At 62.2% G+C, this 53,022-nt stretch carries 49 protein-coding genes (1 of these 49 running past the window's edge); 28 read left to right on the top strand and 21 right to left on the bottom strand.

What is annotated here, in order from left to right:
• The first annotated feature begins 258 nt into the window (after window positions 1–258).
• The 3 genes from PQU95_RS06255 (at window position 259) to PQU95_RS06245 (ending at window position 3,873) form a co-directional block, all read left to right on the top strand.
• Window positions 259–969, top strand: a complete 711-nt coding sequence (locus tag PQU95_RS06255; protein WP_308446607.1) for an ATP-dependent endonuclease — start codon at window positions 259–261, stop codon at window positions 967–969.
• The gene (locus tag PQU95_RS06250) at window positions 966–2,696 is read left to right on the top strand and encodes a UvrD-helicase domain-containing protein (protein WP_272751200.1); all 1,731 of its coding nucleotides are present in this window, start codon (window positions 966–968) and stop codon (window positions 2,694–2,696) included. The genes PQU95_RS06255 and PQU95_RS06250 overlap by 4 nt, the downstream gene beginning before the upstream one ends.
• A gap of 217 nt (window positions 2,697–2,913) precedes the next feature.
• Window positions 2,914–3,873: a DUF6236 family protein gene (locus PQU95_RS06245; RefSeq protein ID WP_272751199.1), complete on the top strand. Its 960-nt coding sequence runs from the start codon at window positions 2,914–2,916 to the stop codon at window positions 3,871–3,873.
• 600 nt (window positions 3,874–4,473) lie between these two features.
• Here PQU95_RS06245 and PQU95_RS06240 read toward each other — a convergent pair.
• Complete coding sequence (locus PQU95_RS06240; protein WP_272751198.1) at window positions 4,474–4,968, bottom strand: MarR family winged helix-turn-helix transcriptional regulator; 495 nt, start codon at window positions 4,966–4,968, stop codon at window positions 4,474–4,476.
• 40 nt (window positions 4,969–5,008) lie between these two features.
• Here PQU95_RS06240 and PQU95_RS06235 point away from each other — a divergent pair, with 40 nt between their 5' ends.
• On the top strand, window positions 5,009–6,124 hold the full coding sequence (locus PQU95_RS06235) for a YbdK family carboxylate-amine ligase (protein ID WP_272751197.1): 1,116 nt from the start codon (window positions 5,009–5,011) through the stop codon (window positions 6,122–6,124).
• On the opposite strand, the gene tldD is transcribed toward PQU95_RS06235, so the two are convergent.
• From tldD to PQU95_RS06220, 3 genes are read right to left on the bottom strand one after another with little or no spacing between them, the layout of a single operon-like run.
• Entirely contained in the window at window positions 6,121–7,560 is a 1,440-nt protein-coding gene (tldD, locus tag PQU95_RS06230) for a metalloprotease TldD (protein ID WP_272751196.1), read from the bottom strand. The genes PQU95_RS06235 and tldD overlap by 4 nt on opposite strands.
• Window positions 7,561–7,571: 11 nt before the next feature.
• Window positions 7,572–8,381 (bottom strand): carbon-nitrogen hydrolase family protein, encoded by an 810-nt coding sequence (locus tag PQU95_RS06225; RefSeq protein ID WP_272751195.1) that lies wholly within the window; start codon window positions 8,379–8,381, stop codon window positions 7,572–7,574.
• A 15-nt stretch (window positions 8,382–8,396) separates the two neighbouring features.
• Window positions 8,397–12,251, bottom strand: a complete 3,855-nt coding sequence (locus tag PQU95_RS06220; RefSeq protein WP_272751194.1) for a YhdP family protein — start codon at window positions 12,249–12,251, stop codon at window positions 8,397–8,399.
• A gap of 28 nt (window positions 12,252–12,279) precedes the next feature.
• On the opposite strand from PQU95_RS06220, the gene glnE reads away from it, so the two are divergent.
• The 7 genes from glnE to PQU95_RS06185 all read left to right on the top strand — a co-directional run bounded on the left by glnE (window position 12,280) and on the right by PQU95_RS06185 (window position 18,995).
• On the top strand, window positions 12,280–14,976 hold the full coding sequence (gene glnE / locus PQU95_RS06215; protein WP_272751193.1) for a bifunctional [glutamate--ammonia ligase]-adenylyl-L-tyrosine phosphorylase/[glutamate--ammonia-ligase] adenylyltransferase: 2,697 nt from the start codon (window positions 12,280–12,282) through the stop codon (window positions 14,974–14,976).
• Window positions 14,977–15,026: 50 nt separating this feature from the next.
• Window positions 15,027–15,950 carry a branched-chain amino acid transaminase gene (locus tag PQU95_RS06210; RefSeq protein ID WP_227303718.1) on the top strand — a complete coding sequence of 308 codons (924 nt, stop codon included), beginning with the start codon at window positions 15,027–15,029 and terminating at the stop codon, window positions 15,948–15,950.
• Window positions 15,951–15,998: 48 nt separating this feature from the next.
• The gene (locus PQU95_RS06205; RefSeq protein WP_017508367.1) at window positions 15,999–16,205 is read left to right on the top strand and encodes a zinc-finger domain-containing protein; all 207 of its coding nucleotides are present in this window, start codon (window positions 15,999–16,001) and stop codon (window positions 16,203–16,205) included.
• Between the two features lie 61 nt (window positions 16,206–16,266).
• On the top strand, window positions 16,267–17,322 hold the full coding sequence (gene waaF / locus PQU95_RS06200) for a lipopolysaccharide heptosyltransferase II (RefSeq protein WP_272751192.1): 1,056 nt from the start codon (window positions 16,267–16,269) through the stop codon (window positions 17,320–17,322).
• Window positions 17,319–17,912, top strand: a complete 594-nt coding sequence (locus tag PQU95_RS06195) for a TetR/AcrR family transcriptional regulator (RefSeq protein WP_272751191.1) — start codon at window positions 17,319–17,321, stop codon at window positions 17,910–17,912. Before waaF ends, PQU95_RS06195 begins: the two co-directional genes overlap by 4 nt.
• A gap of 56 nt (window positions 17,913–17,968) precedes the next feature.
• On the top strand, window positions 17,969–18,430 hold the full coding sequence (locus tag PQU95_RS06190) for a YbaN family protein (protein ID WP_272751190.1): 462 nt from the start codon (window positions 17,969–17,971) through the stop codon (window positions 18,428–18,430).
• A complete protein-coding gene (locus tag PQU95_RS06185; protein WP_272751189.1) occupies window positions 18,411–18,995 on the top strand; it encodes a hypothetical protein in 585 nt (194 codons plus the stop codon). Before PQU95_RS06190 ends, PQU95_RS06185 begins: the two co-directional genes overlap by 20 nt.
• A 62-nt stretch (window positions 18,996–19,057) precedes the next feature.
• Here PQU95_RS06185 and PQU95_RS06180 read toward each other — a convergent pair whose 3' ends face one another.
• On the bottom strand, window positions 19,058–19,237 hold the full coding sequence (locus PQU95_RS06180; RefSeq protein ID WP_017508362.1) for a YjfB family protein: 180 nt from the start codon (window positions 19,235–19,237) through the stop codon (window positions 19,058–19,060).
• A 116-nt stretch (window positions 19,238–19,353) separates the two neighbouring features.
• On the opposite strand from PQU95_RS06180, the gene trxB reads away from it, so the two are divergent.
• The 6 genes from trxB (at window position 19,354) to PQU95_RS06150 (ending at window position 24,667) form a co-directional block, all read left to right on the top strand.
• The gene (gene trxB, locus PQU95_RS06175; RefSeq protein WP_272751188.1) at window positions 19,354–20,304 is read left to right on the top strand and encodes a thioredoxin-disulfide reductase; all 951 of its coding nucleotides are present in this window, start codon (window positions 19,354–19,356) and stop codon (window positions 20,302–20,304) included.
• A gap of 72 nt (window positions 20,305–20,376) precedes the next feature.
• Window positions 20,377–20,919, top strand: a complete 543-nt coding sequence (locus PQU95_RS06170; RefSeq protein WP_272751203.1) for a Smr/MutS family protein — start codon at window positions 20,377–20,379, stop codon at window positions 20,917–20,919.
• A 14-nt stretch (window positions 20,920–20,933) separates the two neighbouring features.
• Complete coding sequence (locus PQU95_RS06165; RefSeq protein WP_272751187.1) at window positions 20,934–21,377, top strand: peroxiredoxin; 444 nt, start codon at window positions 20,934–20,936, stop codon at window positions 21,375–21,377.
• A 51-nt stretch (window positions 21,378–21,428) separates the two neighbouring features.
• The gene (locus PQU95_RS06160; RefSeq protein ID WP_227303726.1) at window positions 21,429–22,832 is read left to right on the top strand and encodes a PhoH family protein; all 1,404 of its coding nucleotides are present in this window, start codon (window positions 21,429–21,431) and stop codon (window positions 22,830–22,832) included.
• Window positions 22,829–23,629 (top strand): alpha/beta hydrolase, encoded by an 801-nt coding sequence (locus PQU95_RS06155; protein WP_272751186.1) that lies wholly within the window; start codon window positions 22,829–22,831, stop codon window positions 23,627–23,629. Before PQU95_RS06160 ends, PQU95_RS06155 begins: the two co-directional genes overlap by 4 nt.
• A 102-nt stretch (window positions 23,630–23,731) precedes the next feature.
• Window positions 23,732–24,667, top strand: a complete 936-nt coding sequence (locus PQU95_RS06150; RefSeq protein ID WP_272751185.1) for a DUF808 domain-containing protein — start codon at window positions 23,732–23,734, stop codon at window positions 24,665–24,667.
• A gap of 451 nt (window positions 24,668–25,118) precedes the next feature.
• Here PQU95_RS06150 and PQU95_RS06145 read toward each other — a convergent pair whose 3' ends face one another.
• Window positions 25,119–26,372, bottom strand: coding sequence for an Hsp70 family protein (locus tag PQU95_RS06145; protein WP_272751184.1), 1,254 nt, complete (start codon window positions 26,370–26,372; stop codon window positions 25,119–25,121).
• 45 nt (window positions 26,373–26,417) lie between these two features.
• A complete protein-coding gene (locus tag PQU95_RS06140) occupies window positions 26,418–26,930 on the bottom strand; it encodes an Mpo1 family 2-hydroxy fatty acid dioxygenase (RefSeq protein WP_272751183.1) in 513 nt (170 codons plus the stop codon).
• Between the two features lie 30 nt (window positions 26,931–26,960).
• Between PQU95_RS06140 and PQU95_RS06135 the strand changes: the two genes are divergently transcribed.
• Both PQU95_RS06135 and PQU95_RS06130 read left to right on the top strand, forming a co-directional pair.
• The gene (locus PQU95_RS06135; protein WP_272751182.1) at window positions 26,961–27,659 is read left to right on the top strand and encodes a Crp/Fnr family transcriptional regulator; all 699 of its coding nucleotides are present in this window, start codon (window positions 26,961–26,963) and stop codon (window positions 27,657–27,659) included.
• A gap of 47 nt (window positions 27,660–27,706) precedes the next feature.
• Window positions 27,707–28,726 (top strand): potassium channel family protein, encoded by a 1,020-nt coding sequence (locus PQU95_RS06130; protein ID WP_272751181.1) that lies wholly within the window; start codon window positions 27,707–27,709, stop codon window positions 28,724–28,726.
• Between the two features lie 54 nt (window positions 28,727–28,780).
• Here PQU95_RS06130 and ppnP read toward each other — a convergent pair whose 3' ends face one another.
• Window positions 28,781–29,092, bottom strand: coding sequence for a pyrimidine/purine nucleoside phosphorylase (ppnP, locus tag PQU95_RS06125; RefSeq protein ID WP_017508353.1), 312 nt, complete (start codon window positions 29,090–29,092; stop codon window positions 28,781–28,783).
• Between the two features lie 189 nt (window positions 29,093–29,281).
• Window positions 29,282–30,370, bottom strand: coding sequence for an HD domain-containing phosphohydrolase (locus tag PQU95_RS06120; RefSeq protein ID WP_272751180.1), 1,089 nt, complete (start codon window positions 30,368–30,370; stop codon window positions 29,282–29,284).
• Window positions 30,371–30,687: 317 nt separating this feature from the next.
• Here PQU95_RS06120 and PQU95_RS06115 point away from each other — a divergent pair, with 317 nt between their 5' ends.
• Both PQU95_RS06115 and PQU95_RS06110 read left to right on the top strand, forming a co-directional pair.
• A complete protein-coding gene (locus PQU95_RS06115) occupies window positions 30,688–30,891 on the top strand; it encodes a cold-shock protein (RefSeq protein WP_026107859.1) in 204 nt (67 codons plus the stop codon).
• Window positions 30,892–31,000: 109 nt separating this feature from the next.
• The gene (locus PQU95_RS06110; protein WP_272751179.1) at window positions 31,001–31,561 is read left to right on the top strand and encodes a DUF1415 domain-containing protein; all 561 of its coding nucleotides are present in this window, start codon (window positions 31,001–31,003) and stop codon (window positions 31,559–31,561) included.
• Between the two features lie 114 nt (window positions 31,562–31,675).
• Here PQU95_RS06110 and PQU95_RS06105 read toward each other — a convergent pair whose 3' ends face one another.
• The gene (locus tag PQU95_RS06105) at window positions 31,676–32,251 is read right to left on the bottom strand and encodes a lysophospholipid acyltransferase family protein (RefSeq protein ID WP_272751178.1); all 576 of its coding nucleotides are present in this window, start codon (window positions 32,249–32,251) and stop codon (window positions 31,676–31,678) included.
• A gap of 260 nt (window positions 32,252–32,511) precedes the next feature.
• Here PQU95_RS06105 and PQU95_RS06100 point away from each other — a divergent pair, with 260 nt between their 5' ends.
• Entirely contained in the window at window positions 32,512–32,679 is a 168-nt protein-coding gene (locus PQU95_RS06100) for a hypothetical protein (RefSeq protein ID WP_017508347.1), read from the top strand.
• A 147-nt stretch (window positions 32,680–32,826) separates the two neighbouring features.
• Here PQU95_RS06100 and PQU95_RS06095 read toward each other — a convergent pair whose 3' ends face one another.
• Complete coding sequence (locus PQU95_RS06095; RefSeq protein WP_272751177.1) at window positions 32,827–34,890, bottom strand: sensor histidine kinase; 2,064 nt, start codon at window positions 34,888–34,890, stop codon at window positions 32,827–32,829.
• Entirely contained in the window at window positions 34,869–36,284 is a 1,416-nt protein-coding gene (locus PQU95_RS06090) for a sigma-54-dependent transcriptional regulator (RefSeq protein ID WP_272751176.1), read from the bottom strand. Before PQU95_RS06090 ends, PQU95_RS06095 begins: the two co-directional genes overlap by 22 nt.
• A 218-nt stretch (window positions 36,285–36,502) precedes the next feature.
• On the opposite strand from PQU95_RS06090, the gene fdnG reads away from it, so the two are divergent.
• The 5 genes from fdnG to fdhE are packed head-to-tail and all read left to right on the top strand — an operon-like array spanning window position 36,503 to window position 42,823.
• The gene (gene fdnG / locus PQU95_RS06085) at window positions 36,503–39,559 is read left to right on the top strand and encodes a formate dehydrogenase-N subunit alpha (RefSeq protein ID WP_272751175.1); all 3,057 of its coding nucleotides are present in this window, start codon (window positions 36,503–36,505) and stop codon (window positions 39,557–39,559) included.
• A gap of 13 nt (window positions 39,560–39,572) precedes the next feature.
• Window positions 39,573–40,475: a formate dehydrogenase subunit beta gene (fdxH, locus tag PQU95_RS06080; RefSeq protein ID WP_272751174.1), complete on the top strand. Its 903-nt coding sequence runs from the start codon at window positions 39,573–39,575 to the stop codon at window positions 40,473–40,475.
• The gene (locus tag PQU95_RS06075; protein ID WP_272751173.1) at window positions 40,472–41,092 is read left to right on the top strand and encodes a formate dehydrogenase subunit gamma; all 621 of its coding nucleotides are present in this window, start codon (window positions 40,472–40,474) and stop codon (window positions 41,090–41,092) included. The genes fdxH and PQU95_RS06075 overlap by 4 nt, the downstream gene beginning before the upstream one ends.
• Complete coding sequence (gene fdhD, locus PQU95_RS06070) at window positions 41,089–41,949, top strand: formate dehydrogenase accessory sulfurtransferase FdhD (protein WP_272751172.1); 861 nt, start codon at window positions 41,089–41,091, stop codon at window positions 41,947–41,949. The genes PQU95_RS06075 and fdhD overlap by 4 nt, the downstream gene beginning before the upstream one ends.
• On the top strand, window positions 41,939–42,823 hold the full coding sequence (gene fdhE, locus PQU95_RS06065; RefSeq protein WP_272751171.1) for a formate dehydrogenase accessory protein FdhE domain-containing protein: 885 nt from the start codon (window positions 41,939–41,941) through the stop codon (window positions 42,821–42,823). The genes fdhD and fdhE overlap by 11 nt, the downstream gene beginning before the upstream one ends.
• Window positions 42,824–42,927: 104 nt before the next feature.
• On the opposite strand, the gene PQU95_RS06060 is transcribed toward fdhE, so the two are convergent.
• The 9 genes from PQU95_RS06060 to ald all read right to left on the bottom strand — a co-directional run bounded on the left by PQU95_RS06060 (window position 42,928) and on the right by ald (window position 52,689).
• On the bottom strand, window positions 42,928–43,854 hold the full coding sequence (locus PQU95_RS06060; RefSeq protein ID WP_272751170.1) for a GNAT family N-acetyltransferase: 927 nt from the start codon (window positions 43,852–43,854) through the stop codon (window positions 42,928–42,930).
• 86 nt (window positions 43,855–43,940) lie between these two features.
• Entirely contained in the window at window positions 43,941–44,732 is a 792-nt protein-coding gene (locus tag PQU95_RS06055; protein ID WP_272751169.1) for a TrmH family RNA methyltransferase, read from the bottom strand.
• A 3-nt stretch (window positions 44,733–44,735) separates the two neighbouring features.
• Window positions 44,736–46,064: a histidine kinase gene (locus PQU95_RS06050; RefSeq protein ID WP_272751168.1), complete on the bottom strand. Its 1,329-nt coding sequence runs from the start codon at window positions 46,062–46,064 to the stop codon at window positions 44,736–44,738.
• On the bottom strand, window positions 46,051–46,797 hold the full coding sequence (locus tag PQU95_RS06045) for a class I SAM-dependent methyltransferase (RefSeq protein ID WP_272751167.1): 747 nt from the start codon (window positions 46,795–46,797) through the stop codon (window positions 46,051–46,053). The genes PQU95_RS06050 and PQU95_RS06045 overlap by 14 nt, the downstream gene beginning before the upstream one ends.
• On the bottom strand, window positions 46,797–47,726 hold the full coding sequence (gene motB / locus PQU95_RS06040) for a flagellar motor protein MotB (protein WP_272751166.1): 930 nt from the start codon (window positions 47,724–47,726) through the stop codon (window positions 46,797–46,799). Before motB ends, PQU95_RS06045 begins: the two co-directional genes overlap by 1 nt.
• A gap of 222 nt (window positions 47,727–47,948) precedes the next feature.
• Window positions 47,949–49,328 (bottom strand): aspartate aminotransferase family protein, encoded by a 1,380-nt coding sequence (locus PQU95_RS06035; protein WP_272751165.1) that lies wholly within the window; start codon window positions 49,326–49,328, stop codon window positions 47,949–47,951.
• A 77-nt stretch (window positions 49,329–49,405) separates the two neighbouring features.
• Window positions 49,406–50,740, bottom strand: a complete 1,335-nt coding sequence (locus tag PQU95_RS06030) for a glutamine synthetase family protein (RefSeq protein WP_272751164.1) — start codon at window positions 50,738–50,740, stop codon at window positions 49,406–49,408.
• A 54-nt stretch (window positions 50,741–50,794) separates the two neighbouring features.
• Window positions 50,795–51,550 carry a gamma-glutamyl-gamma-aminobutyrate hydrolase family protein gene (locus PQU95_RS06025; RefSeq protein ID WP_272751163.1) on the bottom strand — a complete coding sequence of 252 codons (756 nt, stop codon included), beginning with the start codon at window positions 51,548–51,550 and terminating at the stop codon, window positions 50,795–50,797.
• A 14-nt stretch (window positions 51,551–51,564) separates the two neighbouring features.
• Complete coding sequence (ald, locus tag PQU95_RS06020; RefSeq protein WP_272751162.1) at window positions 51,565–52,689, bottom strand: alanine dehydrogenase; 1,125 nt, start codon at window positions 52,687–52,689, stop codon at window positions 51,565–51,567.
• A 210-nt stretch (window positions 52,690–52,899) separates the two neighbouring features.
• On the opposite strand from ald, the gene PQU95_RS06015 reads away from it, so the two are divergent.
• Window positions 52,900–53,022, top strand: partial view of a cupin domain-containing protein gene (locus tag PQU95_RS06015; RefSeq protein WP_272751161.1) — the start only. The gene runs 423 nt beyond the window's last position; the window shows 123 of its 546 coding nt (coding positions 1–123); it begins with the start codon at window positions 52,900–52,902; its stop codon lies off the right edge, out of view.

The following is a 53,022-nucleotide window of genomic DNA, read 5'->3' as shown; positions in this document are numbered from 1 at the left end:
TGCTTCCACTTGCGGATGGTGTGGATGCTGACATTGAAGCGTGCGGCCAACTCGGTAAGCGTGCCGACGGCGTGTTTGATTTCCTCGCGGATGGCGGGGGTGGTGCGGGCTTGTTTGTGTAGTTTGACGATCATGGATTGGGTGCTCGGGAGAGTTGTAGCAGGATACCCATGACTTCTCGTGCTGTGTTCAGTTTGAGTAGCCGATTGCTTATATGATCGTCAGGGATGCGACAACTAGGTAGCAGTTTCCTGCCAAATGTCCGTTTACACAAAATTCAGTACACGCCCTGTTGAAGGTGCAGCTGAGTTGATGATGGTCGACGCGCTGGCCAAGCGCATCGGATGCGACCTGCGCCAACATGGCGTGAGCTTGATCAGTGTGGAAGGTTTGAACTTCGATTCGTTCCTACCACTGTTCGGTAACAATGCACTGAAAATTCCGGTTGCGGTCTTGACCGACGCCGATCCCGTCGTACCCAAGCCGGCGAAAGCTGCCGCACCGGTGGGGGCCGTGACTGTCGGCTCCGGAGATCAACCCGAGGACGAGGACGACGATGCAGAGCCCGTGTACCCGGCGACAGGTGACGTGATCACCGTATCTGCAAACACTGCCAAGATGAAAGCCTGCGAGGACGCATATGTGAAGGTGTTCTACGGCCTCAAAACCTTCGAATACGACCTAGCCCTTGAGCCAGCCAATAGGGAGCCGATGCTGGCTGCGCTGAAGGAACTGCATCCAAAGATCGCTGCCGCCTTGGCTGCGACCGTTAACGCTGCAGCTGACGACGCGGCCAAGGCGAAGGCGCTGTTTTGTGGCATGTTCGAACGGCCAAGAAACAACGTGCAAAAGGGCAGCTTCGCCCAGGCGCTTGCGCAGGTCATTGCAGATCCCAAACTGCCATTCACCGTTCCGGCCTACATCCAGGGCGCAATTAAGCATGCCTGCCAGGTTGCCAGCAAGCCATGAGCGCGCTAACACCAGAGCAACAAGCAGTCGTCGACGCCCCCATGGTGCCCCTGTGCGTCATTGCGTGCGCGGGTAGCGGCAAGACCAAGACGGCAGTGCAGCGCCTCGTCCAGATGCGCCGAAAACTCGGTAACGCGCGCGGGCGCGTCGCACTGCTGTCGTTCTCCAATGTGGCCGTCGACACATTCCGCAAGGCATACGACGTGCTGGCTCGCGACCTTCCAGCTGGCGTTGGCCGGGACCGGGTGGAGATTGACACGCTGGACGGTTTCATTACCAGTACCATTCTTCGCCCTCACGGACATCGCACGATGGGGGCATCCCAGGCGGCCTACCTCGTGACCGGCGGCGAGACGTTCCTTGGCGGCTTCACGTTCAAGACACCAACATATCCTATGCCTATCACGGAGCTGAACGTCGCTCTCATCGAGGGTAAGGAGTGCTTCTACTACAGGCGCAACGACGACCTCGAGTTGGTGGCCAATGGGGTGGCCCGCGACCTCATCGGCCGCCTTGGCAAGACCGGCGCGTACACCCACGATCTCGGACGCTACTGGGCGTACCGGGCACTGAAAGAACGCCCGGAGCTTCTGACGGTAGTGGTTCGCCGATACCCGCACATTTTGATCGACGAGGCTCAGGACATCGGTACGGTTCACCAGGCCATCCTGCAGTTGCTGATTGATGCCGGTGCGTGCGTGACGCTCATCGGCGACCCCAACCAGGGCATCTACGACTTCGCGGGCGCAGACGGCAAGTTCCTGAGTGAGTACCACCAGCGCCCAGGCGTGCTGCCGTATTCCTTGACACGCAATTTTCGGTCGGTGCCCCAAATTGTCAGCCTCGCCAATGTGCTGAGCGGGCGCGATGACGTGGCCGAGCGAGCCGCCCCCGCCACACTGCATGGTGCCTTCTTCACGGGGTACAAGCGTGGCCAGCATGCCCAGCTGATCACTGCTTTTCAGGGGGTGCTAGCGATCGCGGGGGCAGATGCCAAGCGTTCAGCCGTGCTCTGCCGTGGTCGCGGCTTGGCTGAGGAGGTACGTGGCGACGTGGCGCCAGCCGGACAAGGCACGGTGAAGGTTTTTGCGGCGGCCGCCGTGTTGCGAGATCACAAAAAGGACTTCCGGAGTGCTTTTCAGCGCGTGGCCATTGGCGTCGCTGCATTGCTGGACAAGCCGCCGCATGGTCTCGTGAGCTACGTCACTCAGCCTGGAACCCCACCGGCCAGGCTCCCGGAGGCACGCGCGTTGCGGCGCGTGATTTGGGCCTTCACGCGCGATCCGAAAGCCGGGTTGCCATCGGCCTCCCTGACCGCTGACACGCAATGGCATCCGCAGTTCGTGGCCAACATCAAGAGCTTGCTCGACAAGCTCCAGACCAAGTTCGGACTGACGCCCGCCGCTAACATCGGCCTTAAGTTGAAGAAGACCGGCCTGCCAAATGCTGCTCTGTCGAGTTCCAAGGATTTGGCCGATGACGAGGCAGCCTTACTGCGAGTCGACACCGTGCACCAAGCCAAGGGAGAAAGCCTGGATGCCGTCCTCTACATGACCCTCAAGGACCACGCCGAGGAACTGCTCGCGGGCGTGGGCACGGAGGTCGGGCGCATCGGGTACGTCGCATCCACTCGCGCCCGAAATCTCCTATGGGTGGCAGTTCCTAAAAACGCGCTGAAAGATCTTCGGCCCCTATTTGTGGGGAAGGGGTTTCAGGAGGTTGGCTGATGGTGGTGGGAGGTGTCCACGGGTTTGATAACAGGTGACAAAACCCGAGTTGCAGCGGCCGTTGGCATCCAGGGAAAAAGTTGAGTGGCAGCTTACTACCGTTAGAGCGAACTCGCCCCACCGGCCAGAAACAGCCAGTCAGGCAATTTGTACGATTGAGCGCTTTAGCGCTGACTGCGGTCGCAGCTTCTATCGACATATAACGCTGTGAGCATTCATGCTGCTCTCGGAACGCATTGAACAGGAATGCACGATGGGTGAGAGCCGACGACGAAAACTATCAGAGCCAAGCTATGGGAAGCGACCCCAAGGTGGGCGGGGCATCATGCTTGTGCCATTTTTTCACGAAAATGGCACAAGGACAGAGACTGCGATGGCCGCGAATCTGTGCGCCAAACAGCTGAGATTCGGACTGCTATTTTGGGACCGTATCGCTTGGCCATCCCTGCCTTACTTCCTGAATGGCGAAAACGGCGACACGGACTTCCTGAGCAGCGCCGGCGTTCTGCTCAGGCCGGAAATTCAGTTGCGACCGACCTCAATGTCGGTCGGCAAATGTCTGGCCGAAGCGTATTTTCGTGCATTCCAGGAGCTGGAAGAAAAAGAACCTGGTCGGTGGAGCATGTCGGCGGAGACCGAGGCCGACATCAAAACTATCTTGGGTGACCACATTGCTTCAGATCGAGGCATCACTGTCTCTTTGCACCGCGCTATTCCGATTCCCACAGGCGACACGCCACTACAGGACCTGCTCGAATTCAAGCAGAAGAGAGAGGCGGAACTTCTGAGGCTGCGCGCGGAATTAGATGGCTGCAAACAACTGATCACTGGCTACACAGATCGTGCGGAGGCGTTCGCCACACAGCGGGATCGTATCGATGCCGCGTGTAGGGACCTACTGGTGGTGAGCCGCGAAATGAAGTTGCCCGTCCGTATTGCCGACATATCGATGGCATTTGAAGTCAACGGAACGGGTATCGCTGCTACTGCTGCTGCCGTAGCCTCGCTTTACAACAACCTCAACCTCACCTCCGTACAGACTTTCTTGGCATCGCTAGGTCTGTTCGCGGCAACAAACATGAAGTTCACAACCACATTCGGCACAAAGAAGAGTTTGATACGAAACTCGCCCTTCAGGTACGTCCATCATCTCCATGAAGAGCTTGATTGGTGCTGAAACGACCAAGAGCAGCTTCCATTGAGTTAGGGAGCACGGAGATTGCGCCTTCCGACACCGGAGAGTTAACTTTTCGGTCATCCAATCGGTGTGGGCAGCGGTTTGTTCCGAACTTCCACTTCGGGTTGGGAGTTCGCATTCGTAGGATGGAACAGTTTCTGTTCGCTGTCGGTCCTAGCTGAACGACAGCTAATCTATCCATTGCCGACCAAGTCAGGATGAGGGCTCAAGGTCGGCTCAGGCCGAACACCTGACAGCCCTGCAGACCTTCGACCCGAGAGGTCTGCCACACTACCTATGTGCAAAACTGCAGAAGGGAAGAGAAGCACCTACAACCCCCTGGCAACGCACAAACCTGCCAGTAGCTGCCACTGCAGGAGGATTTTTTCAACAATTTTGCAAGAAAGTCAGATTTTTTCAGGAACTCTGCGTCTATCCGGCTTCGTTGTAAGCACACAAAAATGAAAAAAGCCTTGTCTGGCAAGGCAGGAAGTTTTCAATAACTTTGCCTCCCTACAACATACCCGTCGCACACAACAAAAGCCCCCGCATCGCTACGGGGGCTTTTGTTTAACCGGGCTGACCGTAGCTTGGCCGCACTTACTCGGTAAACGGCAACGGCTTGTCCCCATCCTCCGCCAGCGGCACATTCATGGCGGCCAACATGCCACCCAGCCCAATAGCCAGGCCGTGCAGTTGCTCGGGGGGCAGCTTGCCCAGCGCCTCCGGCATCCAGCCGCGGGGCGCACAGTTCGTTTTCGCCAACAGGCTGCGCCCCTGTTCGGTCAGCGACACTTCCACCACGCGCTGGTCTTTATCGCTGCGCTGGCGCACCAGATAGCCCAGCTCCACCAGTTTGATCAGCATATTGCTCAGCGTGGCGGGCTTGAGCGCCATGCGCGCGGCCAGGTCGCCGGCTTTTTGCGGCCCGTGCTCGTACAGCTCGGCCAGTAGCCAGGCCTGGGCGCCGGAAATGCCCAGCGTTTTCTCGGTGTCGGCAGAGTACTGCTGCGCCGCGCGAAACACCACGCGAAACAACTGCAGTACCGCCAGGGGTGAAGCTGGAACTTTCTGCTGTGTGATGTACTCAGTCATGAATAATAGTTTTGCACAAAAAATAAATAAGGAGATGGCTATGGAGACAACCGCATTCCAGCAATCCGAGGCCGGCACGCTGGGCATGGAGCTGGAAATACAGCTGCTATGCATGCAAAGCCTGGACCTGAAACCCTGCGCCCCGGCACTATTGGCCGCACTACACGCCAATGGCCACCAGCAATTCAAGCAGGAAGTCACCTGCTCCATGCTGGAAATCAACAGCACGATACACCACAATACCAGCACGCTGCTGCGGGAAATGTATCATTGTGGCCAGCTACTACGCGATTATTGCCATACGCTGGACGCGCTACCCTGCGGCGGCGGCACCCACCCCTTCCAAGACTGGCGAGAACGCCGCATCAGCGACCACCCGCGCTACCATGACTTTGCCAGCGAATATGGGTATCTTGCCCGTCAATTCACCGTATTCGGCCAACATGTGCACATAGGCTGCCCCGATGGCGACACGGCCATCTGGCTTTGCCACGCACTGGCCTACTACATTCCGCACCTGCTGGCACTCTCGGCAGCCAGCCCCTTTGTGCAGGGTGAATACAGCGGCTTTGCATCGGCGCGCAGCAATACCGTCCACGCCTTTCCCAACAGCGGCCACATGCCTGCACCACTGCGCAACTGGCAAGACTTCCAGCAACACACCAGCATGCTTGCCAGCCACGGCATCATCAACAGCCTGAAAGACCTGTACTGGGACATTCGCCCCAAACCGGAGTACGGCACAGTAGAGATCCGCATTTTCGACACCCCGCACAGCCTGCGCCATGCAGTGCGTCTGGCAGCCCTGAGTCAGGCGCTGGCGCTGTATTTCATACAACAACGCCCCAGCTTGCCGGGGCGCGAAGCACTCTATAGCGTCTACGGGTACAACCGCTTCCAGGCAGCACGCCATGGCATGGACGCCGAATTTATCGACGCCTGCAGCGGCCAACGGCGCAGCCTGCGCGAACACCTGCTGCTTACGCTAACCATCGTGCGCGACTTTGCCAGCTGCCCGCAAAGCCAGACACTGCTGGACGAGCTGGCCAGCAGCCTGCGCGCCGGGCAGCCACCCCAGTACGCTACGCAGGCCGGCCCGGCGGCCACCAGTCTGGCGGAAAGTTTGCGCGAGCAGGCGCTACACTGGCTGGACTAGCCGCCAGTGCCGCCAATCGTCAGGCCACCGTCGATACGCAAGGTAGGCTGCCCTACGCCCACCGGCACACTCTGGCCTTCCTTGCCGCACACGCCTACGCCTTCGTCCAGCGCCATATCATTGCCTATCATGGCGACGTAATTCAGCACTTCCGGCCCGTTGCCAATCAGGGTAGCGCCTTTCACCGGATAGGCCAGCTTGCCGTTTTCGATTTTCCACGCTTCGGAGGCAGAGAACACAAACTTGCCGCTGGTGATATCCACCTGGCCGCCGCCAAAGTTGGCCGCATAAATGCCATCCGGCACAGAAGCAATGATCTCTTCCGGCGTTTTGTCGCCACCCAGCATGTAGGTGTTGGTCATGCGCGGCATGGGGATGTGGGCGTAGGACTCGCGCCGGCCGTTGCCGGTGGGGGCCACTCCCATCAGGCGGGCATTCATGGCGTCCTGCATATAGCCTTTCAGGATGCCGTCTTCGATCAGCACCGTGCGGTGGGTAGCGTTGCCTTCGTCGTCAATGGAAAGCGAGCCACGGCGGTCGGCCAAGGTGCCGTCATCCACCACGGTGACCCCTGCTGCCGCCACGCGCTGGCCTACCATACCGCTAAAAGCCGAGGTGCCTTTGCGGTTGAAGTCGCCTTCCAGGCCGTGGCCAATCGCCTCGTGCAACAGCACGCCAGGCCAGCCGGCACCCAGCACCACCGTCATCTGGCCAGCCGGCGCCGGGCGCGCCTCCAGGTTCACCAGCGCCTGTTTCACCGCTTTTTGTACATGATGGGCAATTTGCGCATCACCAAAGCGGGTCAGGTCGTAGCGACCACCACCGCCACTGCTGCCCACCTCGCGGCGGCCGTTTTGCTCGGCAATCACGGTAACCGACAGGCGTACCAGCGGGCGCACGTCAGCGGCACGCACGCCGTCGTGGCGCGCGATGTACACCACGTCGTACTCTGCGGCCAACCCTGCCATTACCTGGATGATGCGCGGGTCAGCCGCGCGGGCCAGCTTTTCCACCTGCTGCAAAATGGCCACCTTGGCCTCGGCTGGCAGGCTATCCAGCGGGTCTTGCGCCGCATACAGGCCGCTGCCGTGACGCAGGGCGACAGCGCCGGCGTTGCCATGGCCACCCGCTGCGCCAATGGCGCGCACGGCGTCGGCGGCTTTGCCCAAGGCAAACGGGCTGATGTCGTCGGAGTACGCAAAAGCAGTCTTGTCGCCGGCGACGGCGCGCACGCCAACGCCCTGATCGATGCTGAAACTGCCCGCTTTGACGATGCCTTCTTCCAGGCTCCAGCCCTCGCTGCGGGTGTACTGGAAATACAGGTCAGCGTAGTCCACCTGGTGGCCCAGCATACGGCCCAGGGTGGCGTCGATCACGCTTTCGTTTACACCGTAAGGTGCCAGCAGCAGCTGCTCGGCAATGGCTATTTGGCTCATGTCTTGTTCTTTCAGGAAAACACGCGGTGATCCAGCGCCGGCAGGCGGCTGCGCACCGAGTGTAGGGTATTCGGGTCGATCTCGCCCACGACCACGCCTTCGCCTTTGCCGATCTGGGCCACGATATTGCCCCACGGGTCGATCAGCAGGCTCTGGCCATGGGTGTGGCGGCCATTTTCGTGTTCGCCGCCCTGGGCCGAGGCCAGCACATAGCACTGGTTTTCGATGGCACGGGCACGCAGCAGCACCTCCCAGTGCGCCGCACCGGTAGTGGCGGTAAAGGCGGCGGGCAACACCAGCAGGTCAAACGGGGCCATGCGGCGGAACAGCTCGGGAAAGCGCAGATCGTAGCAGATACCAAACGCGATATCGGCCAGCGGCGTGCTGGCGCGCAGCGGCTCGGTACCGGCCAGGATGCTGTCGGATTCGCAATAGCGCTCACCCTGCCCGGTAAAACCGAACAGGTGGATCTTGTCGTAGCGGCTGCGCACGCTACCATCCGGCGCGTACAGCAGCAGGGTATTGTAGACGCGGCCATCGTCCGGGCAAGCCAGCGGGATGGTGCCACCCACCAGCCACACGCCGTTATCGCGCGCCATGGCAGACAGCGCGGCCTGCAACGGCCCGCTGCCATAGGCTTCGCGTATCGCCACCTTGTCGCCATCCTGGCGGCCCATCAGGCAAAAATACTCGGGCAACACCACCAGCTGCGCGCCCTGGGCGGCAGCCTCGGCCACCAGCTGCGCGGCGCGGGCAATATTGCGCTGCGGCTCGGTACCCGACACCATTTGCACCGCGGCAACTTTGAAAGCTTTATCCATCTTGATACTCCCGCATCAGGGGGCAGCTGGCGCTGCCGCCGGTTTGTTTTCTACCCGCTGCCCTACCTTGCGCACCTGCGGGTCGGCAAGGCTGCCGGTAACTTCGTAATCGAATGACAATATCCGGCTCACCGGGTCTTTCAGCAACTTTTGCGCGGCAAAGGTGATGGCCCCCAGCACCGGGTTCAACAATGAGGCACCGGTGAGCACCGCCACCCCCTCGGACAAGGTGGGGGTAATACGCACCGCCACCTGCTGACGGTTATTGGCCAGGTCGGCCTCGCCTTGCAAGGTAACTTTCGCGGCCGGCCCCTGCAACAGCACATTACTGGAACGGAACACTCCGGCGTCGATCTCGGCGCTGCCGGTAAGGCTGTCAAAGGCGAAGCCGCTGCTGAACACATCGGTGAAGTCCAGGCGGATACGCCGCGATAGCGATTGCAGGCTAAGTACGCCCAGCAGGCGGGCTGCGCCCGGGTCGATCTGGGCAAAGCGGCCCTTGCGCAAGTCCAGCCTCACGCTGCCGCTCATGCGTGCCAGGTCAAAAGCCGCCGCGTGGCCCAGCCAGTTTACCCGCCCGCTCAGCTCGCCCTCGCCACCCACCAGCGCGTCGGGCACGCCCAGGCGGGCCAACAGGGCGCCAGCGTTCTGGCTGTTGGCCGCAAAGCTGATTTCCGTGCGGCGGGCACCACTGCTTTTGCCCTCCGGCGCGGCGCCGCTCATGGTGAGCTTGCCTTCCGGCGTTTGCAGCAGCACTTCATCCAGCAACCACAGTTGTGGCTGATGCTGGGCTTTCAGGCTGAGGCTACCCAGCACTTTGTCTTTCCATTGCAGGGCGGCGATATCGACATCCAGGCCGGGAATGGCAATTTCCGGCTCCGCCTCGGTAGCCGCTTGCTGCCCATCGTCCCCCAGCGGCAGCGCCAGGTGCGCCAGCCGCGCCTGCAGCCTGCCCTTGCCACGCGGCATGTATTGCAGTGTACCGGACACCTCGCGCGCCTTGATGTTCAGCGCTACCGGGCTCTCGCCGCCACGCCAGCCCAGTGCTGCCTGCACGTTGTTCAGTACTTTGCCCTGCGCCATGAAGCGTGGCGTAGCGATGCCCAGCGAGAGTGGCAGTGGCCACTCTGCGCTACCTGCCTGACTTTCTGGCAAGGCTGCCAGCCAAGGCGCCAGCTGCAATACCGGCGCATCCACCTTAATGGCAATGCGGCCTTCCGGCGCCGGGGCCTCGGCCCCCACCCCCACCCCGGCACCCAGCAGCTGGCCGGCATGATCCAGCGCCACCAACCCCTGTGCATGCTGCGGAATCTGCCAGTCCACCTGCCACCCTGTCTGGGTGGCAAACACCCCGAGCTGCAGCGGCCAACGTTGCTCCGCAGTCTTGGCCAGCGGGGCAGGCACGGTGGTACTCACACCCTGCAGGCTGGACTGTACCGCCAGCGCATCCAGATTATTACTGACGGTAAAGTCGGCCTTGTAGTCGGTCTGGCCCTGCGCATACGGGGTCAGAAAGGGCACATACTGCTGCAGCACCTGGGGCACATCCACTTGGCCCTGGCTGGTGAACTGCATGCGGCCGCGCGCATCCAGGCTAGCCTGCAGGCGGCTGCGCCCGCCAAACGCGCTGTAGTCTATGCCCGGGCTGGCAATACCATGCTCGTTAAAATGCAGCACCCCCTGGATATCAGTCAGCGGTGGCAGCGGCAAGCTACGCAGCTGCAGGGTATTCCCCGCCAGGCTCAGCTCGCCGTTTACGCGGGTCTTTTCGGCATCGTCCAGCGGTATGGCCAGGCCCAGCTTGAGCTTGCCCGCCCCGCTAGCGTCCAGCGTAGACAAAAAGCCACCCAGCCAGCCATCTACCGGGCTCAGGCGGGTGTAGGCCAGCATGGCAGCCAGTTCGCCGTCGGCCTGGCCTTCAACCTGCAAGGTCTGGGTAGCTTTCATGGTGTCTGGCAGGCGCACCTGCACCTGCTGCAGGCGCATACCCGCCGTAGTGGCACGCGTAGCGGTGACTTCGATGGCATCGTTACGCATGCGGTATTGGCCTTCGATACCATCAATCTGCGGCCAGGCCGGGTCAAAGCGCAGTTTGCCGCCCGTCACCTGGGCATCTACGGTAAAGCGCCCGCCCTGCCCCCCGGCAAACGGGAACTGCATCACGTCGCCCTGCAGCGTGGCGCGCACCTGCCGCGCCTGCCCCCCCTGCAAGGCAGCTTGCAGCCAAGCCAGCGTGTCGCTGCCAATAAGCCGCGGCAAATAGGCCGGCACACGGTTGATGGCCACGTTGTCGATGGCCAGCTGCAAATCGCTTTGGCTGGCGCCCTGCCCGGGCAGGCGCACCTGGCCCTGCAAGCGGGCGCTGAAATCCGGGGTCGCCACGGCCAGCGCCGGAATAGCCAGCTGCCAGCCTGCACCTTGTCGCTGCCAGCGCAGCTCGCCCTCGCCGCCCAGAATGCGCAGCGGCTGCGTGAGCTGGCCGGGCAGGGCCAGCTGCATGGGGCTTGCCACCAGGCTGAGCCGGCCCTGCTGGCTACCGGCCACCAGCTCGCCCGACAGCCCGCCTGTCAGCGTCATGTTGGCCGCATCGGCCTGGGGTGCCAGCTCGGTAAACCGTGTCTTGAACAAATATTGTCGCGGCTGGCGTAGCGGCCCCTGCCACTGCCAGCGCATGCCCTGCAGCTGGCCTTGCAGCTGGTGGATGGCGCTGTCTGCCACCGCAGGCACATGTGGCCGCAATAGCGGCAGCACTGGCGCTAGCTGCAAACCGCTGGCTTCGACAAAGCCGCCTTGCGTGTCGTGCCAGCGTGCAGTTACGGCAGCGTCCTGCAGCAAGCTGCCAAAGCGGGTTTGCAGGTAAAGATGCTTGGCAGACAACTGGTGCTGGCCAGCAGCCGGGCTCCGGTAATCCACCTCGCCCGCCAGACGCGGCAGCGCCGTGGCCTTTTCGCCGGGCAGGCCCAGCGCGGCATTTTCCAGCTGCCATTTACCCTGTAACGAGGTCAAGCGGCCGGCCTCGAAAGCCAGCTGCACCCGGGACGAGGCCGCCCCACCGGCCGACAACGGCGAACCAGGCCAGTAGCGTTGCAGCCAGTTCAGCTGCTGCGCATCCGCCTGCAGCGTGGCGCTGCCCTGCCACTGAGGCCAGTCACGCAGACGGCTGCCTTGCCAGCTGGCCTCGAAATCCACGTGCGACAGCTGGCTGGCCGCCGGCAAAGCCACCGCGCGCAAGCGGTGGCCCAGCAGCGTATTGTTCAAGGTGGCAGTAAGCTGGCGCGCTGTAAACGCCGGCAGGCCCAGCAAGTGATCCTGCCAGGAGAAACGCTGCAAGCTCACGCTGACCTCGCCCTGGCGCAGCAGCCAATCCACCCCGGCGCCGTCACCCTTGCCGGCGGACAGGTCAATCCCGTTCAGGTACAGGTGGCCATTGGTGCGCCGTGACAAGTCCAGGCTCAGTCCATCCAGCCGCAGCAAGGCCAGGCGCGGCTCCAGAAAAAGCAGGCTCTGCCAGGAAGGCTGTACCAGCGCACTGCGCACGGTAATAGGCGGGCTGGCCGGGTCGGGGCGCACTTGCAGCTGGCTGATGGTGAAACGCGGCCCCAGCCACTGCCACTGCCCCTGCAGCTTGCCCAGCGACACCGGCACGCCCACCGCAGCACTCGCCTGGCCAGCCAGCCAGGGCCGCCAGCCATCCAGATTGGGCAATACGTAGAAGCGAAATACCAGGAACGCCAGCAGCAGCAGCGCCAGCACACCCGACAGCAGCCAGCCCAGACAGCGGCTAAGGCGGCGCAGCCAGAAAATCACCCGCAAACTTTGGTCTGCGGGTGCTGCTGCGGGGGCGGGAGTGGGGGTAGAATGTTCTGTCACGATTTCGTCATTGCGTGGAAAGCGCATTATGCCAGCAAATACCGCCGCCATCGCCTGTGCCCGTACATTCAGTTACTACCTGGACCGCCAGCTGACGGCCCGCCCGGACGAGGCCGACAGGTTGGCCGCACGGCTGGATCACCCGTTTGATGCCGCCGAAATGGCCGGCTTTGCCGACTGGGCCACTTTCGACAGCATCGACACCCTCACCCCCGCCCTGCGCAAGCTGCGCATTGCCGTGATGGCACGGCTGATTACCCGCGACCACGCCGGCCTGGCCGACCTGCACGAAGTGGTAACCACCATCAGCCAGCTGGCCGACTTTGCCGTGCAAACCACGCTACCGGTGGCACGCCGCGCGCTGGCCAACCTGGGTGACCCCATCGGCGAGGAAAGCGGCGAGGTGCAGGAGCTGATCGTCATCGGCATGGGCAAGCTGGGCGGTTACGAGCTGAACGTCTCCAGCGACATCGACCTGATCTTCATCTACCCGGAAGACGGCGATACCAGCGGCCCGCGCCGCCTGTCCAACCACGAGTACTTCACCCGCCTGGGCAAGCTGCTGATCAGCGCCATCAACGACCTGACCTACGATGGCCAGGTGTTCCGCGTGGACATGCGCCTGCGCCCCTACGGCGACAGCGGCCCGCTGGTGATGAGCCTGGCGGCGCTGGAAAACTACCTGCTGACCCAGGGCCGCGAGTGGGAACGCTACGCCTGGATCAAGGCCCGTGTGATGAGTGGCGACGCCAGCCAGCTGGAAGCACTGGTGCGTCCTTTTGTGTACCGCAAATACCTGGACTACGGCGCCTACGGCGCCATGCGCGAGCTGCACGCCCAGATCCGCCGCGAAGTGGCGCGCCGCGACATGGCCGACAACATCAAGCTGGGGCCGGGCGGCATCCGCGAGGTAGAGTTCATCGCCCAGGTATTCCAGCTGATCCGTGGCGGCCGCGAACGCCGCCTGCAGCTAAAAAGCACGCGCGACACCTACGCCGTACTGGCCGAGCTGCGCTTGCTGGAGCCAGACACCGTCACCGAGCTGCTGGACGCCTACACCTTTCTGCGCAATCTCGAACACCGGCTGCAATACCTGGACGACCAGCAAACGCAAAGCCTGCCCGCCGGTGAAGAAAACCGCCAGCGCATCGCCAGCAGCATGGGCTTTGCCAGCTGGCAGGCCTTCCTGGACGAGCTGAACCAGCACCGCCGCCGCGTCACCCGGCACTTCGAGCAGGTATTCTTCCTGCCTACCGAAGGTGCCGCCGCCCACCCGCTGGAATCCGACTGGCGCGATATTGCCAATGTCGACATCGCCCCGCGCCTGGCCAGCCTGGGCTACCACGCCCCGGACGACATGCAGCGCCAGCTGCGTAGCCTGGCCTGCGGCCAACGTTACCAGCAGATGCCGGATGCCAGCCGTAAAAAGCTGGACGCGCTGATGGGCCCGCTAATGGAAGTAGCCACCAGTTTTGACAACCCCGACACCACGCTGCAGCGCATCCTGCAGCTGATCGACGCCATCAGCCGGCGCGCGTCCTACCTGTCGTTGCTGCTGGAATACCCGCAAACACTGCAGCGGCTGGCCTCGCTGTATTCGTCCAGCGCCTGGGTCTCCGACTACCTGTCGCGCCACCCCATCCTGCTGGACGAGCTCTTGGACGCCCGCGTGCTGTACGCCACGCCGGACTGGCCACAGTTGGCCGCACAGCTGGAGCAACAGCTGGCCGAGTGCCATGGTGACGTAGAGGCGCAAATGGACGCGCTACGCCACTTCCAGCACGCACAGACCTTCCGCCTGGTAGCGCAAGACCTGGCCGGCATGTGGACACTGGAAGCACTCAGCGACGAGCTATCCCGTCTGGCCGACCTGGTGCTGGACGTCACCGTACGCCACGCCTGGCTGGACATCCCCAAGCGCCACCGTGACGAGCCATTATTCAGCGTGGTGGGCTACGGCAAACTGGGCGGCAAAGAGCTGGGCTACGCCTCGGACCTGGACGTAATTTTTCTGTACGACGACGATCACCCCGACGCTGCCGACCTGTACTCGCGCCTGGCGCGCAAGATCATCACCTGGCTCACCAGCACCACATCGGCTGGCGTGCTGTACGACATCGATATCCGCCTGCGCCCGGACGGCGCCAGCGGCCTGCTGGTGAGCAGCGTGGAAGCCTTCGAGCACTACCAGCACCACAAAGCGTGGCTATGGGAACACCAGGCACTTACCCGCGCGCGCTTCGTGTGCGGCAACGCCGATATCGGCGCGCGCTTCGAGGCGATTCGCCAGCAAGTGCTGGCGCTACCGCGAGACTGCGCCGCCCTGGGTGCCGAAGTGGTGGCCATGCGCAACAAGATGCTGGAAAGCCATGCGGCCAACGTAGCGGATGTGAAACACGCCCGCGGCGGCATTGTGGACGTCGAGTTCATCGTGCAATACCTGGTGCTGGCGCACGCCGGCCAGCACCAGGCCCTGCTGGCCAATAGCGGCAATATTGCCCTGCTGGCCGCCGCTGCCGACGCCAGCCTGATTCCGGCCACACTAGCCGAAGCCGCGCGCCAGGCGTATCGGCTATACCGCCGCCTGCAGCACGCCAGCAGGCTGGACGGCAGCGACAAGTGCAGCCACCCGCCTATCGAGGCCTACCAGCAGGTACAGGCACTGTGGCAAAGTGTGTTTGCCGCCGCCGGCGAGCATGCGGAAAAGCCGGTTCACTTTCAGTAGGGCAACTGTATAATCGCAACACAGCAAAAACAGGACTCGGAGAATTCATCATGTCGATGGCAGACCGCGACGGTTTCATCTGGTACAACGGCGAACTGGTCGAGTGGCGTAATGCCACCACCCACGTACTGACCCACACCCTGCACTACGGCATGGGCGTATTCGAAGGCGTGCGCGCCTACGAAACCGCGCGTGGTCCGGCCATTTTCCGCCTGCAAGACCATACCGACCGCCTGTTCCGCTCTGCCAAGATCCTGGGCATGGACCTGCCATTCACCAAACAGCAAGTCAACCAGGCCCACCTGGACGTGGTGAAAGCCAACCAGCTGAAATCGTGCTACTTCCGCCCAATGGCCTTTTACGGCTCCGGCAAGCTGGGCGTAGCGCCGAAAAAGGACGATGTACAGCTGATCGTGGCTGCCTGGCCGTGGGGCGCCTACCTGGGTGAAGAAGGCCTGGAAAAAGGCATTCGCGTGAAAACCAGCTCGTTCACCCGCCACCACGTAAACATCACCATGTGCAAGGCCAAGGCCAACGGCAACTACATGAACTCCATCCTGGCCAATAACGAAGCCACGGCAGACGGCTACGACGAAGCCCTGCTGCTGGACGTAGACGGCTTTGTGGCGGAAGGCTCCGGCGAAAACATCTTTATCGTACGCAAGGGCAAGCTATACACTCCCGACCTCACCAGCGCACTGGAAGGCATCACCCGCGACACCGTGGTGCAGATTGCCGACGAAATGGGCCTGGAGCTGGTAGAAAAACGCATCACCCGTGACGAAGTCTACAGCGCCGACGAAGCCTTCTTCACCGGCACCGCCGCCGAAGTCACCCCGATACGCGAGCTGGACCGTCGCGCGATTGGCGAGGGCAAACGCGGCCCGATTACCGCCGAAATCCAGAAACGCTACTTTGACTGCGTCAAAGGCCTGGATGAAAGCAAGCAACACTGGCTGACCCACGTCGCCTGATTACAGCAAGACGGCCCGCCCAGCGGGCCCCAACCGGAAGCTAACAGCATGGCCGAACTGAAAGAAAACACCGCTCGCATCATCGAAGTTACCGCCAAGGACCTGCCGCTGCACTGTCCCACCCCGGACATGGTAGCGTGGAACTCGCACCCGCGCGTCTTCCTGCCGGTAGCCAAAAACGGTGGCGAAGCCCTGTGCCCGTACTGTGGCACCCGTTACAAGCTGACCGGCCCGCTGCCGCACGGCCACCATTAAGCCTCTTTACTGACAGCCTGAACAAAGGTGTGGCCTGGCTACACCTTTTTTGCTTGTATACATGATCAAAAAAATACTGGTAATCGGCCCGTCCTGGGTAGGCGACAGCGTGATGGCGCAGCCACTGTACCGCCGCCTGCACGAACGCCACCCCGGCCTGGAGCTGCACGTCTTTGCCCCGGCATGGACGCTGCCCCTGCTATCGCGCATGCCGGAAGTCGCCAAGGCGCACCTGAACCCGTTCGGCCATGGCCAGCTGCGCCTGGGTGAACGCTGGCGGGTAGCGCGCGCACTGCGGCAAGAGAACTTCGACCAGGTCGTGGTACTGCCCAATTCGCTCAAGGCGGCGCTGATTCCGTTCCTGGCCGGCATACCACTACGCACCGGTTTTACCGGCGAACTGCGCTACGGCCTGCTGAACGACACCCGCGAGCTGGACGAGCACGCGCTGCCCACCATGGTGGAACGCTTCTGTGCACTGGGCGAGCCGCCGCGCCAGGCGCTGCACCGCCCCATCGCCCACCCGCAGCTGCGCTCCACGCCTGCTGCGCAGGAAAACACCGCGCGCAAACTGGGCTTGTCGCTGGCGCAGCCCATCGTCGCCATGTGCCCCGGCGCCGAATACGGCCCGGCCAAGCGCTGGCCCGCGCGCCACTTTGCCGAGCTGGCACGCCAGTACCATGCCGAAGGCTACCAAGTGTGGCTGTTTGGCTCGGGCAAGGACAAGGATGTCGGCGACGAAATCGCCCTCCTGGCCGACGGCTGCGCACTGAACCTGTGCGGCAAGACCGGCCTGGAGGAAGCCATCGACCTGATGGGCCTGGCCAAGCTGGCGGTATGCAACGACTCCGGCCTGATGCACGTTGCCGCGGCACTGGGCGTGCCGCTGGTAGGCGTGTACGGCTCCTCCAGCCCCGACTTCACCCCCCCGCTAAGCCACAGCGCCAGCATTGTCTCGCTGAACATGGACTGCAGCCCCTGCTTTGAGCGCACCTGCCCGTACAAACATACGCACTGCCTGGAAAACCTGCCACCACAGCAGGTACGCAGCGCGGCCGACGGGCTATTGAAACTCGCTGCCAACCGCAGCGAACCCACCACCAAGAGCGAAGCATGAGCCGCAACGATCTGAACAACCACCAGGAAGCCAACAGCCGCCGCATGGAGCTGATCCGCGCCGCGGCCAAACTGTTTCGCGACCAGGGCTACGAACGCACCACCGTACGCGACCTGGGCAATGCGGTAGGCCTGCAATCGGGCAGCCTGTTCTATCACTTCCGCACCAAGGAAGAGATTCTGGTTGCCGTGATGGCCCTGGGCATTACCGCCACCACCGAACAGCTGGCCCTGACCCTGGCTGCGGCCAACGATACCCGCAGCAAGTTGGCCGCACTGTTCCACGTGCACCTGCACTCGCTACTGGGTGACAACCAGGCGGCACTGGAAGTCATGCTGTACGAATGGCGCAGTGTTTCCGACAGTGCCAAACCAGGCCTGATCGTACTGCGCGACCGCTACGAAGCACTGTGGCAAGGCGTACTGGACGAAGCCGCCGCAGAAGGCCTGATCAAACAGGATACCCACCTGCTGCGCCGCACCCTGCTGGGTAGCCTGCACTGGACAGTGCAGTGGTACCGCAACAACGGCGAGCTATCGGTAGCCCAGCTGGCCGAACTCATGCTGGCGCTGACCCTGCAAACGCGCTAGCCGTATGACAAGACAGGCGCTAAGCTGCTAGTAAAGACACTGCCGGCGGGGGAAATATGGCGATACATACTGCGCGCAAGCACCTGTGGGCCGCGCTGGGCTGGCTGAACCTGGCGCTGGGCATCATTGGTGCTGTTACCCCCCTGCTCCCTACCACGGTATTCATCCTGATGGCGGCGGCCTGCTTTTCCCGCAGCCACCCCGCACTGGAACAAAAACTGCTGGAGCACCCGCGCTTTGGCCCCGCCATCCGTGACTGGCGAACTTATCGCGGCATGCGCAGACCAACCAAACGTGTCGCCCTGCTCGCCATGGCGCTATCGTTCGGCACCAGCCTGGCCATGCTGGGCAGCCAGCCGGCACTGCAAGCCATATTGGCCGTACTGTGGCTAGGCCTGTCCGCCTGGATCTGGCACCTGCCTACGATTACCGCCAGCAGCACGATGCAGCCACTACCGCAATGCGCCTTGCGACAAGCGGCGCACAAGGAGGAGTCTCATGGACATCAGCAGCACTAACCCGCTCAGCCCCAGCCCGCTGTACCGTGACAGCACAGCCGCACGCCAGCGCGAGCTACCGCAAACCGGCAGCCTGGAATCAGCCGGCCAGCAGGCACTCGAAGCCAGCACCGCACGCGAAGCCCAGCTGCAGGCCGCCACCCAGCAAGTAGCCAGCAAGCCCGAAAATGCCGCGCCGCAGCAGAACAAGCGCGCTACCGACCTGCAGTTCAGCCTGCAGGCCCAGCTACTCAGCACCCAGGCCGTGCGTGTACAGCAGGCGCAACAGCGCACCGACAATGCCGTCACAACCAGCAGTGAACAGCCTGTGGCTAGCCAGCCTGCGGCCAACCCCGGCGGTAATGGCAATAGCAGTACCAATGATGCCACCACCGCCACCAGCCCGCCGTCGCAAACGACAGCCCAGCAAACAGCCGCCCCGCGCAGCACGCCACAGCAGCCCGCCCGCAGCGAAGACAGCAGCCGCGCCGAGCTCAATGCCAGCGCCCAGCAGCAAGCCGTGGCACAGTACCAGGCATCGCAATCCATTTTGCAAAGCAGCTCTGGCGTAAAGTTCAGCGCCTGAACCCCTCGCCATGAAAAACCCGCCTTGCGAGGCGGGTTTTTCTGTCTGCAGGCGCGGTCAGCTCAAGCCTTCACATCCACAGTCTGCCCCAGGTGAGGCGGGTTGTTTGTTTTGGGGGCACTTTGCTCTACGGACGCCATCAGCGTCTGCATGGTGTCGCTGGACACCTCCATGGCTTTTTTCAACACAAACGTTTCTGCAGCCTGCTTCACGTTTGTGCTGGTGCTGGAACCAATCTCCATCGCATTACTCCTTCCGGTAGCCAGAAACTATTTGGCAAGTAGAAACACTTTATCGGCCACATTCCCGATTACTGATAAAATAATACTAATCCGTTCGCACTAACAGGAAAACCCACATGAGCCAAACTCGTCACTGCCCCCTGCTGATCCTCGGTTCCGGCCCGGCTGGCTACACCGCCGCCGTATATGCTGCACGCGCCAACCTGAAACCCGTTCTGATCACCGGCATGGCGCAAGGCGGCCAGCTGATGACCACCACCGAGGTGGACAACTGGCCAGCAGACGTGGCTGGCGTACAAGGCCCGGAGCTGATGCAGCGCTTCCAGCAGCACGCCGAGCGCTTTGGCACCGAAATGATCTTCGACCACATCCACACCACCAAGCTGGATGAGAAGCCGATCCGCCTGATCGGCGACAGCGGCGAATACACCTGCGATGCCCTGATCATTGCCACCGGCGCTTCCGCGAAATACCTGGGCCTGCCATCCGAGCAAGCCTTCTCCGGCAAAGGCGTATCGGCCTGCGCCACTTGCGATGGTTTCTTCTACCGCAACCAGGACGTGGCCGTGGTAGGCGGCGGCGACACCGCAGTAGAAGAAGCCCTGTACCTGGCCAATATCGCCAAGCACGTTACCCTGATCCACCGCCGCGATACCTTCCGTGCGGAAAAGATCATGATCGACAAGCTGATGGCCCGCGTTGCCGAAGGCAAAGTGACCCTGAAGCTGAACGCCAACCTGGACGAAGTGCTGGGTGACGATAGCGGCGTAACCGGCGCCCGCCTGAAATTCAACGACGGCAGCACCGAAGACATCAAACTGATGGGCGTATTCATCGCCATCGGCCACAAGCCGAACACCGACATCGTCAAAGGCCAGCTGGAACTGGATGAAACCGGCTATATCGTGACCCGTGGCGGCCGCGAGGGCAATGCCACCGCCACCAGCGTGCCAGGCGTATTTGCTGCCGGCGATGTGCAGGACCACATCTACCGCCAGGCCATCACCAGTGCCGCTTCGGGCTGCCAGGCCGCGCTGGACGCCGAGCGCTACCTCGACCACGGCTAAGACACGTTGAAGTCGCTCAAAGAGCAGCTAAAACCGATCAAACCACAGGCAAGGCCCGCAAGGGTCTTGCCTGTGGCCGTTGCGGCACCGCCGCCGGAGCCGGACTTCCCCAGCCTGATGCGCGATGTCCGCCCGCTCAAGCCGGACGGCCGCGTACAACACCCCCTGCCCCGCCCGCGGCCGCGCCCGCTACACCATGCAGCGCACCGCGTGCATCACCCCGGCGAGAACGAACAAGGCTTGTTTGCCCAGATGCTGGGCTGGTTCGAACCGGCGCACATCGACATCGAACACCGCAGCCCCGGCATGCCGGCGCATACGCTGAAAAAGCTGAAAGCCGGCCACTGGCCAGTATGTGCCGAGCTGGACCTGCACGGCCTGGACCGCTTCGAAGCGCACGAACAGCTGGCGTTGTTCCTGCACCGCGCGCGCCACAAGGGCCAGTGCGTACGCATCATCCACGGCAAAGGCTTGAGCTCGCGCGGCGAACCCGTGCTACCCAAAATGGTCCGCAGCTGGCTGACACACCACCCCGAAGTACTGGCCTTTTGTGAAACCCGCACCCAGCACGGTGGTAGCGGTGCCGTACTGGCACTGCTCAAACGCCCCGGCTGATACAAGGAAACAAGATGGAACACTGCCCAAGCTTTACCGCCCCCGCCACCTCCGGCCAGAGCATCTCCCTGCCAGGCAGCGGCCTGACCGTGCTGTACTTTTACCCCAAGGACAACACCCCGGGCTGCACCACCCAGGCCATCGGCTTTCGCGACCACTACGCTGCGTTTGCTGCGGCCAACGTCACCATTGTGGGCGTATCGCGTGACAGCCTGAAATCGCATGAAAACTTCAAGGCCAAGTACGAATTGCCATTTGAATTGATCAGCGATCCGGAGGAAACTGTATGTAATCTGTTTGCTGTCATGAAGCTGAAAAATATGTACGGCAAACAGGTAAGAGGAATCGAACGCAGCACTTTCGTCATCGACAGCGCGGGCAATATCCTCAAAGCCTGGCGCGGCCTGAAGGTCCCTGGCCATGTCGAAGAAGTGCTGGCATTCGTGAACACCATTTAAGCGACGGGCCTGGCATACCGCGAGGCCCCGCTCATCAAGGGGCCTCACATCATGGCAAGCCGCAAAAAGACCAAAACCGTCAAGCTGTTTGTTCTCGATACCAACGTGCTGCTGCACGACCCTACCTGCCTGTTCCGCTTCGAGGAACACGACGTCTTCATCCCCATCATCACGCTGGAAGAGCTGGACACCCACAAGAAGGGCATGACCGAAGTCGCCCGCAACGCGCGTCAGGCCAGCCGCTTTCTGGACGAGATCGTCAGCCAGGCCGCCGGCAATATCGACAGCGGCATTCCGCTCAAAAGCGCCAGCCGCGATGCGGCCAACGGCAAACTGCGCCTGCAAACCCAGGCCATCCACGCCGTGCTGCCGGCCAGCATGCCGGTAGGCAAGGCCGACAACCAGATTCTGGGCATCGTGGTAGCACTGAAAGAGCGCGAGCCGGAGCGCAGCGTGATTCTGGTGTCCAAAGACATCAATATGCGCATCAAGGCCAGCGCCCTGGGGCTGGAGGCGGAAGACTACTTTAACGACAAGGTGCTGGAAGACACCGACCTGCTGTACACCGGCACGCGCGAAATCGATGCAGCCTTCTGGGAACGCAACGGCAAAGACCTGAAATCGTGGCAGGAACACGGCCGCACTTACTACCAGATCAAAGGCCCCGACGTGACCAGCCTGCACCTCAACCAGCTGCTGTGGCAGCAAGGCGAGCAGCTGCTGCAGTGTCGCGTCACCCAGATCGACGGCAAGAGCGCGGTACTGGAAACACTGAAAGACTACAGCCACCAGAAGAACAATGTGTGGGGCATTACCGCGCGCAACCGCGAGCAGAACTTTGCCCTGAACCTGCTGATGAACCCCGAGGTCGACTTTGTCACCCTGCTGGGCCAGGCCGGCACCGGCAAGACCCTGCTCACCTTGGCCGCAGGCCTGGCCATGACGCTGGAACAAAAACTGTACAGCGAAATCATCATGACCCGTGTTACCGTGCCGGTGGGCGAAGACATTGGCTTTCTGCCCGGCACCGAGGAAGAAAAAATGCTGCCGTGGATGGGCGCGCTGGAAGACAACCTGGACGTGCTCAACCGCAACGAAGACGACGGCGGCGACTGGGGCCGTGCCGCCACGCGCGACCTGATCCGCAGCCGTATCAAGGTCAAGTCGCTGAACTTCATGCGCGGCCGCACCTTCCTCAACAAATACCTGATCATCGACGAAGCGCAAAACCTGACACCCAAGCAGATGAAAACCCTGATTACCCGCGCCGGCCCCGGCACCAAGGTGGTCTGCCTGGGCAACATCAGCCAGATCGACACGCCCTACCTTACCGAGGGCAGCTCCGGCCTGACCTACGTCGTTGACCGTTTCAAAGGCTGGGACCATTCCGGCCATATCACCCTGCAGCGCGGCGAACGTTCGCGCCTGGCAGACCACGCCGCCGAGGTACTGTGAGTTCCCTTCATCTTGAGCTGATACACCAAGCCGCAGCAGGGGTAGCGCACCGCGCGCCACCCCTGCTTTTTATTCACGGCGCCTACAGCAGCGCCAGCTGCTGGCAGGTCAATTTCCTGCCCTGGTTTGCCGCACAAGGCTACGACTGCTGGGCACTGAGCCTGGAAGGCCACGGCCACAGCGACGGCAAAGCCTGGCTGGCCGCGGTGAGCATAGACGACTACGTGGCCAACGTTGGCCAGGCCATACGCCAGATCGGCAGCCTGCCGGTACTGATCGGCCACTCCATGGGCGGTTTCGTGGCGCAACAATACCTGCAGCAGCACAGCGCCGCCGGGCTGGTACTGCTGGCCTCGGTGCCGCACACCGGCCTGGCCGCCTCCACCTGGCGGCTATTCCAGCAGGCGCCCGACGTACTGATCGGGCTGAACATGTTCCAGAGTGGCCGCCAGTCACCCGCCGTGGGCGATTTGCGCCACATGCTGTTCTCTGACGACGCCCCGGCCAACGCCGTGGCATGGATGGCGGCCAACAGCCAGGTAGAAAGCCTGCGCGCCATTATGGACATGTCCATGGTATCGCCGTTTAGCCGCACCCAGCTGCGCCTGCCTACCTTGCTGCTGGGCGGCGAACACGACCACCTGGTCAGCGCCGCCGAAGTACGCCAGATGGGCACAGCGCTGAACCTGCCAGCCGAGATCCTGCCCGCCATGGCACACATGATGATGCTGGACACGCGCTGGCAGCAGGTGGCACAGCGCATTGACCAATGGCTGCAACAACACTTGATGACATAGTCACGCTTTGCTACCGTGTACACCCCCGCCCGGCCAGCGCCGGGTTTTGCATGTATGCCAGGCTTTGCTGGCCCCGCTTTTTTTACCGACAGGAAACACATAATGGCTGGTAGTAGCCTGCTAATGCTGATTGATGACATCGCCACCATCCTGGACGATGTCGCCGTAATGACCAAGGTTGCCGCCAAGAAAACCGCTGGCGTACTGGGCGATGACCTGGCGCTGAATGCCCAGCAAGTCGCCGGCGTACAGGCCGAGCGCGAGCTGCCGGTGGTCTGGGCGGTAGCGGTAGGCTCCCTGCGCAACAAGGCCATTCTGGTACCCCTGGCGCTGGCCATCAGCGCCTTTGCCCCAGTACTGATCACCCCGCTGCTGATGATAGGCGGTGCTTTTTTGTGCTTTGAAGGCGTAGAAAAACTGGCACACAAATACCTGCACGCTGCCGAAGAAAGCGCCGAGCACAACGACAGGTTGGCCGCACTCACCAACCCGGCCGTGGATATGGTGGCCTACGAGCAAGACAAGATCAAAGGCGCCATCACCACCGACTTTATCCTGTCGGCAGAAATCATCGCCATCACCCTGGGTACGGTGGCGAGCCAGCCCTTCATGTCACAGCTGGTGGTACTGACCGGCATTTCCGTCATCATGACCGTCGGCGTGTACGGCCTGGTAGCCGGCATCGTGAAGCTGGACGATATCGGCCTGTACCTTACCCGCAAACCTGGCGCCGGCAGCCAGCAGCTGGGCCGCGCGCTGGTGAACGCCGCCCCGCCGCTGATGCGTTTTCTGGCCGTGGCCGGCACCATCGCCATGTTTCTGGTAGGCGGTGGCATCCTGACGCACGGCCTGCCGTTTGCCCACCACGCCATTGAAGCCGCCGCCCACAGCGTGGCCGGCGTCGCCGGCATTGGCGGCCTGCTGGCAGCCATCGTCCCGGCCGTGCTGGATGGCTTGTTCGGCATCGTGGCCGGCGCGCTGGTGCTGGCCGTGGTGATGCTGATCGGCAAATTGCGCGGCAACGCCGCCGCACACTAAGAAGCAATCTGCACAGTAAAAAACCCGCCTGCTGGCGTAATGCCAGTCAGTTAAGCGAATGTGCTTGATCTTCACGTAGCAGGACGTGAGTGAAGCGCCCTATCCCGTTGGCGCGAGCCGGTCAAAATGGTGCGCCCCAGGTTTTAAGACGCCGATCTGTTTGAGCCCCGAGCCGTTAGCGAGGGGCGAGTTCGGCGGCGCCTGGGGTGTGCCATTTTGTACGGGGTTTCGAGCAGCCCCGGGTTGCGGGGGAATGAAAAGGGGGCGGCAATCCGCCCCCTTTCCCGTCTGCCGGGCGGAACCGGCATTTAATCATCGTCCGCATAGCGGACACACTAGCGTACTTCAACGCAACAAACCCTAAACAAAAAACGCCAGTCAGCGTTAACTGACTGGCATTAGCCAACTGGCGGATTTTTCTTTGACAGGCCAACAGGCGGCCAACCATTGCTCAGGCAAAGCGCCGTGAGGCATCCAGCGCCAGGCCGCTACCGATACTGCCGTAGCGGTCGCCCTCTACCGCGCGGGCGGCGGGGAACATGGCGGCGATACGCTCACGCAGCAGCGGCACGCCGCTGGAGCCGCCGGTAAAGAACACGGTATCTACCTCGCCCGCCTGCAGCTGCGCGTCGGCCAGCAAGCGCGCCACCGTCGTTTCAATGCTGACGATCTGCTTTTCGATAGCCTCGTCAAAATCGCCGCGCATGATGTCATGAAACAGCCCGCGCTCGATCTCGCCCATCTCCAGGCGGGTTTGCGGCGCATCAGACAGCGCAATCTTGGCCGCCTCTACCTGGATCGCCAGCCAGTGGCCGGCACGTTTGTCGATCAGCGAGAACAGACGGTCCAGCTTACCCTGCTCCAGCGCGTCCGGGTACACACCCTGCAGGTCGGACAGCGCTTTGCGCGTATAGGCAAAGTTGATGGTGTGCCAGGTAGCCAGGTTGAAGTAAAAGCCGGATGGCACCTCGGCGTTGTTCTTCAGGCGCGAGCGGTAGCCCAGCTGCGGCATCACCGAATACAGGCTCAGCTGCTTGTCAAAGTCGGTACCGCCAATATGCACGCCGCCATTGGCCAGAATATCGGCGCGGCGGTCCAGCAGGTGGGCGCGCTCTGGCGCCAGGCGCAGCAAGGAAAAGTCGGAGGTACCACCACCGATATCCACGATCAGCACCAGCTCTTCGCGCTGGATGCGGCTTTCGTAGTCGAAGGCTGCGGCGATAGGCTCGAACTGGAACGCCACCTCTTTGAAACCCACTTTGCGGGCAATCTCGCCCAGGGTGTCTTGTGCCAGGCGGTCGGCTACCGGGTCGTCATCCACAAAGAAAACCGGGCGGCCAAACACCGCCTGCTCGAAACCTCGGCCAGCGTTTTGCTCGGCGCGCTGCTTGAGCTGGCCGATAAACATGGACAGCAGGTCCAGAAAGCGCAAAGGCCGGCCTTGTACCTCGGTCTGGCCGTTCATCAGGCTGGTGCCCAGGATGCTCTTGAGCGAACGCATCAGGCGGCCTTCGTAACCATCCAGATACTCGGCAATCGCCGCGCGGCCAACGGTGGTGCTTTCTTCTTCGGCATTGAAAAAAATCACCGATGGCAAGGTGGTTTTGCCCTCTTCCAGCGCCAGCAGGCTGGGCACACCGGGGCGGCACCAGCCTACTGTCGAATTGGACGTACCAAAGTCCACGCCACAGGCTTGCACAGTCATGTTTATCCACCCCTCAGGCAAAAGGAGCGGGATTATAGCGAATCTTCAGCGACCTGCCGCGACTTTCTGCACTGCACGCACCGGGCCGGCGCCTTCTATGATGCGCGCCTGCAAATCACGGTAAAACCCCAGCAAAAACAGCCACTCGGCCACCACGAACAACGGCCCCACCAACAAACCCACCAAGTCATCGACAAAGGCAGGTTTGCGCCCCTCGTACCAGTGGCCGACAAACTGTATTACCCAGCCGGCCACAAACAACATCAGCCCCAGCCAGCCACCCCATGGCAAGGCGGCCAACTGCACGCCAGCCCAGCCGGCCAGCAGCATGAGCAACGCCATCAGCGCACCCAGCCCCCAGTCTAGCCGCAGATAAAACACGATGGCACCCAGCAATACCGGGTGCAGCGCCGACAGCCCCAGCGCCAGCGGCACGCAGGCCAGCAATACGGCCACCGCCAGCACGATCAGGGGGATGCCGACAAAATGGGTATGGATATTGCGCAGGTCGCGGTGATAAGCGGCGTAATTGACTAAATGCGCTTGCAGCGTTTTCATGGTGAACCTCCATCATCAGGAAGCACCATCATGCCCTTGCCGCACGAGGCGTTCTGTCAAGCTGGCGACAAAACCGGGGCTTTGCGCTTGCTGGCTGACAGCAGCTGGTTTGCCAGCCTGCCAGACACCCTGCAAACCAGCCTGCAAACGCTGGGCCGCAGCCGTAGCCTGCCCGCGGGCGGTTATCTCTTTCTGCAAGGCGACCCGGCAGACGGGCTGTATGGCATTTTGCAAGGCAGCGTGCTGATTGGCAGCAGCTCGGCAGTAGGCAAAAACAGCGTACTGGCGCGCCTCGCCCCCGGCCAGTGGTTTGGCGAGGTGGCGCTGTTTGACCTGGGCCCGCGCACGCACAATGCCCATACCGATAGTGGCTGCCTGCTATGGCATGTACCGCACGGCGCACTGCTGGCCTGGCTGGAAGCTTGGCCGCAGGGCTGGTACTACCTGGGTCAGCTCATGGCCGGGAAAACCCGCCAGCTCATGAGCGGGCTGGCACAGCAAACGCTGCTGTCACCGGAAGCCCGCGTGGCGCAGCGCCTGCTCTTGCTTGCCGGCGAAAGCCAGGCCGTGAGCCTGAGCCAGGAAGCACTGGCCAGCGCCACCGGCATCAGCCGGCAAACCTGCAATACTATTCTGGGCCAGCTGGCTGACGCCGGGCTGATCAGCATCGCGCGCAAACAGCTTACCTTGCTGAACCGGCCGGCCCTGCAGCGCATTGGTGCGAATTAGCGGTACAAAACACCCCCGACTGGCAAGCCAGCCATTAAAATAGCGGCATGAGCCTGCTAAACACCCACACCATGGGGCGCGCCCTGGCCAGCCGCCTGCTATTCCTGTTTGCCCTGGTACTGAGCGCCGTCGTCATGGGCACGCTGGGCTACCACCTGCTGGAGGGGTGGAGCCTGTTTGACAGCCTGTACATGACGGTGATTACCCTGGCCACCATAGGCTATGGCGAAACCCACCCGCTGGACATGTTTGGCCGCGCCTTTACTGTCGTGCTGATCATCTTTGGCACCGGCGTCATGGGTTACGGCATTTCCTCCCTCACCCTGCTGCTATTCCAGGGCGACCTGCCCCACTACCTGCGCGTACGCAAAATGGACAAAATCATCTCCCGCCTGGAAAACCACATCATTATCTGCGGCCTCAGCCGCACAGGGCTGTATGCGCTGGAAGAGCTGACACGCAGCGGGCACGACGTGGTGATCATCGAAAAAAGCGAAGCACAGATACAGCAATGGCTAGGCGGCAAAGAACGCCCCTATATCGTGGGCGACGCCACCGAAGACGACAATCTGCTGGCTGCAGGCATCGAACGCGCCCAAGCCATCATTACCAGCCTCACATCGGACGCCGACAATGCCTTTGTGGTGGTAACCGCGCGCAGCCTCAACAGCCAGCTCTCCATCGTATCGAAAGCCGAAACCGAAAGCGCCCGCAAGAAACTGCTGGCGGTCGGTGCGGATCAGGTAGTGATCCCGTCCTACCTGGGCGGCATGAACATGGCCAACCTGGTGATCAAGCCGGAAACCCTGCATTTTTTCGAACGTCTGCACACGCGCTATCCCAACACTTTCCGCGCGCAGGTAGTGCCGGTAGAGCCGCTTTGGGTTGGCCGCAGCATTGCCGAGTGCATGCCGGTCGGCGATGGCAGCGTGATTGTAGTGGCACTGGAAATGCCGGGCGGCGAAGTCGCCTTCAACCCGCCGGCCGAAACCCTGCTGTACGAAGGCCAGTCGCTGATGATCATCGGCCGCAAGGCCGTGCACACCCCACCGCTCGCCCAAGCGTGATACCCATGAAAAAAGGTTGGCCGCGGCCAACCTTTTTTCATGGATCAGGGCAGATCAGCCGAAGTGGCACACGTAGTGCACGGTCTCCAGCACCTCGATCTGGAACGAGCTCTCGCCCGGTACATTAAACGACTGGCCGGCACCGTAGGTCTTGGCTTCGGTCTCGCCCGCCAGCGTGACTTTGCACTGGCCGTCGATCAGTTCCATCACCTCGGGCGCACCGGTACTGAACAGCAGTTTGGCCGGCAGAATCACCCCTACCGATTTGCGGGTACCATCCGGCAGCACCACGGTATGGCTCACGCACTTGCCATCAAAATAGACATTGGCCTTTTTGACCACACTTACATTATCGAACTGGCTCATGATTTCTCCTTGTTTGGGCACGGCCGTTACACGGCTCTTACCCGCATCATGCCCCCAGCCGATTTGTAGCGTCAATAAATGAAACGGGGCGTCAACCGCCCCGGATTCACCACCACCACAGCCTCGCGGCCAGGCCAGGCCAGTCAAGCGCCGGCAAGCCTTGCCGATTCAGGCACTTGCCCTTACCCGCTAGCGCACGTGCGGCAACACAAAACCGCGCTCGATCATGTCACGCACCACCAGATTGAAGCAGGCAATCCACGCCGGATCAAACTGCGATTCGCAAGCATTCACCTCGGCCACCGCCCGCAACAGGGAGCGCACCTGGCGACGCTGGCCATGTTTCAGGATCACCGCCTCGAAGGTATCGATAATGGCCAGCAGTTTGGCGCCTTCGCAAATCATGTCGGCACGCTTTCCCGCCGGGTAGCCGGTGCCATCGATGCGCTCGTGGTGCTCGCGCACAATACGTGCGGCCTCCTCCCAGCCACGCATGCGCGCCAGCATATCCGCCCCCCAACCCGGGTGTGCGGCCAACTGCAAACGGTCGGCATCGCTGAGCTTGCCGTGCTTGAGCCACAGCTCCTCCGGCAGGAACATCATGCCGACATCGTGCATGCATACCGCGGCCTCCAGCTGCAGCGGGTCGATCGGCTGGACGGATGCCTCGTTGCAGGCCGCCGCCAGCAACAGATTGCGCTCGGTACGGCCCTGGAATAGCAGCGAACGCTGTTCGAACTGCAGCGCCAGGGTGCGGAAATACTGCAGATCAGCGTCTACCTGCGGCGAGCGCGGCACGGCCACCGGCAAGGGCTGCTGTGGCAAGAAGCCGGTCAGGCGCTTGATGACCAGCCACGCCTGTGCCTCCACCAACGCAGGTGCGGTGTCGTTCAGCTGGCTCATTTCCGCCACCAGGCGGTTGAAGTCGGTCAACGGTACTTCGCGGCCACTGTCCAGCTCGCTGATGACCAGCTCCAGACGGTCCATGGCGAGCAGCAACAACTGCTCCAGCGCACCATCGAATGGCAGGCCACCACTGCGCACGCGGGATAGCAGGTCTTCTGCCGCGTGCACCATGGGTTCCACAAACCCCAGGCGGCACAACCCTGCATCACCCTTGATAGTGTGAAAAAGCCGCATCAGCTCTGCCAGCATGCCCGCATCCTGCGGGCTTTGCCGCAGCGCGGCCAGCAAGTTGGCGATACGCGGTGCGTAATCATCCAGCGCGTACTGAAAATCGGAAAAACTTTCTTCATCTTCAATGCGGTAACGATCCATGACGGTCTCCAGAGGCCAAGGCGTATAAGCTGCCAGCGTGAATCTACTATAGTGTTTACCCGGCAAAGCCTGATAGCAAATACTGCCAATACCTGTATGCATGTCATGAAACCCCTATCGCCAATGCATTTTTTTTACGCCGGCGCGCAAAAAACACTTGCCGAGGCAATCAAGCGCAGGCAGACTGCGTGCTGCAGTTTTTCAAGTCGTGATCTGTCAGTTGTTGTAGTGGCGTTGCCCGTACCACAGTTTGTCATTTCCCTTGATTGACATGCGCTTTTCTCATACTCAACGCTATTCTCATAAGGGAACAGAACATGGCAACCGGTACCGTTAAATGGTTTAACGACTCCAAGGGCTTCGGCTTCATCACTCCGGACAACGGCGGTGACGACGTATTCGCTCACTTCTCCCAGATCAACGCTAAAGGCTTCCGCACTCTGGCTGAAAACCAGCGCGTTAGCTTCGATATCGTTGACGGCCCTAAGGGCAAACAAGCTTCCAACATTCAGCCTCTGTAATTCAGACGCTGGCTGTTACTAGCCTGTAAAAGAAACCCGGATGATCTCATCCGGGTTTTTTGTATTAGCGCATTAGCCGCGGCGACTTATACGCCGCAGGAGCCACCACGTGGAACTCTCACACGACGACATCATCGCTGCCACCCGCAACTGGCTGGAAAAAGCCGTTATTGGCCTGAACCTGTGCCCTTTTGCCAAGTCGGTATATGTAAAAGACCAGGTACGCATTGTCATCAGCGACGCCAAAGACCCGGCCACACTGCTGGAACACCTGATGGCCGAGCTGCGCCTGCTGGCTGACAGCGAGCCCGAGGAAGTAGACACCACCTTGCTGGTACACCCCTACGTACTGCAGCGCTTCCTGGACTTTAATGACTTCCTGGAGATCGCCGACGCGGCACTGGCCGACATGGGCCTGGAAGGCACGCTGCAGGTTGCCGACTTCCACCCCAAGTTCCAGTTTTCCGGCACCACTATCAACGACGTCAGCAACAACACCAACCGCTCGCCCTTCCCCACCTTGCACCTGATACGCGAGAGCAGTATCGAACGCGCCGTAGAGGCGTTCCCGGATGCGGCCACCATCTACGAGCGCAATATCGCCCTGATGCAAGAGATGGGCCGTGATGGCTGGGAAGCGTTGAATGTCGGCACCCCGAAAAGCAAATAAGCCATCAGGGCCGAGGCCAGTTTCCGCCTTGCTGCAGAGAATAAAAAAGCCAGCTTCCGCTGGCCTTTTTATTCTCTGCCTTACTGGCAGCAGTGTGAATAAGCCGAGAGAAACTTATTGATTCTGCGGGCACTTGCCAGTGACATTCTGGTAACGGGCACGAATAAGCGGCATGTCGCGCGCAATATCGCCGCTAGGCTGAAACATACCCATGACACCACCCTGCTTTTTGGCAAAATCCAGATAGCCCAGCGCGATCGGCACCCCCGCACCACAGGCTATGTGATAAAAGCCGGTCTTCCATTCTGCCACCTTGGCACGCGTCCCCTCCGGCGGAATCGCCACCGCCAGCTGCTGGCTACGATGGAACACCTCGACCATCTGCTCTACCAGCGAATTCTTCTGGCGTCGATCCACCGGAATGCCACCCAGCCAGCGCATCACCGGCCCTTTCCAGCCGGTAAACAGCGTGTGCTTGCCCATCCAGTACAGCTTGGCGCCGCCGGCAAAACAGAACATCAGCGTATAGGGGAAATCCCAGTTGCTGGTATGCGGCGCACCGATCAGCACATATTTCTTGTCGGCAGGAAACGCACCATGCAGGCGCCAGCCCAGCAGCCGCAGCGCAATCAGGGAAAACCAGCGCAACAGCGTACGCAAGACAGGTGTATCGAAAATGGTGGAGTGCATTAAATGCTACCGCGAAGGCAAACGGCGCACTGTATAGCAGCCCGTGCACGTGGTAAATCAGTCATAGAAAAGAATACTCAAACGACCACATTCGATAGATTTTGCCAGACGAATACAACACTTATCCACCACTTGCGGCGCACACCGGACACAACACGCAAATGAGACTTGCACACTACGCTGGCACGGCGTAATAAAGCAGTAACGCTAAGCGGTCAGATTGCTAGATAGAGCAGCATCCCTTCAAAGGAGAAGCCGTCATGTCGCAGTATCAGTCCAAGTCTTCGTACTATGAAGTTCGCGCCGAAGTGCGCAGCAACGCCCTGGCTGGCAAACCCATGCCACGCAGCCGCCCTTGTGATATCCGCAATGCCGCCGCCCGCCGCGAGATAGAACGGCGGCGCATAGAGCGCGAAGCAAGGGAATAAGCGCCCCCTGGCAGCTCCCCTGCACCACGCACCCTGCTGCAACGCACAACGCAGCAGGAGGAACCGGTCAACCGTATTGCACGCCACTGATCAGTAAACAATAAGCGCCCCGAGGGGCGCTTATTGCTGCCTTACCATACCAAACACCTACAAGTCGCAAGCCACCTCTTCCGGGCCGGCCAGCGCCGGCTCGCATGGCAGCCACACCCGAAAAGCTGCTCCGCCAGCTGACAGGTTGGCCGCATGGATATCCCCGCCGTAGCGCTCCACCAGGCCGTGACACACCCACAAGCCCAAGCCGCTGCCTTCCGCCTTACGGGTAAAGAACGGCGTAAACAGCTGCGCCATATCCCCCGGCGCTATGCCTGGCCCGCTATCCGACACCGTCAGCAGCACGCCAGCCTGGCCATCCGCGCCGGGACAATCCCGCGTGGCCAGCGACAACATGCCACCTTCCGGCATCGCTTGCAGGGCGTTGAGCAGCAGATTGATCAACACTTGCTGCAGCTCGTAACGGTTCACCAGCAAAGCGCCTGCAGCCTGCCAATCCTTGCTGACAGCCACGTGGCTGCGCCCCAGCTGGTGACTGACCAGCACCAGGCTATCCTGAAACACCTCCTCGGGGCGTACTTGCTGCAGGTAGCCCGAATACTCGCTGGGGCGGGCATACTGCAGCAGCTTGGCCACAATCAGCCGGATGCGCTGTACCTGCTCGTTCAGCAGACGGAACTCCTCGGCCACCGGCGCCCCGGCCTCGCCCAGCAGCTCGCGCATCAATTCGAGATTGCCCTGTATCACTGCCACAGGGTTATTGACCTCGTGCGCAATGCCCGCTGCCAGCTGGCCAATGGCCGCCAGCTTCTCCGACTTGAACAGTTGCTGCTGCGCCGTCAGCAGGGTCTGGTTGGCCGCAGCCAGCTCGCGCGTGCGCTCGGCCACCTTGTCGTCCAGCTCGGCGGCCCAGCGCGTCAGCGCCTGGTTTTGCGACTGGATACGGTCCAGCAGGTGGTCAAAATGGCTGGCCAGCATGGCCAGCTCGTCGTCCTGCGGCAAACGGCCCACGCGGGCATCCAGCTGCCCCGCCTCCACCTGGCGCATAGTGGCGCGCAGCCGCCCCACCGGGTGGATAACCGACTGGGCAAAGCGCCAGCTCACCCAGGCCGCCACCGCCATGGTGATGGCAAACAGCACAAACAGCACCGCCAGCGCCATCCATTTGGCCAGCACGAAAGGCTGCTCCAGAAAGCCCACATACAGCATGCCCACCCGCTCGCCACGGCTATCTTTCAGGGGCTGGTAACCGGACACATACCAGTCGCCCACCACCAGCGCCCTGTCCAGCCATAGCTGGCCGTGCTCCAGCACGCGGTCGGCTACCGCGCCGGACACCCGGGTGCCGATAGCCCGCCCGCCCTGGGGCAAGGCCACAGTAGTAGCGATACGCACATCATCCAGAAACAGCGTAGTAGAGCCGCGGCTACGCTGCGGCAGCGAGCCTGGCGGGTAAACCAGATGCTGGATGCGGTCGACAAAGTCCACATTGCGATTCAGCAGCAAGCCGCCCACCAGCGCCATGCGCCGCCCGGGCACCGCCGCGGCAGCGTGCAGCACCAGCCCGGACAGGCTCTGCTGTTGCAGGCTGGGCCGGGCACCGCGCGTTGGGCGCAGCTCGATGCGCGCACGCTGGGCCAATGCCGGCGACAGTGCGGCCAACTGCGCCGGGCTGAACGTATCCAGCGCGACACGATTCTGCCCGGCCAGGCCGGCAGCCAGCACGCTGCCATCCGGGTAGGCCGGGTGCGGCGTGCCGCGCAGGGAGCTCGCCACCACCTGTTGGCGCTCATCCACCAGCAGCAGGTAATCCAGCGCCAGCGACTGCGCCCGCGACTGCAACAACGCGTCCAGCCCGGCCCCGGGGTGCCGCCAGGCATCGGCCAGCGCTTCGGAATTGGCCAAGGCTTCGATGTTGCGGCCAACATCGCCCTGCACCCGCTCAAAGTAGGTCGTCGCTACCGCCAGGTCGCTACGCACCTTGAACACCAGCAGCTCCTGAAAAGCCGCCCCGCCCCAACCGGCCAGCAACAGCAGCAACACCGGAAACCCCACCACCAGCGGGAACAGCGCCAACGCGACAAAACGGTTGCGCACCGAGCGGTTCAGCGGCTGCATCAGCCGCTGCCACAGCCGCGCTACTCGCCCCAGGCCAGACATTTGCGTTCCAGCGTCTTGCGCGAGATACCCAGGCGGCGCGCCGCCTCGGACTTGTTGCCACCACAGGCTGCCAGAATGGTGCGGATATGGCGGTTTTCCACCTCGGCCAGGCACTCGTCCGCGCCGGCCAGGTTGGCCGCAGCCTCGCCAGCCGGCCCGGCACTACCGGCCGCGCGCGTGCATGGCAGGTCGCGTGGCACATAACCCAGAATCAGCGAGCGCTCTACCAGGTTCTTCAGTTCGCGCACATTGCCCGGCCAGTCGTAGGCGGCCATGGCCGCCAGAATGGCCGGCTCCACCTCTACCGGCTGCACCCCCAGCGCGGGGCTGAGCAGGTCCATAAAATGTGCGGCCAACTCGGGCAGGTCTTCGGTACGCTCGCGCAGTGGTGGTAAGTGCAGCTCCAGCACCTGCAGGCGGTAATACAAATCGGCACGGAAGCGCCCGGCCGCCACCTCGTCCGCCAGCGGCTTGTTGGTGGCGGCAATCACGCGCACATCTACCTTGATTTCCTGCTCCGAGCCCACCGGGCGGATGCGGCGCTCCTCCAGCACACGCAGCAGCTTGGCCTGGATGGGCAAAGGCAGCTCGCCGATTTCATCCAGAAACAGCGTACCGCCGCGGGCGTAGTAAAACAGGCCGTCGCGGCTACCGGTAGCGCCGGTATACGCCCCCTTCACATGGCCGAACAGCTCGCTTTCGATCAACTCTTGCGCGATGGCAGCGCAGTTCACCGGTACAAAGCTGGCATTGGCGCGCGGGCTTTGCTGGTGCAGCGCGCGGGCCACCACTTCTTTGCCGGTACCGGACTCCCCCTGTATCAGCACAGTAGACGGCATGGGCGCAAAGCGCTGCAGCAGGGTGCGCAGCTCGGCGATAGCCGGCGAGTGGCCGATCAGGCCGTCGCGGCTGACATGGCTGCGGCTGGCGTGCGAGGCCACCTCGCGGCGCAGCACCCAGTTTTCTGCCTCCAGCCGCGCACGCTCGAAGGCGCGCCTGGCCGAGTTGATCAGCTGCGCCAGCGAAAACGGCTTCAGCAGAAAGTCCGAAGCGCCGGCGCGCAAGGCGTCGATAGCGGTTTCCACGTCGGCAAACGCCGTCATCAGGATGACTTCGCTGTTCACCCCGCGCTCGCGCAGCTGCTTGAGCCAGTTCACGCCCGACATGCCGGGCAGGGAAATATCCAGCACGATCAAATCGAAACGCTGCTGCGCCACCAGTGGCTCGGCATCCTCGACGCTACCGGCGGTATGCACGCTACCGCAGCGCACCTCCAGCGCACGACGGATGAAATTCACCATGCCCGGCTCGTCATCCACTACCAGCACGCTATAGCTGCCCCATGGCTTGGCCGCATTCTCGGCGGCAGCCACCAAGGTGTTTTCTTGCTGCAAGACCCTACTCCTTCTACGGACAAATAGTCGCACCCGGCACAGGGGCATTGGGACTATTTGTCTGGCTTTTATTGCTACCGGCGGCAGGCCGGATCACGTAAAGCCTTGTTTATTCGTGACATACGTAAAAACCCCACCCCGGGCACGGCAAATGCTATGCCAAGGCTATTGCGCAACCCGGCGTACGTCAAACGAATAGCGATAAAAAGGAGAGTCCGATGGAAGTGAACCGGCGGCAGTTTTTCAAACTCAGCGCGGCGCAAGTAGGCGCCTCCAGCCTGGTAGCCATGGGTTTCAGCCCGGCCGAGGCGCTGGCCGAGGTGCGCCAGTACAAGCTGCTGGGCGCCCGCGAAACGCGTAACACCTGTACCTACTGTTCGGTGGGCTGTGGCCTGATCCTGTACAGCCTGGGTGACGGTGCCAAGAACGCCAAAGCGGAAATCATGCACATCGAAGGCGACCCGGACCACCCGGTCAGCCGCGGCTCGCTCTGCCCCAAAGGCGCCGGCTTGCTGGACTTCATCCACAGCCCGAAACGCCTGAAATACCCGGAAGTACGCGAAGCCGGCAGCAACGAGTGGAAGCGTATCAGCTGGCACGACGCGATCCACCGTATTGCCAAACACATGAAGGCCGACCGCGACGCCAATGTGCTGGACAAGAATGCCGACGGCGTACCACTGAACCGCTGGCTGACCACCGCCATGCTCACCGCCTCGGCCGGCTCCAACGAAACCGGCATCATCACGCAAAAATTCCTGCGCAGCCTGGGCATTATCGCTACCGACGCCCAGGCCCGCGTCTGCCACGGCCCTACCGTATCGGCGCTGGCGTCGACCTTTGGCCGCGGCGCCATGACCAATAGCTGGGTGGACATCAAGAACGCCGACTTTATCCTGGTGATGGGCGGCAATGCTGCCGAGGCGCACCCGGTGGGCTTCAAGTGGGCGATCGAAGCCAAGAAAACCCGCGGCACCAAGCTGATCGTGGTAGACCCGCGCTACAACCGCACCGCGGCGGTGTCTGACTTGTACATGCCGATTCGCGCCGGTGCCGACATCCCGTTCCTGGGCGGCGTGATCAACTGGCTGATCGCCCACGACAAGATCCACTGGGAGTACGTCAAAGCCTACACCAACGCCAGCTTTATCGTGGGCGAAGGCTTTGGCTTTGAGGAAGGCCTGTTCAGCGGCTACGACGAAGCCAAGGGCAAGTACGACCGCAGCAGCTGGGCCTACGAGCTGGACGCCGACGGCAACGCCAAGACCGACCCCACGCTGCAACACCCGCGCTGCGTGTGGAACCTGATGAAAGCCCACTTTGCCCGCTACACGCCGGAAGTAGTGACCAATCTGTGCGGCACGCCGGTAGAAGGCTTTCTGGAAGTATGCAAACAGCTGGGCGAAACCGCCCGCCCGGACAAAGTCGGCACCATCCTGTACGCCCTGGGCTGGACCCAGCACACCGTGGGCGCGCAAAACATCCGCACCATGGCCATGATCCAGCTGCTGCTGGGCAATATGGGCATGCCCGGCGGCGGCGTGAACGCGCTGCGCGGCCACTCCAATATCCAGGGCCTGTCCGACCTGGGTCTGCTGTCTACCGCCCTGCCGGGCTACTTGACGCTGCCCAACGAGAAAGACCACCCCGACTACGCCAGCTACATCGCCAAAACCACGCCCAAGGCGCTGCAGCCTAACCAGTTCAACTACTGGAGCAACACGCCCAAGTTCTTTGTCAGCCTGATGAAATGGTTCTGGGGCGACAAGGCCAGCGCAGACAACAACTGGGGCTTTGACTGGCTGCCCAAGTGGGACAAGCTGTACGACGTACTGCACATCGTGGAACTGATGCACCAGGGCAAGATGAATGGCTTTATCGTGCAGGGCTTCAACCCGCTGGCGTCGTTCCCGGACGCCACCAAGGTCACCCAGGCGTTCAGCAAGCTCAAATACATGGTGATCATCGACCCGATCGCCACCGAAACGTCCACCTTCTGGCAAAACCACGGCGAGTCGCACGACGTGAACCCGGCCGACATCCACACCGAGGTGTTCCGCCTGCCGTCCACCTGTTTTGCCGAGGAAGACGGCGCCATCGTCAGCTCGGCACGCTGGCTGCAGTGGCACTGGAAAGGCGCCGACGCACCGGGCGAAGCCAAGGGCGACAACGAGATCATCGGCGAGCTGTTCAACACCCTGCGCCAGATGTACCTGCAGGAAGGCGGCAAGGTGGCCGAACCCATCCTGAACGTGGCCTGGAACTACCGCGACCCCAACGCGCCATCGGCAGAAGAGCTGGCGCGCGAGATGAACGGCAAGGCGCTGGCCGACCTGCCGGACCCGAAAGAGGCCGGCAAATTCCTGGCCAAGAAAGGCGAGCAGCTGCCAGGCTTTGCCGCATTGCAGGACGATGGCAGCACCAGCTGCGCGTGCTGGATTTTCTCCGGTAGCTGGACGCAGGCCGGCAACCAGATGGCACGCCGCGACAACACCGACACCGGCCTGGGCAACACGCCAGGCTGGTCGTGGGCGTGGCCGGCCAACCGCCGCATCCTGTACAACCGCGCCAGCTGCAACCCGGCCGGCGCACCGTGGGACCCAACACGCAAGCTGATTGGCTGGAACGGCGAAAAATGGGCCGGTGCCGACATCCCCGACTTCAAGGCCGACGCCGGCCCGGATAGCGGCATGAACCCGTTCATCATGAACCCAGAAGGCGTGGCGCGGCTGTTCTGTACCGACAAGCTGGCCGACGGCCCCTTCCCCGAGCACTACGAGCCAATGGAAAGCCCGATCGGTACCAACCCGCTGCACCCCAAGGTAGTCAGCAGCCCGGCGGTACGCATCTTCAAGACCGACCGCGAACGCCTGGGCACGCACAAGGAGTTCCCGTACGTGGGCACTACCTACCGCCTGACCGAGCACTTCCAGTTCTGGACCAAGTCGGTACTGCTGAACGCCATTGCGCAGCCGGAACAGTTTGTCGAGATCGGCGAAGCACTGGCAAAAGAAAAAGGCATCGTGCAAGGCGACACAGTGAAGGTCAGCTCCAAGCGCGGCTTCATCAAGGCCAAGGCAGTGGTCACCAAGCGGCTGATGGCACTACAGGTGAACGGCCAGACCGTACACCAGATCGGCATTCCGCTGCACTGGGGCTGGGAAGGCGTGGCACAAAAAGGCTACCTGACCAACAGCCTGCCGCCTGCCGTGGGCGACTGCAATACGCAGACCCCCGAGTACAAATCTTTCCTGGTCAACCTGGAAAAAGCCTGAGGAGCCCCGGACCATGGCACTGCAATCACTTGATATCACCCGCCGCTCCGCCAGCCCCACGGCCAGCCCGCAGGCGCGCAAAACCATCGAAATCGCCAAGCTGATCGACGTTTCCACCTGTATCGGCTGCAAGGCCTGCCAGGTGGCCTGTTCGGAGTGGAACGACATCCGCGAGGAGGTTGGCCACAACATCGGCGTCTACGACAACCCCACCGACCTGAGCGCCGACGCCTGGACGGTGATGCGCTTTGCCGAAGAAGAAAGCAACGGCAAGCTGGAATGGCTGATCCGCAAAGACGGCTGCATGCACTGCGCCGACCCTGGCTGCCTGAAAGCCTGCCCGTCGCCGGGCGCCATCATCCAGTACAGCAACGGCATCGTGGATTTCCACCAGGAAAACTGTATCGGCTGTGGCTACTGCATTTCCGGCTGCCCGTTCAACGTGCCGCGCATCAGCAAGAAGGACAACAAGGCCTACAAGTGCACCATGTGCTCGGACCGCGTATCGGTAGGCCAGGAGCCAGCCTGCGTGAAAACCTGCCCTACCGGCGCCATCCAGTTCGGTAGCAAGGAAGACATGAAAGACGTGGCCGCCACCCGCGTGGCCGACCTGAAAACCCGTGGCTACGCCAATGCCGGCCTGTACGACCCGCAAGGCGTGGGCGGTACCCACGTGATGTACGTCCTGCACCACGCCGACAAGCCGGAACAGTACTCGGGCCTGCCCAAAGACCCGGCCATCAGCACCACCGTGCAGCTGTGGAAAGGCTGGCTCAAACCGCTGGCCACCATCGGCATTGCCGCCGCCGGCCTGTTCGGCTTCTTCCACTACATCACCGTGGGCCCGAACCGCCCGGACGACGACGATGAACACGCTGCGGCCAACCCTGCCGCCAAACAGGAGGACAAGGCATGAAAGAGCAACTGATCCAGCGCTATAGCGCAGCCGAACGCATCAACCACTGGATTGTGGCGGTGTGCTTCATCCTGCTGGCAATTTCCGGCCTGGCGTTTTTCTACCCGGCCTTCTTCTGGCTTACCGGCGTATTCGGCACCCCGCAGCTGGCGCGCATCATCCACCCCTTTGTGGGTGTGATCATGTTCGTGGCCTTTGCGCGGCAGTTTTTCCGTTACTGGCACCACAACCTGATCAACAGCGAAGACATCCGCTGGATGAAGTCGGTCAAAACCGTGCTGTCCGGCCACGAGGTAGGCGATACCGGCAAGTACAACGGCGGCCAGAAAGGCATGTTCTGGCTGATGTGCGTGTGCATGGCCGTGATGCTGGTGTCGGGCTTCATCGCCTGGCGGCCTTACTTTGCCGGCTATTTCCCCATCCCTGTCATCCGCCTGGCACTGCTGGCGCACGCCTGGGCCGCCACCGGGCTGATCGCCGGCATCATCGTGCACGTGTACGCCGCGTTCTGGGTAAAAGGCACTATCCGCGCCATGGTGGAAGGCGTAGTGACCCACGCCTGGGCCAAGAAGCACCACCCGCGCTGGTACCGTGACATGACAGGCAAGCAAAAATGAGCTGCGCGCTGCCCGTGCCTGCCGATGACACCCAGCCTGCCAGCCAGTGCCTGCCGGTACTGCGCCTGCAGGCGGGTAGCGCGGTGGCCGCCACCGACCAGCTGATTACCGAAGTACCCGTGGCCATGGTGTACAACGGCGTCTCGCACGCAGTGCTGCTGGCCAGCCCCGCCGACCTGCACGACTTCGCGCTGGGCTTTGCCCTGAGCGAAGGCATCCTGGCCCACGCCAGCGAGCTGTACGACTGCGAGGCCTGGCAAAGCGAGGCCGGCATCGAGCTGCGGCTCGATATAGCCAGCGCGCGCTTTAGCCAGCTCAAAGCACGGCGGCGCAATATGGCCGGGCGCACCGGCTGCGGCCTGTGCGGCGTAGATAGCCTGGACGCCGTGGCGCAAACCATCGCGCCACTGCCCTTGCGGCCAACCTTGCACGCCGACAGCATCGCCCGCGCCGTAGCCGCCCTGCCGGCACGGCAGCCGCTGCACGCGGCCACCGGTGCCGCCCACGGGGCCGCTTACTGCCACGCCGACGGCAGCATCGTGCTGGTACGCGAAGACGTAGGCCGCCACAACGCACTGGACAAGCTCATCGGCGCGCTGCGCCGGCAGGGCATCGATACCCGCGACGGCTTTGTGCTGGTATCCAGCCGTGCCAGCTACGAAATGGTGCAGAAAACCGCGCAAGCCGGCATAGCGGCGCTGATCGCCGTGTCTGCTCCCACCGCCTATGCGGCCCAGCTGGCCGGGCAATGCGGCCTGCTACTGGCAGGCTTCGCCCGCCCCGGCCGCCTGGTGGCCTACACCCATACCGAGCGGCTTATTACCGCCCACGCAACGGAAATACACCATGTTTATTGACGATCTGGCCATTCAGGACACCGCTATCCCGCAGCCGCTACGCCCGCCAGGCCAGCAGGTATTTACCCGCCGCGCCGAGCGCCTGCGCACCCTGGCACAGGGCCATGCCATGGCCGACTTCTTGCACTGCTGCGCCGCCATCGCACAAGCCCAGCAAGCTTGCCACGACAGCCTGGCCGAACAGGCGGTCAATAGCACCGCCTGCCTGCGCGACATACTGGCCCGCCTGCACCAGGCGCTGGGCCAGGCGCTGGGCGATGGCAGCCACAGCGCCATACTTTGCCTGCTGGCCATGGACGACGACGCCCTGCAGGCCCTGGCCTTGTCGCTGCGCGCCGGCACCGCTGCGGCCAACCCGGCGCTGCAGGCTGGCCTGCCGCTACTGGGCGCGGCACTGCAGGTGCAGGCTGTCATCAGCGCCCGCCAGCGTGACCTTGGCCGCCTGCAACATACCGAGAGCGACCACTGCCCGGTGTGCCACGCCCCACCGGTGGCATCGCTGCTGCGCCGCGGCGACAGCGGTCACGCGGTGCGCTATGCCTGCTGTAGCCAGTGCGCCAGCGAATGGCACGTCACCCGTGTGAAATGCCTGGGTTGCGGCAATACCCGCCAGCTGCAATACCGCAGCCTGGCGCACCGTGATGCCGAGCCGGCTGCCGCCAACCACAAACAGCCGCACCAGCACCGCGCCGTGCAAGAGGCAGAATGCTGCGACAGCTGCCACGGCGAGCTGAAAATCGTGTCCACCCTGCTGGACCCGCTGGCCGAACCGTTTGCCGACGATCTGGCCAGCCTGATGCTGGACATGCTGGCCGGCGAAGCGGGTTACGGCCGCATCGGCGTGAACCCGTACTTTATCGCCGGTGACAGCTAGGCACGACACGCGGCCAACCCTTGGCCAAACGCAGCGCCATGGCAAACGGCCGCACACTGTGCGGCCGTTTGCATTCCCTGCCAGAAGACAAACCCAGGTTGCCATCACACCCCTGGCTTGGTCACCTTGGTGGCTGCTTGCCAGCGGTAGTAGATATCCCATTCTTCTTCGTGCGTAGGCACAAAGCCATGGCGCAGGTAGAAAAGGTTGGCCGCACTGCCACGCAGCGCCCCCAGGCACAGCGGCAAACCCGCTGCCGCCGCCTCGGCCTGCACCTGCTGCAGCACCGCACCGCCGACGCCCTGCCCTTGCAAGCCTGGCTGCACATACAGGTGGTCCAGGTAATGGCAGTCGGCCAGCTGGCGACGCGCCAGAAAGCCGATGCGCTGACCGGCGCGCACGATCCAGCGGGTATCCGCTGGCTGAAAACTGGCGGCCAACCGCGCACGCGCGCGCTCGGGGTCAAAGCGGCCGATGGCTTCCAGGCTAGGCCGCATGGCAGCCAGGCGCAGCACCAGCAGCGCCTCGAAATCGTCAGCAACGCACGGCTGCAGCTGGTAGCCCGCCGGCACGGCATCGTCAGCCAGCGGCTTGTGCATGAAAACGCTTAAAGGGTGGCCGGGGTAGTCGCCAAAGGCGGCGCAGCGCGCAAACCCCTGCGCCGTGTAAAAGGCTAGCGCCGCCGGCTGCAGCGGTCCGGTTTCCAGCATCAACGCCGGGCAGCCGGCTGCCTGCGCGGCGGCTGTCAGCTGCTGCAGCAATAGCGCGGCAACGCCCTGCCCGCGCAGCGCCGGCTGCACGTACATGCGCTTGATCTCGCCATAGTCCGCGCCTAACACCACAGCGGCGCAGCCACGCGCTACACCGGCAGCGTCACGCGCTACGGCAAAGCGCACCTGCGGCTGGCTCAGCGCCGAAATATCCAGCGTATAGCAGGCCTCGGGCGGGTACAGGCAGCCCTGGTAGGCGTCCAGCTCGGTGATGAGGGCGATAATGTCGGGCTGGCCCGGGTGTTCGAAGGCGATGTGCATGACAAGTGTCCGGCGGGCGCAAGCTTGGCCGCAAATGAAAATGGCAGGGTTTTCACCCTGCCATGCTGCGGCAATACTGGCAAGCCTTAAGCGCCTGTCTCCAGCTGGCGCACGCGCTCGAACAGGCACACGGTCGCCGCCATGGCCACATTCAGTGACTCGGCGTGGCCAGGCATGGGGATGCGCACACGCAGGTCGGCCGCCGCCAGCACGTCGGCGCTGACACCAGCCCCCTCGTTACCGAACACAAAAGCCACATCACCGGCCAGATCCTGGCCATACAGCGATACGCTGCCCTCCAGATGGGTGACCAGCTTGCGGCCCGGCCAGGCGGCCAGTGCAGCTGGCAGGTCGGCCGCTTCGTGGATATTCAGGGCAAAGTGCGCGCCCATGCCGGCGCGTAACACCTTGGGCGAGTACACATCCACGCAGCCTTTGGACAGATACACATCGCGCACGTTGGCCGCAGCCGCACAGCGCAGGATGGTGCCGAGGTTACCCGGGTCCTGCACATCGTCCAGCATCACGCACGGCGCGCCGCTGGCGGTGGCGTGCGCTGCCGGGCGGCGGCACACGGTGAGCACCTCGGCCGGGGTGGCCAGCGCGGTGACTTTGGCCAGTACCGGCGTGGCCACCAGCACCGCCAGGCGGCGGTCCAGCCTGGCCAGCAAGGGCAGCAGCTCGCCGTGGTGCTGCGCGCTTTCGTTTACGTAGACAGCGTCAATGCCCAAGCCTGCGTCGATGGCAGATTGCAGCAGGTGCAGGCCTTCCAGCACCAGCTGGCCGTGCTTGCGGCGCTCGCGCGCATTAGTAAGCAGGCGGCCCAGATGTTTGAGTTCATCGTTGGCCGCCGAGGTAAGGGTTTTCTGGAATGTCATGCTTTACAAGGCTATCTGCGACACCCGCGCCACGGTTTCCTTGAAGCGCTGGTAGGTGTCGTCGTCTATGGGTTTATTGCTGCGGAAATTATCGACAAAGAATACGCCCGCCAGTGTATGGCCGGTAAACACCGACATGCAGGCAAAGGCGCTGTCGCCCAGGTGGCCAAAGAACGGGTCTTCGTACTTGCGCGCCAGCTGCGCCCGTGTGGCGGCGGGCGCATGGAAGCTTTGCGGCTTGCTGGCCAGCAGGTTGAAGAAGCTGCCCGGCTCCAGCGATACCGCCAGCTTGCGTATCGGGTCGTGGTCGTCCAGCCCTACCTGGTAGCGCAAGCGCAAAGTGTGGGTGGGCTGGTCGTAGCGCAGGAAAAAAATGCGCTCCAGCTTGAGGTCGTTGGCAAAGTGGCGGATAGACTCGCGCAGCGCCACATCCAGCTGCTCGGCACCACTGAGCGTGGAGACCGGGTTTTGCTTGACCAGGCTGGGGAACGGGCCTTCCAGATACATATAGGCGCGGGCGCTGTAGGTGTAGCCGGTAGCACGCGGGTTGCGTGCAATCTGCAAAATGGCCTGCTGCACCACCTTGTGCGCCTCTTCCGGGCTGCAGCCTATCAGCTTGGCCGCCGCCTCGATACCCACATTCCACTGCGAGCGCCACCAGCCCTGGTCCACGCCGTTGGCGGTGGCAATGGCCAGCTTGAGCAGCTGCTTGCGGCGGTTGCCCGGGCCGGTACCCAGGTTGGCCAGCAGGCCGCTTGGCAGCGGCATTTTCTGGATGAAATGCTCCAGCAGCTTGGGGTACTCGGTTTTGAAAACGTCGGACACTTCCTGCAGCAGCGGGCCGTGCGGCACCCGGTTGCGGTAAATCAGGTACAGGCAGGCCGGCAGGTTGTACACCAGCGCCGCCAGGAAGCAGTCTTCTACCTTGTAGTCGTCCAGCATGGCCAGCCAGCCCTTGATGGTAAAGGCAGCAATACGGCTGCGCCCCAGCCAGTCACCCAGCGCGTCCAGCACGTCTTCGTCCAGCTTGCCACGGCTCACTTCCAGTATCGGGATGTTGCGGTAGCGGGTGTTGACGGCCTCCAGCCCCAGCATCATCAGCATCTGCTCCACCGTAGGGGTGGCCTCGCTGCGTTGCAGGGCTTTGGACGCACCCACTACCCGCAGCAGGTCCAGCAGCAGGAAAGGGTCGGACAAGGTAAGGTTGGACAGATCGGAAAACGCGATCTGGTCAGGGTGCTGACTCATCATCTGGCGCACCTTGACTGCGGTGCCAGGCAGGATAGGCCAGCGGTTTTCAGCCAGGGAAGACAACCAGTTAGCTAGTTCCATGCGGGTGCCGCCAGATCAAGAGTTCTTTTTGCAAAATCCCCCCCAGCGGCAAGCGCTGGGCAGGCTCTTCAGTATTGATAGTGAATGTATTACTAATCAGCCAGCTATTTGTGTGGCATTTATTTAAAAAATACTGCCACACTTTTTCCATCGGCGCCGGGGAAAGAAAGGCGTGAATCACGTCGTACTGCGCCCAGTCTTGCTGCCAGAAGTTACCGTAGTACAGCCGAGCATTGGCCGGCCGGCCGGACAGCACAAAGCGGCAGTAGCTCCATAACCAAGGCAGCATGGCATTCTCGACACCCGCCACCTGCACATCCGGGCGCAGCTGCGCCAGGCGCAATACCACGCGGCCATCGCCACTGCCCAGGTCCAGGACACGGGCGCCTTGCGGCAGCCAGGCCGCCAGCACCTCGGTACTTTCGCGCGACGACAGGTACAGCGGCACACGCTCGGTGATGGCATTGCGTGACACGGCATAAGTCAGCACAAACGCCAGCAGATACACCCAGGGAGGCAGCGCCAGCCACAATGCGGCCAACACCAGCGGGCCTGCCACGGCATGCAGCCAGCGCGCCATGCCACGCTGGCGCAGCAGGCTGGCCAGCAGCAAGGCCAGCACCGCCTGCAACCCACACCACAGCACGGGCTGCGCCAGCGGTGCCACAAAGTAAAACACCAAGAGCGCGGCGCTCAGCTGGATCAGCAGGGCACGCAGCAGCGCTGCCAGCATCAGTGCCCGCCTGCCGGCGCTACCGCAGCAGCCGCCTCTTGCGGGCTGCTGACCGTGGCCTTGCTCAGGTCGGCATCGCTGGAAATCAGACCGTCGCCACGGATACGCGACTCGGCGTCCTTGTTCAGGATCACAATGGCGATACGGCGGTTTTCCGGGCTGAATACGTTCTGCTTGTTCAGCGGATCTGCCGGGCCCAGGCCCACCACGCGCAGTACCTTTTCATCCAGCATGCCACCGGCAATCATCTCGCGCCGCGCCGCATTGGCACGGTCGGCAGACAGCTCCCAGTTGGTATAGCCGGCGTCACTGCCGGAAAAACGGTTGGCATCGGTATGGCCGGAAATACTGATGCGGCTGTCGATATCGTTCAGCTCGCGGCCGATGGACTGCAGGATCTCGCGGGTATGTCCCAAGGGAGCAAAGCCACCCGACTGGAACATGGGGCGATTCTGTTCGTCGATGATCATGATGCGCAAACCATCGGGCGTCATTTCCATCTTCACCTGGTTTTTGAACTGTTTCAGCGCCTCGCTCTTGGCCATGCTGTCTTCCAGCTTGCTCTGCAGGCGCTTTTGCAGCTTGTTCAGCTTTTGTGCTTCTTCTTCGGCCTTGGCCGGGTCCGGGTTACCCTTTTTGACCAGGCCGGCAGATTTGGTCAGGTCGGTACCGCCCCCCTTGATCACCGATGTAGAGGCGCCCGCTCCTTCACCACCTTGCAAGGCGGTTTTCAGGGGCGATTTGAAATAGTCGGAGATGCCGCTAAGCGTGCCCTGCGAGGTAGAGCCCAGCAGCCACATCAGCAGGAAGAACGCCATCATGGCGGTAACAAAGTCGGCGTAGGCAATTTTCCACGCCCCGCCGTGGTGGCCGTGGCCACCTTTCTTGATCTTTTTGACGACTATGGGGCGTTGTGATTCGTCAGCCATGCTTGCAGCCCTTGTTATCGCGGGTAAACGGCGGGCGCGGCGCTGGCCGGCATGCCCGTCGGTATGGTTAAACACTGCCGCCACTTACTGCGTGCGGCCAACCCTTATCTTACTACATGACTTGCAGCTGCTGTGCTGCCTTGCCACTGCCACTCGGCATGCGCGGCGCGACCAAACGGCAAAAAACCCGCCGCAGCGGGTTTTTTGCTAGCCGCGGGCGGCTCAGGCCAGGCCTTTTGCCTTCAGCTGGCGCTCGAACTCGGCCATGCAACGCGCGGCCGTATCGATCATCTGGTCTACCTCGGCCTTGCTGATCACCAGCGGCGGTGCCGACACAATATGGTCGCCGCAGGCACGCATGATCAGGTTATTGGCAAAGAAGATGTCACGGCACATCAGGCCGATCTCGCCCCAGTTGTCGAACAGCTCGCGCGTGGCTTTGTTTTTCACCAGGGTAAACGCCTGGATCAGGCCTACGCCGCGGATGTCGTCCACGTGTTCGAACTGGCTGAAGGTTTCGCGCCAGCGCTGTTGCATGTACGGGCCGATGTCTTCTTTCACGCGCTGTACGATGCCTTCGTCGCGCAGGGCTTTCACGTTGGCGTGCGCCACGGCGGCGGCAACCGGGTGGCCGCTATAGGTAAAGCCGTGGTTGAAATCGCCACCGGCAGCCAGGGTGCTGGCCACTTCGTCGTTCACGAACACGGCACCGATAGGCAGATAGCCGGACGACAGGCCTTTGGCGGTAGTGAAGATGTCCGGCTGGAAGCCGAAATGCGTCTGGCCGAACCATTCGCCGGTGCGGCCAAAGCCGCAGATGACTTCGTCGGCCACCAGCAGGATGTCGTACTGGCGGCAGATGCGCTGTACTTCCGGCCAGTAGGTAGACGGCGGCACAATCACGCCGCCGGCGCCCTGGATAGGCTCGCCCACAAAGGCCGCAATCTTGTCAGCGCCGACTTCCAGGATTTTTTCCTCGATCCAGCGCGCGGCAGCTACGCCGAACTCTTCCGGGGTCATGTCCTTGCCGTGTTTGTAGTACCACGGCTGTTCAACGTGCACGATGCCGGGAATCGGCAGATCGCCCTGCTCGTGCATATAGCTCATGCCACCCAGGCTGGCGCCACCGATGGTGGAGCCGTGGTAGCCGTTCCAGCGGCCGATCAGGGTTTTCTTCTCTGGCTTGCCCTTCACGTCCCAGTAGCGGCGCACCATGCGGATCATGGTATCTACCGACTCGGAGCCGGAGTTGGTGTAGAACACGTGGTCGAAACCCTGCGGGGCAACTTCGGCCAGCAGGTGCGACAGCTCTACCACCGCCGGGTGGGAGGTCTTGAAGAAAGTATTGTAATAAGCCAGCTCGTCCATCTGGCGCTTGGCCACGTCGGACAGGTCCTTGCGGCCGTAGCCGATGTTCACGCACCACAGGCCGGCCATGCCGTCCATGATCTTGTTGCCTTCGCTATCCCACAGGTAAATGCCGTCCGCACGGGTAATCATGCGCACGCCCTGCTCGTTCAGCGAAGCGGTGTCGGTAAAGGGGTGCAGGTGGTGAGCGGCATCCATCTCGCGCCAGGCTGCGGTGTTACGTTGCTGCGTCATTTCTACTCTCCGGTAAACACCGCCTGCGGCACCAAGGTTGGCCGCAGGCGGTAGCATGCGTTGTTGTCGTTATGGTGTTACACGTGCAGCAGCAGGAATTTGCGTTCCCACGGGCTGATCACGCGGAAGTACTCGGAGAATTCCTTCTCCTTCATACCCACATACATTTTCACGAAGCGCGGGCCAAGAATCTCGGCGATGTCACTGCAGTTTTTCAGGCGCACCAGCGCTTCTTCGGTGCCGTGCGGGAACTGGAACGGCAGCTCGTAAGCATCGCTGGACAGCGGGTCGCGCGGCTTGATCTTGTTCACCATGCCCAGGTAACCGCAGGCCAGGGTGGCCGCCATGGCAATGTACGGGTTCACGTCCACGCCCGGTACGCGGTTTTCCACGCGGCGCGCAGCCGGGGACGAGTGCGGTACGCGCAGGCCCACGGTGCGGTTGTCGTAGCCCCACTCCACGTTGGTCGGCGCAGCGGTGTAGCGCGACAGACGGCGGTAGCTGTTGACGTACGGCGCGAAGAACGGCATGCATTCCGGCAGGTAGTGCTGCAAACCGCCGATGAAGTGCAGGAAGTCATCGGAGGTGCTGCCGTCCGGGTTGCTGAAAATGTTCTTGCCGGTTTCGATGCTGGCCACGCTCTGGTGGATGTGCATCGCGCTGCCCGGCTCGCCTTCCATCGGCTTGGCCATGAATGTGGCATACATATTATGGCGGAAGGCGGCTTCGCGCACTGTACGCTTGAACAGGAATACCTGGTCGCACAGGTCCAGCGCATTACCGTGCAGGAAGTTGATTTCCATCTGCGCGGTGCCGATTTCGTGAATCAGCGTGTCCACTTCCAGGTTCTGGGCGTGGCAATAGTCATAAATGTCTTCAAACAGCGGGTCGAACTCGTTTACCGCATCGATGGCGTAGGAGCGGCGGCCGAATTCGGCGCGGCCGGTACGGCCGATAGGTGGTGCCAGCGGGATGTCCGGGTCCGGGTTGGGCGACAGCAGGTAGAACTCCATCTCCGGCGCCACCACCGGTGCCCAGCCCTTGTCTTCGTACATCTTCAGTACGCGGCGCAGTACGTTACGCGGTGCCACTTCTACCGGCTGGCCATCGGCGCGGAAGGCGTCGTAAATCAGCTGGGCGGTAGGGTCGGTGGCCCATGGCACGTAGCGCAGGGTGTTGGGGTCGGGCAGCAGTACCATGTCCGGGTCGGTCAGGTCCAGCATGCTGTCGTCGGGGTAGTCGCCGGTAACGGTCTGGATCAGTACCGCCTCCGGCAAGCGCATTTCCGACTCGGAAACGAACTTGTCTTTCGGAACGATCTTGCCGCGTGCCACGCCGGTCATATCCGGCACAATGCACTCCATCTCGGTAATACGGTGCTCGCGCAGCCATTCAAACATTTGGTGACTCATGATGCATTTCCTCTATTTTCCGGTCTATGCCGGAAGGGTTTGCCGAGTACACGTCTATTGGTTTCGACGCATACGGCGCTCTCGGCAAGCGTCGCCGAAAGCCTTGAAAATCGCTTGTGAAGCCTTGTTGTCCCAGTATTTCCATTCCGGGTGCCACTGTACGGCGTAGGCAAAACCGGGGGCCTTGTCAAAGCGATACGCTTCTACCAGGCCGTCTTCGGCCAGCGCCTCGGCCACCAGGCCATCGGCCAGGCGCTTGATGCCTTGCTGGTGAATGGAGTTCACCTGCACGCTGTCACAGCCCAGCCAGCCCTGCAGCCAGCTGCCTGCGGCCAAGCTTACCGGGTGCGCCGGGCCGTACATGTGGTCCAGGTCTTGCGTATCCGGCTCGCGGTGGTCGTGCAGCCCCGGCACTTCCTGCACGTGCTGGTGCAGCTCGCCGCCCATCACCACATTGATCTCCTGGAAGCCGCGGCAGATACCCAACAGTGGCACGCCTTCTTTTACCAGCATGTCGATCAACGGCAGCGTGGTGGCGTCGCGCGCCTTGTCGTGCAGCGTACCCTCACGGCTGGGCTCGCCCTGATAGTGGTGCGGCTCCACATTGGATGGCGAACCCGGCAGCAGAATGCCGTCCACCAGGTCGACAATGGCGCGCAGCTGGCTGGCATCGCCCAGCGAAGGGATAAGGATGGCCACGCCACCGGCCCCGCCCACGGCGGCGGTGATGTACTTCTCACCTACCGCGTGAAACGGAAACAAGCCGATCTGCTTGACGTCGCACGGTATCCCGATAATGGGTTGCAACATGATTTCCTCGTTTGTCAGTACGCTGCCCGGGCAGCGGCCAGTGGCTCGACATAGTCGTAGCCCAGGGCCTGCGCCACCGCAGCGTGGGTTACCTTGCCACGGCAGACATTCAGGCCGTGACGCAGGTGTTCGTTATCCGTCACCGCCTGTACCCAGCCCTTGCCCGCCAGTTCCAGCGCATACGGCAAGGTGGCGTTGGTCAGCGCCATGGTGGCGGTTCTTGCAACACCGCCCGGCATATTGGCCACGCAGTAGTGCACGATGCCATCCACAATATAGGTGGGGTCCTGGTGCGTGGTGGCACGGCTGGTTTCAAAGCAGCCGCCCTGGTCAATGGCTACATCCACCAGTACCGCACCCGGCTTCAGGTGCTTGAGCATGGCACGACTCACCAGCTTGGGCGCCGCGGCACCCGGTATCAGCACCGCGCCGACTATCACGTCCGCCTCGCGGATACTGTCTTCGATGTTGGCCGCATTGGACATCAGCGTTTTGATACGCCCGCCAAATACCATGTCTATCTCTTTCAAGCGCGCCAGCGATTTATCCAGAATGGTGACATCCGCCCCCAGCCCCATCGCCATGCGCGCCGCATTCAAGCCCACCACCCCGCCGCCGATCACCACCACCCGGGCCGGTGCCACACCGGGCACACCGCCCAGCAGCACGCCACGGCCGCCTTGCGCTTTTTCCAGTGCATGCGCGCCGGCCTGAATCGCCATGCGCCCTGCTACCTCGGACATCGGCGCCAGCAGCGGCAGGCCGCCACGCTCGTCGGTGACCGTTTCGTAGGCGATGGCCACCGCGCCCGATTCCAGCAGCAGGCGCGTTTGCTCCGGGTCCGGTGCCAGGTGCAAATAGGTAAACAGCAGCTGCCCGGGGCGTAACATGCGACACTCCACCGGCTGTGGCTCTTTTACCTTGATGATCATTTCTGCCTGGGCAAACACCTCGTCGGCACGGGCGGCAATGCCGGCCCCGGCCTGCAGGTAGTGCTCATCGGTAAAACCGATTGCCAGGCCAGCCTGACTTTGCACAATCACCTTGTGGCCGGCGGCCACCAACTCACGCACACCGGAGGGCGTAAGGCCCACGCGGTACTCATGATTTTTGATCTCCTTCGGAACGCCGATTAACATAGCTGACTCCTTTGGTGGTGTCGTGAATAATTAGCAGCAATTGTTTAAAAAAATCTACAACAAGCTTGCAGTCACACACTGATTTTGACTATAACTTGCACACCTTGCAAAGAAATTTCGATTTTGCAGCGCAGCAGTGCAGTAAAAAGTGGTCAAAATCCTTATCATCGAACGTCTAAAATTATTAACATTTGGATTGGACAGGAACATATGGATGTTGGTGCACGACTCAGGATGGTTCGCGAACGCATGGGGCTTTCCCAGCGCGAACTGGCCAAACGGGCTGGGGTGACAAACGGCACGATCTCGCTGATCGAACAAAACCGTGTCAGC

This window comes from Vogesella aquatica (genome assembly GCF_028548455.1).
GTDB lineage: Bacteria > Pseudomonadota > Gammaproteobacteria > Burkholderiales > Chromobacteriaceae > Vogesella > Vogesella aquatica.
This window is presented reverse-complemented; position numbering and strand designations above follow the sequence as displayed.

Bases quoted from the DNA above. Each gene is read 5' to 3' on its own strand.
- fdxH (WP_272751174.1), top strand. From the start codon at position 39,573: ATGGCACTGCAATCACTTGATATCACCCGCCGCTCCGCCAGCCCCACG.
- PQU95_RS06205 (WP_017508367.1), top strand. From the start codon at position 15,999: ATGGCCGAACTGAAAGAAAACACCGCTCGCATCATCGAAGTTACCGCC.
- PQU95_RS06135 (WP_272751182.1), top strand. From the start codon at position 26,961: ATGCCCTTGCCGCACGAGGCGTTCTGTCAAGCTGGCGACAAAACCGGG.
- ppnP (WP_017508353.1), bottom strand. From the start codon at position 29,092: ATGAGCCAGTTCGATAATGTAAGTGTGGTCAAAAAGGCCAATGTCTAT.
- PQU95_RS06180 (WP_017508362.1), bottom strand. From the start codon at position 19,237: ATGGAGATTGGTTCCAGCACCAGCACAAACGTGAAGCAGGCTGCAGAA.
- PQU95_RS06095 (WP_272751177.1), bottom strand. From the start codon at position 34,890: ATGTCTGGCCTGGGGCGAGTAGCGCGGCTGTGGCAGCGGCTGATGCAG.
- fdnG (WP_272751175.1), top strand. From the start codon at position 36,503: ATGGAAGTGAACCGGCGGCAGTTTTTCAAACTCAGCGCGGCGCAAGTA.
- PQU95_RS06100 (WP_017508347.1), top strand. From the start codon at position 32,512: ATGTCGCAGTATCAGTCCAAGTCTTCGTACTATGAAGTTCGCGCCGAA.
- glnE (WP_272751193.1), top strand. From the start codon at position 12,280: ATGCCAGCAAATACCGCCGCCATCGCCTGTGCCCGTACATTCAGTTAC.
- PQU95_RS06045 (WP_272751167.1), bottom strand. From the start codon at position 46,797: ATGCTGGCAGCGCTGCTGCGTGCCCTGCTGATCCAGCTGAGCGCCGCG.
- PQU95_RS06255 (WP_308446607.1), top strand. From the start codon at position 259: ATGTCCGTTTACACAAAATTCAGTACACGCCCTGTTGAAGGTGCAGCT.
- trxB (WP_272751188.1), top strand. From the start codon at position 19,354: ATGAGCCAAACTCGTCACTGCCCCCTGCTGATCCTCGGTTCCGGCCCG.
- PQU95_RS06160 (WP_227303726.1), top strand. From the start codon at position 21,429: ATGGCAAGCCGCAAAAAGACCAAAACCGTCAAGCTGTTTGTTCTCGAT.
- PQU95_RS06115 (WP_026107859.1), top strand. From the start codon at position 30,688: ATGGCAACCGGTACCGTTAAATGGTTTAACGACTCCAAGGGCTTCGGC.
- fdhE (WP_272751171.1), top strand. From the start codon at position 41,939: ATGTTTATTGACGATCTGGCCATTCAGGACACCGCTATCCCGCAGCCG.
- tldD (WP_272751196.1), bottom strand. From the start codon at position 7,560: ATGAGCCAAATAGCCATTGCCGAGCAGCTGCTGCTGGCACCTTACGGT.
- PQU95_RS06245 (WP_272751199.1), top strand. From the start codon at position 2,914: ATGCTGCTCTCGGAACGCATTGAACAGGAATGCACGATGGGTGAGAGC.
- PQU95_RS06210 (WP_227303718.1), top strand. From the start codon at position 15,027: ATGTCGATGGCAGACCGCGACGGTTTCATCTGGTACAACGGCGAACTG.
- PQU95_RS06235 (WP_272751197.1), top strand. From the start codon at position 5,009: ATGGAGACAACCGCATTCCAGCAATCCGAGGCCGGCACGCTGGGCATG.
- PQU95_RS06105 (WP_272751178.1), bottom strand. From the start codon at position 32,251: ATGCACTCCACCATTTTCGATACACCTGTCTTGCGTACGCTGTTGCGC.
- PQU95_RS06060 (WP_272751170.1), bottom strand. From the start codon at position 43,854: ATGCACATCGCCTTCGAACACCCGGGCCAGCCCGACATTATCGCCCTC.
- ald (WP_272751162.1), bottom strand. From the start codon at position 52,689: ATGTTAATCGGCGTTCCGAAGGAGATCAAAAATCATGAGTACCGCGTG.
- PQU95_RS06240 (WP_272751198.1), bottom strand. From the start codon at position 4,968: ATGACTGAGTACATCACACAGCAGAAAGTTCCAGCTTCACCCCTGGCG.
- PQU95_RS06025 (WP_272751163.1), bottom strand. From the start codon at position 51,550: ATGTTGCAACCCATTATCGGGATACCGTGCGACGTCAAGCAGATCGGC.
- motB (WP_272751166.1), bottom strand. From the start codon at position 47,726: ATGGCTGACGAATCACAACGCCCCATAGTCGTCAAAAAGATCAAGAAA.
- PQU95_RS06130 (WP_272751181.1), top strand. From the start codon at position 27,707: ATGAGCCTGCTAAACACCCACACCATGGGGCGCGCCCTGGCCAGCCGC.
- PQU95_RS06145 (WP_272751184.1), bottom strand. From the start codon at position 26,372: ATGACTGTGCAAGCCTGTGGCGTGGACTTTGGTACGTCCAATTCGACA.
- PQU95_RS06120 (WP_272751180.1), bottom strand. From the start codon at position 30,370: ATGGATCGTTACCGCATTGAAGATGAAGAAAGTTTTTCCGATTTTCAG.
- waaF (WP_272751192.1), top strand. From the start codon at position 16,267: ATGATCAAAAAAATACTGGTAATCGGCCCGTCCTGGGTAGGCGACAGC.
- PQU95_RS06075 (WP_272751173.1), top strand. From the start codon at position 40,472: ATGAAAGAGCAACTGATCCAGCGCTATAGCGCAGCCGAACGCATCAAC.
- PQU95_RS06195 (WP_272751191.1), top strand. From the start codon at position 17,319: ATGAGCCGCAACGATCTGAACAACCACCAGGAAGCCAACAGCCGCCGC.
- PQU95_RS06185 (WP_272751189.1), top strand. From the start codon at position 18,411: ATGGACATCAGCAGCACTAACCCGCTCAGCCCCAGCCCGCTGTACCGT.
- fdhD (WP_272751172.1), top strand. From the start codon at position 41,089: ATGAGCTGCGCGCTGCCCGTGCCTGCCGATGACACCCAGCCTGCCAGC.
- PQU95_RS06150 (WP_272751185.1), top strand. From the start codon at position 23,732: ATGGCTGGTAGTAGCCTGCTAATGCTGATTGATGACATCGCCACCATC.
- PQU95_RS06055 (WP_272751169.1), bottom strand. From the start codon at position 44,732: ATGACATTCCAGAAAACCCTTACCTCGGCGGCCAACGATGAACTCAAA.
- PQU95_RS06050 (WP_272751168.1), bottom strand. From the start codon at position 46,064: ATGGAACTAGCTAACTGGTTGTCTTCCCTGGCTGAAAACCGCTGGCCT.
- PQU95_RS06190 (WP_272751190.1), top strand. From the start codon at position 17,969: ATGGCGATACATACTGCGCGCAAGCACCTGTGGGCCGCGCTGGGCTGG.
- PQU95_RS06140 (WP_272751183.1), bottom strand. From the start codon at position 26,930: ATGAAAACGCTGCAAGCGCATTTAGTCAATTACGCCGCTTATCACCGC.
- PQU95_RS06250 (WP_272751200.1), top strand. From the start codon at position 966: ATGAGCGCGCTAACACCAGAGCAACAAGCAGTCGTCGACGCCCCCATG.
- PQU95_RS06225 (WP_272751195.1), bottom strand. From the start codon at position 8,381: ATGGATAAAGCTTTCAAAGTTGCCGCGGTGCAAATGGTGTCGGGTACC.
- PQU95_RS06165 (WP_272751187.1), top strand. From the start codon at position 20,934: ATGGAACACTGCCCAAGCTTTACCGCCCCCGCCACCTCCGGCCAGAGC.
- PQU95_RS06035 (WP_272751165.1), bottom strand. From the start codon at position 49,328: ATGACGCAGCAACGTAACACCGCAGCCTGGCGCGAGATGGATGCCGCT.
- PQU95_RS06030 (WP_272751164.1), bottom strand. From the start codon at position 50,740: ATGAGTCACCAAATGTTTGAATGGCTGCGCGAGCACCGTATTACCGAG.